The sequence below is a fragment of the Nocardia sp. NPDC050710 genome (genome assembly GCF_040654375.1).
Lineage (GTDB): Bacteria > Actinomycetota > Actinomycetes > Mycobacteriales > Mycobacteriaceae > Nocardia.
In genome coordinates this window covers 1-56655 of record NZ_JBFAHV010000036.1, presented here as the reverse complement: position 1 = coordinate 56655, position 56655 = coordinate 1, and the positions used below count along the sequence as shown (strand labels likewise).

General features: G+C 66.5%; 55 protein-coding genes (1 of these 55 only partly in view). 33 read left to right on the top strand and 22 right to left on the bottom strand.

The features are described 5' to 3' along the window. Nucleotides 1–45, bottom strand: partial view of an enoyl-CoA hydratase gene (locus AB0H61_RS36595; protein WP_357312875.1) — the beginning only. Its footprint begins 888 nt before the window's first position; the window shows 45 of its 933 coding nt (coding positions 1–45); its start codon is at nt 43–45; its stop codon lies off the left edge, out of view. Continuing rightward, complete coding sequence (locus AB0H61_RS36590; protein WP_357312872.1) at nt 45–1574, bottom strand: FadD3 family acyl-CoA ligase; 1530 nt, start codon at nt 1572–1574, stop codon at nt 45–47. The genes AB0H61_RS36595 and AB0H61_RS36590 overlap by 1 nt, the downstream gene beginning before the upstream one ends. 135 nt (nt 1575–1709) lie before the next feature. Here AB0H61_RS36590 and AB0H61_RS36585 point away from each other — a divergent pair, with 135 nt between their 5' ends. The 5 genes from AB0H61_RS36585 to AB0H61_RS36565 all read left to right on the top strand — a co-directional run bounded on the left by AB0H61_RS36585 (nt 1710) and on the right by AB0H61_RS36565 (nt 6720). Continuing rightward, nucleotides 1710–2936, top strand: coding sequence for an acyl-CoA dehydrogenase family protein (locus tag AB0H61_RS36585; RefSeq protein WP_357312869.1), 1227 nt, complete (start codon nt 1710–1712; stop codon nt 2934–2936). Beyond that, nucleotides 2933–3730: an SDR family oxidoreductase gene (locus tag AB0H61_RS36580; protein WP_357312866.1), complete on the top strand. Its 798-nt coding sequence runs from the start codon at nt 2933–2935 to the stop codon at nt 3728–3730. Before AB0H61_RS36585 ends, AB0H61_RS36580 begins: the two co-directional genes overlap by 4 nt. A 259-nt stretch (nt 3731–3989) precedes the next feature. Continuing rightward, the gene (locus AB0H61_RS36575; RefSeq protein WP_357312863.1) at nt 3990–4721 is read left to right on the top strand and encodes a hypothetical protein; all 732 of its coding nucleotides are present in this window, start codon (nt 3990–3992) and stop codon (nt 4719–4721) included. Nucleotides 4722–4924: 203 nt separating this feature from the next. Next, nucleotides 4925–5524: a TetR/AcrR family transcriptional regulator gene (locus AB0H61_RS36570; protein WP_357312860.1), complete on the top strand. Its 600-nt coding sequence runs from the start codon at nt 4925–4927 to the stop codon at nt 5522–5524. Nucleotides 5525–5568: 44 nt separating this feature from the next. After that, the gene (locus tag AB0H61_RS36565) at nt 5569–6720 is read left to right on the top strand and encodes an acetyl-CoA C-acetyltransferase (protein WP_357312923.1); all 1152 of its coding nucleotides are present in this window, start codon (nt 5569–5571) and stop codon (nt 6718–6720) included. A gap of 76 nt (nt 6721–6796) precedes the next feature. On the opposite strand, the gene AB0H61_RS36560 is transcribed toward AB0H61_RS36565, so the two are convergent. From AB0H61_RS36560 to AB0H61_RS36545, 4 genes are all read right to left on the bottom strand, one after another. After that, entirely contained in the window at nt 6797–7888 is a 1092-nt protein-coding gene (locus AB0H61_RS36560; protein WP_357312857.1) for a nitronate monooxygenase, read from the bottom strand. After that, nucleotides 7885–8643, bottom strand: a complete 759-nt coding sequence (locus tag AB0H61_RS36555) for a CoA-transferase (RefSeq protein ID WP_357312854.1) — start codon at nt 8641–8643, stop codon at nt 7885–7887. Before AB0H61_RS36555 ends, AB0H61_RS36560 begins: the two co-directional genes overlap by 4 nt. 144 nt (nt 8644–8787) lie before the next feature. Next, nucleotides 8788–9669, bottom strand: a complete 882-nt coding sequence (gene ipdA, locus AB0H61_RS36550) for a cholesterol ring-cleaving hydrolase subunit IpdA (protein ID WP_357312851.1) — start codon at nt 9667–9669, stop codon at nt 8788–8790. Between the two features lie 9 nt (nt 9670–9678). Beyond that, nucleotides 9679–10443: an enoyl-CoA hydratase family protein gene (locus tag AB0H61_RS36545; RefSeq protein WP_357312848.1), complete on the bottom strand. Its 765-nt coding sequence runs from the start codon at nt 10441–10443 to the stop codon at nt 9679–9681. Between the two features lie 74 nt (nt 10444–10517). Between AB0H61_RS36545 and AB0H61_RS36540 the strand changes: the two genes are divergently transcribed. The 5 genes from AB0H61_RS36540 to AB0H61_RS36520 all read left to right on the top strand — a co-directional run bounded on the left by AB0H61_RS36540 (nt 10518) and on the right by AB0H61_RS36520 (nt 14881). Next, on the top strand, nt 10518–11345 hold the full coding sequence (locus tag AB0H61_RS36540) for an SDR family oxidoreductase (protein ID WP_357312845.1): 828 nt from the start codon (nt 10518–10520) through the stop codon (nt 11343–11345). 28 nt (nt 11346–11373) lie between these two features. Continuing rightward, on the top strand, nt 11374–12285 hold the full coding sequence (locus tag AB0H61_RS36535) for an SDR family oxidoreductase (protein WP_357312842.1): 912 nt from the start codon (nt 11374–11376) through the stop codon (nt 12283–12285). A gap of 226 nt (nt 12286–12511) precedes the next feature. Next, entirely contained in the window at nt 12512–13333 is an 822-nt protein-coding gene (locus AB0H61_RS36530) for a hypothetical protein (protein WP_357312840.1), read from the top strand. A 13-nt stretch (nt 13334–13346) separates the two neighbouring features. Next, complete coding sequence (locus AB0H61_RS36525) at nt 13347–13862, top strand: ImmA/IrrE family metallo-endopeptidase (RefSeq protein ID WP_357312837.1); 516 nt, start codon at nt 13347–13349, stop codon at nt 13860–13862. Further along, on the top strand, nt 13859–14881 hold the full coding sequence (locus tag AB0H61_RS36520; RefSeq protein WP_357312834.1) for a hypothetical protein: 1023 nt from the start codon (nt 13859–13861) through the stop codon (nt 14879–14881). Before AB0H61_RS36525 ends, AB0H61_RS36520 begins: the two co-directional genes overlap by 4 nt. 572 nt (nt 14882–15453) lie before the next feature. Here AB0H61_RS36520 and AB0H61_RS36515 read toward each other — a convergent pair. Together AB0H61_RS36515 and AB0H61_RS36510 are read right to left on the bottom strand one after the other, a co-directional pair. After that, nucleotides 15454–15870 carry a helix-turn-helix domain-containing protein gene (locus tag AB0H61_RS36515; RefSeq protein ID WP_011207048.1) on the bottom strand — a complete coding sequence of 139 codons (417 nt, stop codon included), beginning with the start codon at nt 15868–15870 and terminating at the stop codon, nt 15454–15456. A 363-nt stretch (nt 15871–16233) separates the two neighbouring features. Further along, nucleotides 16234–17397: a steroid 3-ketoacyl-CoA thiolase gene (locus AB0H61_RS36510; protein ID WP_357312832.1), complete on the bottom strand. Its 1164-nt coding sequence runs from the start codon at nt 17395–17397 to the stop codon at nt 16234–16236. 88 nt (nt 17398–17485) lie between these two features. Between AB0H61_RS36510 and AB0H61_RS36505 the strand changes: the two genes are divergently transcribed. After that, the gene (locus AB0H61_RS36505) at nt 17486–18793 is read left to right on the top strand and encodes a cytochrome P450 (protein WP_357312828.1); all 1308 of its coding nucleotides are present in this window, start codon (nt 17486–17488) and stop codon (nt 18791–18793) included. A 102-nt stretch (nt 18794–18895) separates the two neighbouring features. Here the strand turns inward: AB0H61_RS36505 and AB0H61_RS36500 are convergent, their stop codons facing one another. Genes AB0H61_RS36500 through AB0H61_RS36480 form a run of 5 tightly spaced genes read right to left on the bottom strand, consistent with a single transcriptional unit; the run spans nt 18896 to nt 23472 of the window. Beyond that, complete coding sequence (locus tag AB0H61_RS36500; RefSeq protein ID WP_357312826.1) at nt 18896–19306, bottom strand: nuclear transport factor 2 family protein; 411 nt, start codon at nt 19304–19306, stop codon at nt 18896–18898. Beyond that, nucleotides 19303–20193: a TIGR03619 family F420-dependent LLM class oxidoreductase gene (locus AB0H61_RS36495; RefSeq protein ID WP_357312921.1), complete on the bottom strand. Its 891-nt coding sequence runs from the start codon at nt 20191–20193 to the stop codon at nt 19303–19305. The genes AB0H61_RS36500 and AB0H61_RS36495 overlap by 4 nt, the downstream gene beginning before the upstream one ends. Nucleotides 20194–20198: 5 nt before the next feature. Continuing rightward, nucleotides 20199–21392, bottom strand: a complete 1194-nt coding sequence (locus AB0H61_RS36490; protein ID WP_357312920.1) for a thiolase domain-containing protein — start codon at nt 21390–21392, stop codon at nt 20199–20201. 23 nt (nt 21393–21415) lie between these two features. Further along, nucleotides 21416–22453, bottom strand: a complete 1038-nt coding sequence (locus AB0H61_RS36485) for a thiolase domain-containing protein (RefSeq protein ID WP_357312823.1) — start codon at nt 22451–22453, stop codon at nt 21416–21418. A 53-nt stretch (nt 22454–22506) separates the two neighbouring features. Beyond that, nucleotides 22507–23472 carry an OB-fold domain-containing protein gene (locus tag AB0H61_RS36480; protein ID WP_357312917.1) on the bottom strand — a complete coding sequence of 322 codons (966 nt, stop codon included), beginning with the start codon at nt 23470–23472 and terminating at the stop codon, nt 22507–22509. A 115-nt stretch (nt 23473–23587) separates the two neighbouring features. Between AB0H61_RS36480 and AB0H61_RS36475 the strand changes: the two genes are divergently transcribed. Both AB0H61_RS36475 and AB0H61_RS36470 read left to right on the top strand, forming a co-directional pair. After that, nucleotides 23588–24625, top strand: a complete 1038-nt coding sequence (locus AB0H61_RS36475; RefSeq protein ID WP_357312820.1) for an LLM class F420-dependent oxidoreductase — start codon at nt 23588–23590, stop codon at nt 24623–24625. A gap of 79 nt (nt 24626–24704) precedes the next feature. After that, nucleotides 24705–26255 carry an acyl-CoA synthetase gene (locus tag AB0H61_RS36470; protein WP_357312818.1) on the top strand — a complete coding sequence of 517 codons (1551 nt, stop codon included), beginning with the start codon at nt 24705–24707 and terminating at the stop codon, nt 26253–26255. 159 nt (nt 26256–26414) lie between these two features. Here the strand turns inward: AB0H61_RS36470 and AB0H61_RS36465 are convergent, their stop codons facing one another. Further along, nucleotides 26415–27038: an SRPBCC family protein gene (locus AB0H61_RS36465; RefSeq protein ID WP_357312815.1), complete on the bottom strand. Its 624-nt coding sequence runs from the start codon at nt 27036–27038 to the stop codon at nt 26415–26417. A gap of 92 nt (nt 27039–27130) precedes the next feature. On the opposite strand from AB0H61_RS36465, the gene AB0H61_RS36460 reads away from it, so the two are divergent. Further along, nucleotides 27131–27694 (top strand): TetR/AcrR family transcriptional regulator, encoded by a 564-nt coding sequence (locus AB0H61_RS36460; RefSeq protein ID WP_357312812.1) that lies wholly within the window; start codon nt 27131–27133, stop codon nt 27692–27694. 65 nt (nt 27695–27759) lie between these two features. Here AB0H61_RS36460 and AB0H61_RS36455 read toward each other — a convergent pair whose 3' ends face one another. Further along, on the bottom strand, nt 27760–28761 hold the full coding sequence (locus AB0H61_RS36455) for a sigma-70 family RNA polymerase sigma factor (RefSeq protein WP_357312809.1): 1002 nt from the start codon (nt 28759–28761) through the stop codon (nt 27760–27762). 198 nt (nt 28762–28959) lie between these two features. Here AB0H61_RS36455 and AB0H61_RS36450 point away from each other — a divergent pair, with 198 nt between their 5' ends. Then, nucleotides 28960–29379 carry a VOC family protein gene (locus AB0H61_RS36450; protein WP_357312806.1) on the top strand — a complete coding sequence of 140 codons (420 nt, stop codon included), beginning with the start codon at nt 28960–28962 and terminating at the stop codon, nt 29377–29379. A 60-nt stretch (nt 29380–29439) separates the two neighbouring features. On the opposite strand, the gene AB0H61_RS36445 is transcribed toward AB0H61_RS36450, so the two are convergent. Further along, nucleotides 29440–30222 (bottom strand): crotonase/enoyl-CoA hydratase family protein, encoded by a 783-nt coding sequence (locus tag AB0H61_RS36445; RefSeq protein WP_357312803.1) that lies wholly within the window; start codon nt 30220–30222, stop codon nt 29440–29442. Nucleotides 30223–30292: 70 nt separating this feature from the next. Between AB0H61_RS36445 and AB0H61_RS36440 the strand changes: the two genes are divergently transcribed. From AB0H61_RS36440 to AB0H61_RS36420, 5 genes are all read left to right on the top strand, one after another. Continuing rightward, nucleotides 30293–31942 carry an acyl-CoA synthetase gene (locus AB0H61_RS36440; protein WP_357312800.1) on the top strand — a complete coding sequence of 550 codons (1650 nt, stop codon included), beginning with the start codon at nt 30293–30295 and terminating at the stop codon, nt 31940–31942. 542 nt (nt 31943–32484) lie between these two features. Next, nucleotides 32485–33765, top strand: coding sequence for a cytochrome P450 (locus tag AB0H61_RS36435; protein ID WP_357312797.1), 1281 nt, complete (start codon nt 32485–32487; stop codon nt 33763–33765). Nucleotides 33766–33800: 35 nt separating this feature from the next. Further along, nucleotides 33801–34928: a cytochrome P450 gene (locus AB0H61_RS36430; protein ID WP_357312795.1), complete on the top strand. Its 1128-nt coding sequence runs from the start codon at nt 33801–33803 to the stop codon at nt 34926–34928. Nucleotides 34929–34995: 67 nt separating this feature from the next. Then, nucleotides 34996–36156 (top strand): cytochrome P450, encoded by a 1161-nt coding sequence (locus AB0H61_RS36425; RefSeq protein ID WP_357312792.1) that lies wholly within the window; start codon nt 34996–34998, stop codon nt 36154–36156. 77 nt (nt 36157–36233) lie between these two features. After that, nucleotides 36234–37037, top strand: coding sequence for an acyl-CoA thioesterase domain-containing protein (locus AB0H61_RS36420; RefSeq protein WP_357312789.1), 804 nt, complete (start codon nt 36234–36236; stop codon nt 37035–37037). 262 nt (nt 37038–37299) lie between these two features. Here the strand turns inward: AB0H61_RS36420 and AB0H61_RS36415 are convergent, their stop codons facing one another. Continuing rightward, nucleotides 37300–38481 (bottom strand): FAD-dependent monooxygenase, encoded by a 1182-nt coding sequence (locus AB0H61_RS36415; RefSeq protein WP_357312786.1) that lies wholly within the window; start codon nt 38479–38481, stop codon nt 37300–37302. A gap of 100 nt (nt 38482–38581) precedes the next feature. Between AB0H61_RS36415 and AB0H61_RS36410 the strand changes: the two genes are divergently transcribed. Then, complete coding sequence (locus AB0H61_RS36410) at nt 38582–39169, top strand: TetR family transcriptional regulator (protein ID WP_357312783.1); 588 nt, start codon at nt 38582–38584, stop codon at nt 39167–39169. Between the two features lie 126 nt (nt 39170–39295). Here AB0H61_RS36410 and AB0H61_RS36405 read toward each other — a convergent pair whose 3' ends face one another. The 3 genes from AB0H61_RS36405 to AB0H61_RS36395 form a co-directional block, all read right to left on the bottom strand. Beyond that, nucleotides 39296–39514: an AbrB/MazE/SpoVT family DNA-binding domain-containing protein gene (locus AB0H61_RS36405; RefSeq protein WP_357312914.1), complete on the bottom strand. Its 219-nt coding sequence runs from the start codon at nt 39512–39514 to the stop codon at nt 39296–39298. 203 nt (nt 39515–39717) lie between these two features. Next, complete coding sequence (locus AB0H61_RS36400) at nt 39718–40821, bottom strand: acyl-CoA dehydrogenase family protein (protein WP_357312781.1); 1104 nt, start codon at nt 40819–40821, stop codon at nt 39718–39720. Nucleotides 40822–40886: 65 nt separating this feature from the next. Then, entirely contained in the window at nt 40887–42080 is a 1194-nt protein-coding gene (locus AB0H61_RS36395) for an acyl-CoA dehydrogenase family protein (protein WP_357312778.1), read from the bottom strand. A 154-nt stretch (nt 42081–42234) separates the two neighbouring features. Between AB0H61_RS36395 and AB0H61_RS36390 the strand changes: the two genes are divergently transcribed. From AB0H61_RS36390 to AB0H61_RS36335, 12 genes are all read left to right on the top strand, one after another. Next, on the top strand, nt 42235–42423 hold the full coding sequence (locus tag AB0H61_RS36390) for a ferredoxin (protein ID WP_357312775.1): 189 nt from the start codon (nt 42235–42237) through the stop codon (nt 42421–42423). Between the two features lie 43 nt (nt 42424–42466). Beyond that, the gene (locus AB0H61_RS36385; RefSeq protein WP_357312774.1) at nt 42467–43405 is read left to right on the top strand and encodes a 3-oxoacyl-ACP reductase; all 939 of its coding nucleotides are present in this window, start codon (nt 42467–42469) and stop codon (nt 43403–43405) included. A gap of 359 nt (nt 43406–43764) precedes the next feature. Then, nucleotides 43765–44529 carry an ABC transporter permease gene (locus AB0H61_RS36380; RefSeq protein ID WP_357312771.1) on the top strand — a complete coding sequence of 255 codons (765 nt, stop codon included), beginning with the start codon at nt 43765–43767 and terminating at the stop codon, nt 44527–44529. 4 nt (nt 44530–44533) lie between these two features. Beyond that, nucleotides 44534–45385 (top strand): ABC transporter permease, encoded by an 852-nt coding sequence (locus tag AB0H61_RS36375; protein WP_357312768.1) that lies wholly within the window; start codon nt 44534–44536, stop codon nt 45383–45385. Between the two features lie 7 nt (nt 45386–45392). Further along, complete coding sequence (locus AB0H61_RS36370) at nt 45393–46613, top strand: MCE family protein (RefSeq protein ID WP_357312766.1); 1221 nt, start codon at nt 45393–45395, stop codon at nt 46611–46613. Next, complete coding sequence (locus AB0H61_RS36365) at nt 46610–47638, top strand: MCE family protein (RefSeq protein ID WP_357312763.1); 1029 nt, start codon at nt 46610–46612, stop codon at nt 47636–47638. The genes AB0H61_RS36370 and AB0H61_RS36365 overlap by 4 nt, the downstream gene beginning before the upstream one ends. Further along, complete coding sequence (locus AB0H61_RS36360) at nt 47631–48698, top strand: MCE family protein (RefSeq protein ID WP_357312760.1); 1068 nt, start codon at nt 47631–47633, stop codon at nt 48696–48698. The genes AB0H61_RS36365 and AB0H61_RS36360 overlap by 8 nt, the downstream gene beginning before the upstream one ends. Further along, nucleotides 48695–49939, top strand: a complete 1245-nt coding sequence (locus tag AB0H61_RS36355; RefSeq protein WP_357312757.1) for an MCE family protein — start codon at nt 48695–48697, stop codon at nt 49937–49939. The genes AB0H61_RS36360 and AB0H61_RS36355 overlap by 4 nt, the downstream gene beginning before the upstream one ends. Further along, nucleotides 49939–51189, top strand: coding sequence for an MCE family protein (locus AB0H61_RS36350; RefSeq protein WP_357312911.1), 1251 nt, complete (start codon nt 49939–49941; stop codon nt 51187–51189). The genes AB0H61_RS36355 and AB0H61_RS36350 overlap by 1 nt, the downstream gene beginning before the upstream one ends. Beyond that, nucleotides 51186–52604, top strand: a complete 1419-nt coding sequence (locus tag AB0H61_RS36345) for an MlaD family protein (protein WP_357312754.1) — start codon at nt 51186–51188, stop codon at nt 52602–52604. The genes AB0H61_RS36350 and AB0H61_RS36345 overlap by 4 nt, the downstream gene beginning before the upstream one ends. Continuing rightward, nucleotides 52601–53587, top strand: a complete 987-nt coding sequence (locus tag AB0H61_RS36340) for a hypothetical protein (protein ID WP_357312751.1) — start codon at nt 52601–52603, stop codon at nt 53585–53587. The genes AB0H61_RS36345 and AB0H61_RS36340 overlap by 4 nt, the downstream gene beginning before the upstream one ends. Continuing rightward, nucleotides 53584–54081, top strand: coding sequence for a h domain protein (locus tag AB0H61_RS36335; RefSeq protein ID WP_357312748.1), 498 nt, complete (start codon nt 53584–53586; stop codon nt 54079–54081). The genes AB0H61_RS36340 and AB0H61_RS36335 overlap by 4 nt, the downstream gene beginning before the upstream one ends. Before the next feature lie 66 nt (nt 54082–54147). Here the strand turns inward: AB0H61_RS36335 and AB0H61_RS36330 are convergent, their stop codons facing one another. Both AB0H61_RS36330 and AB0H61_RS36325 read right to left on the bottom strand, forming a co-directional pair. Further along, a complete protein-coding gene (locus AB0H61_RS36330; protein WP_357312747.1) occupies nt 54148–55572 on the bottom strand; it encodes a HAMP domain-containing sensor histidine kinase in 1425 nt (474 codons plus the stop codon). 176 nt (nt 55573–55748) lie between these two features. Beyond that, nucleotides 55749–56474 (bottom strand): response regulator transcription factor, encoded by a 726-nt coding sequence (locus AB0H61_RS36325; RefSeq protein WP_357312744.1) that lies wholly within the window; start codon nt 56472–56474, stop codon nt 55749–55751. Between the last annotated feature and the right edge of the window lie 181 nt (nt 56475–56655).

Below are 56655 nucleotides of genomic sequence, written 5' to 3'. Positions count from 1 at the left end.
GTGCACCGACCCCGCCGACTCCGGTCCCCGGGTCTCATCGGACATTACGACTTCTCCTCACGTAGTTCGCGCTTGAGCACCTTCCCGGCGGCGCTGTAGGGCAGCTGATCGCGGAATTCGATGAACCGCGGCACCTTGAAATTGGCAAGCACGGTGGTGGCGTGGGCGAGCACCTGATCCGCGTTCAGCGCCGCACCGGGCTTGCGGACCACATATGCCTTGCCGACCTCGCCCATCCGGGTGTCCGGCACGCCGATCACCGCGGATTCGGCCACGCCGTCGAGCCGGGCCAGCGCCTGCTCGATCTCGGCCGGGTAGACGTTGAAGCCGCCGGAGATGTACATATCCTTGAGCCGATCGGTGATCTTCAGGTAGCCCCGCTCGTCCAGGGTTCCGATATCGCCGGTGTGCAGCCAGCCGTCGGCATCGATGGTCTCCGCGGTGCTCTGCGGATCGTCGAGGTAGCCGAGCATCACATTCGGACCGCGCAGCAGTACCTCACCGGCATCGCTGAGCCGGAGTTCGAATTCGGCGATCGGGCGGCCACAGGTATTCGCGATGGTCTCGGCGTCGTCGTCGGCGCGGCACATGGTGCCGAAGCCCGCGGCCTCGGAGAGTCCGTAACCCGTGATGACGACCTCGAATTCGAGTTCCGAGCGCATCCGCTCGACCAGCACCACCGGTACCGTCGCCGCGCCGGTGACCGCGACCCGCAGCGAGCTCAGATCGAATTTGTCCCGATCCGGGAAGTCGAGGATGGTTTGGTAGATCGTCGGCGGGCCGGGTAGTACGGTGATCCGCTCCGCGCCGACCAGCCGCATGGTCTGCGGCACGTCGAAGGTCGCCTGCGGAATGATCGCGGCCCCGGTGACCAGGCAGGCGAGAATGCCCGCCTTGTAACCGAAGTTGTGGAAGAACGGGCTGACCACCAGGTAGCGGTCGCTTCCGGCGAGGGTGGTGCATTCCGACCATGCCCGCACCACCGACAGCGCCTGCCGGTGCGTGACCAGGGTGCCCTTGCTGCGCCCGGTGGTGCCGGAGGTGAACAGAATATCCGAGATGTCCTCGGGGCTCACGGCTTCGGCGCGCTTGTACGCCTCGTCCACCGTGACAGACTCCGCGAATCCGGCCAGCTCCGACCAGTTCAGCACCTGCGCTTCGGATTCCACCGACGTATCCGCTTCGACCGGAATGACCACGATCGTCGGGATGACCAGTTCCGGCGCGGCCGCGCGCAATTCGGCGAGACGATCCCGGCCGAGGAAGGTGCCCGCGATGAACAGCGCGTTGGCGTCGACCCTGGCGAGCACATCGGCGGCCTCGTCGGCGACATAACGGGTATTCAGCGGCACCAGTCCGGCGCCCACGTAGTGCGCGGCCAGCGCGGCGACCACCCAGTGGTGGGTATTCGGCGCCCACATGGCGACCCGGTCGCCGTGCTGGACTCCGCGCGCGATCAATGCCCGCGCCACCTCCTGAACCGCACCGAGCAACTGGGTCCAGTCGAGCCGGACCTCGCCGTCGGCGACAGCGGGGGCGGCGCCGAATGTGCGGGCGGCGTCGTGCAGAGCCATCGGTGTCGTTTGTGCAGGGGTTGTCACGGTTGTCCTCACCGTTCGTACTGGCCAATCGCCGGTCGATCCGGCAGCCCCGGACCAATCAGACCGACAATCTAACAAAGCAAGTGCTTGGTAGGTTATCCTACCGTTGTGGTTGCGATCCAGACCTCAGATTCCGACACTGCCGCCTCGGACGCGCGGTTTTCCGCAGAAGTGCGCGAGTGGTTGGCAGAGAACCTCAACGGCGAGTTCCGCGAGCTGCGCGGACTCGGCGGACCGGGCCGGGAACACGAGGCGTTCGACGAGCGTCTCGCCTGGGACCGGCACCTCGCCGCGTCCGGGTGGACCTGCCTCGGCTGGCCCAAGGAGTACGGCGGCCGCGAAGCCACCGTGCACCAGCAGGTGATATTCCACGAGGAGTACGCCAAGGCGAACGCGCCCGCGCGGGTCTCGCACGTGGGTGAGGAACTGCTCGGCCCGACCGTGCTGGCCTTCGGCACCCAGGCGCAGAAGGACCGGTTCCTGCCCGGTATCCGCAATGTCACCGAACTGTGGTGTCAGGGCTATTCGGAGCCCGGCGCGGGTTCGGACCTGGCCGCCGTGAGCACCGCCGCCCACCTCGACGGCGACGAGTGGTCGATCAACGGTCAGAAGATCTGGACCTCGCTGGCGCACGTCGCCGACTGGTGCTTCGTGGTCGCACGCACCGAGAAGGGCTCGACCCGCCACAAGGGCTTGTCCTACCTGCTGGTTCCGATGAAACAGCCGGGTATCGAGGTGCGCCCGATCATCCAGTTGACCGGCACCTCGGAGTTCAACGAGGTCTTCTTCGACAATGCGCGCACCGCCGCGGACCTGGTCGTCGGCGAACCGGGCGACGGCTGGCGCATCGCCATGGGCACGCTGACCTTCGAGCGCGGCGTCTCCACCCTCGGCCAGCAGATCCGGTTCGCCCGCGAACTCGCCGATATCGAGGCCTTGGCCCGCCGCACCGGTGCGGCCGACGACCCGCTCATCGCCGACCGGATCGACCGGGCCTGGGTCGGCCTGCGGGTGCTGCGCGCCCACGCCCTGCGCACCATGGAGGGCACCGCTAGCGACTGCTCGCAGGTCGCTCGAAACAACACTGCCGTGGACGACGGGGGGCAGGCCTCGGTCGCCAAACTGCTGTGGGCCAACTGGCACCGCGGCCTCGGCGAACTCGCCATGGCGGTGCTCGGCCCCGCCGGTCTGGTGGCGGGCGACGACGATCTCGACGAATGGCAGCGGTTGTATCTGTTCACCCGCGCCGACACCATCTACGGAGGTTCGAACGAAGTGCAGCGCAACATCATCTCCGAGCGTGTGCTCGGCCTGCCGCGCGAGGCTCGCCCATGAACGTCGACCTTTCGGTTGCCCCGCAGCCCATCCCCGGCCACGGCCTGCTGACCGGACGCATCGCCGTCATCACCGCCGCCGCCGGTACCGGCATCGGCTCGGCCACCGCGCGCAGGCTGCTCGCCGAGGGCGCGGATGTGGTCGTCTCCGATTGGCACGAGCGTCGTCTGGCCGAGACCGAGGTCGAACTGAAGGGTGAATTCCCGGACCGCCGGATCGCCGCCATCGCCTGCGACGTGCAGCGCACCGAACAGGTGAACGCGCTGGTACACGGCGCCGCCGCGGCGCTGGGCAGGGTCGACATCATGGTCAACAATGCCGGGCTCGGTGGCGAGACCCCCGTCGTCGACATGACCGACGACCAGTGGGACCGCGTCCTGGACATCACGCTCAACGGCACGTTCCGCTGCACCCGCGCCGCCCTGGGTTACTTCCGGGACGCGGGCCACGGCGGTGTCATTGTGAACAATGCCAGCGTGCTCGGCTGGCGCGCCCAGTACGGCCAGGCGCACTACGCCGCCGCCAAGGCGGGCGTGATGGCGCTGACCCGATGCAGCGCGGTCGAGGCCGCCGAATTGGGGGTACGCATCAATGCCGTGGCCCCGAGCATCGCCAGGCACGCTTTCCTGGACAAGGTGAGTTCGCCCGAGCTGCTGGATCGGCTGACCGAACGGGAGGCGTTCGGCCGAGCCGCCGAACCGTGGGAGGTGGCCGCCACCATCGCCATGCTCGCCAGCGACTACACCTCGTATCTGACCGGCGAAGTGGTCTCGGTCAGCAGTCAGCGCGCCTGAGTACGGGTTTGCCGCGCCTTCGCGTGCGGCGGGTCCGCGGCCCCCGGTCCGAGCCGCCGGGGGCCACGGGCGACTTCCTCGCCCGCGCCGGGACGCCGGTTCGGCCGGTTGGATGCGCCCCAGTGCGATCGCCCGGCGACATCCGCCTTTCTGCAGTTCATGCGGGAGTCTGATCAGCTGAAAAAGGATGGCGCGTCACCCGCCGGGGTGTGCCATGCTGAGGATGGACTGATCCCGAACTCCCCTAAGGGTGATGGCTATGGGCCTGGATCGCCCACATGCCCGCGAACAACTGGAACTCGAATTGGTGCGCGAGGTCGTGCTGGCCAGGCGAAGGCTGGACAGCCTGGTACTCGCCGCGCTCACCCTCGGCGCAGAGCTCATGGACCACGCGTCCGAGCGCGCGACGGCGAGTAGAGCGCTGCAAATTCTCGAACAGTATGCCGTCGACGAGGTCGAGGTGACGCGTGACCCGCGGGGTGCGCTGCGCGCCGATATGGCCCGCGATCACGAACGAGCCCGGCGGATCGGGCTGGACCGTCCGGCCGGTATCCCCTCCGAAAAGGATCGCCGAAGACAACGGCAGATGGCGCTGCTCTGCGAGGTGCGCTCCGATCTGCTCGAGGTGGTCCGCAAATGTCGCAAGTTCCGGTTCGACCGGGTCGCCTTCGCCGACGAAATAGCCCAGGGACTATGCGCCGCTACCGACAAATTGGTGGTCGGGGCCGATATGGACACCTATAACGCCTGGCAGCGCGGAATGGTGCTGAAACTCATCGAGGTTCCGACGCCGCACGGCCCACCCCGGGTGATGGCCACGGTGGACGCGGGTCCGGGACGCGGCCAGCTCACCGTCGAATGGGACAGTCCGGAACGACGATTGGCCTTGGTCGCGCGCATGGCCCGCGCGGGCGTTTCGCCCGTGGTGATCTGCGACCGTCTGCTCGCCGACCTGTCCGTCTCCTCCCCGCTGCGCTATTCGGCGCGCTGACGGCGGGCCCACATCCCGGATTTCTGCCGGATAGCTGATTTCGTGAGTGCATGGGTAACTCGTCGGGTACGGGCTGACTGAGCCAACCACCTTCCGTAAGGCGCCAACGCTGCCGGGATGGCACCCGAGTCTGGCCTGGAGTCGCGGGGAGGCGGGGGAGGGGAGCCTAGCCCCAAGCAAATGCTTGGTTGTATTATGGCGTGGTGACCGCACCGGACTCCACCAAATCAGCACGGCGCAATGAACTGCTCGCACTGGCGGCCGACCTGTTCGCGGAGCGGGGACTGCGCGCCACCACCGTGCGCGATATAGCCGATGCGGCCGGAATCTTATCGGGGAGTCTCTACCACCACTTCGATTCCAAGGAATCCATGGTGGACGAGATTCTGCGCGGCTTTCTCGACGACCTGTTCGGCCGCTACCGCGAGATCGACGCCTCCGGCCTGAGCTCGCGAGATACCTTGGAAGCCTTGGTTATCGCGTCCTACGAATCGTTCGACCGCTTCCATGCCGCGGTCGCGATCTACCAGGCCGAGGCCAAACGGCTGCGCGATGCCGAACGTTTCGCCTACATCGCCGAATACAACAACGAATTCCGCGAACTCTGGCACCGGGTGCTGATCAACGGCGTCGAGGACGGCAGCTTCCGTCCCGAACTCGATGTCGAACTCGCCTACCGGTTCCTGCGCGACACGGTGTGGGTCGCGGTGCGGTGGTACCAGCCCGGAGGCCCGATCACCGTCGAAAACCTCGCCAAGCAGTACCTGACCATCGTGCTCGACGGGCTCACCGTCCCCAAGTAGGAGTTTCCATGTCTGCACCATCCGCTCGCCGTCCCTACACCCCGCTGCGGGACGCCTACGTGATCGACGCGGTGCGCACACCGGTCGGCAAGCGCAACGGAGCCCTGGCCGCGGTGCACCCCGCCGACCTCGGTGCGGCCGCGCTGCGTGGCCTGCTGGACCGCAACTCCGTCGACCCGAACCACGTCGATGACGTGATTGTCGGCTGTGTCGACAATATCGGCCCGCAGGCGGGCAATATCGGCCGCACCGCGTGGCTGGCCGCCGGCTACCCGGAGGAAGTACCCGGCGTGACGGTGGACCGCCAGTGCGGATCCTCGCAGCAGGCCATCAATTTCGGCGCCCAGGCCATCATGAGCGGCACCGCCGAGGTGATCGTCGCCGGCGGCGTACAGAATATGAGCGCCATCCCGATCTCCGCGGCCATGCTGGCGGGTAAGGAATACGGGTTCGATTCGCCGTTCCTCGGCGCCAAGGGCTGGGATCACCGCTATGGCGCGGAAGAGGTTTCGCAGTTCCGTGGCGCGCAGCTGATCGCCGAGAAGTGGGGCATCAGCCGCGAGGAGATGGAGCGCTGGGCGCTGCGCAGCCACGAGCGGGCCCGCGACGCCATCAGGAACGGCCGCTTCGACAAGGAGATCGTGCCGGTCGAGGACTTCTGGATCGACCAGTGCCCGCGCGAGACCACGCTGGAGAAGATGGCCTCGCTGCCGCCGCTGGCCGAGGGCAGTCCGCTGACCGCCGCGGTGGCCAGTCAGATCTCCGACGGCGCCAGCGCCACCCTGCTCGCCTCGGAATGGGCTGTGCAGGAATACGGTTTGACGCCGCGGGCCCGGATCCACCACGTCAGCGCGCGCGGCGCCGACCCGATCTTCATGCTCACCGGGCCCATCCCGGCCACCAAGTGGGCGCTGGAGAAGTCCGGTCTGACCATCGACGATATCGACGTGGTCGAGATCAACGAGGCCTTCGCACCGGTGGTGCTGGCCTGGCTGAAGGAAACCGGCGCCGACCCGGAGAAGGTCAATGTCAACGGCGGCGCCATCGCACTCGGCCACCCGCTCGGCGCCACCGGCGCAAAGCTTTTCGCAACCCTGCTCAACGAACTGGAGCGGGTGAACGGCCGTTACGGCCTGCTCACCATCTGCGAAGGTGGCGGCACCGCCAACGCCACCATCATCGAACGACTGGGCTGAGTCCTGAACGGCTGAGCCGTGAAACGAAAGCCGCCCGCGGTCCGAGACCGCGGGCGGCTTCCGCTTATCTGTCGATTCAGGGCTGGGTGGTGGTCGCCGTGGACTGGTCGGGCAGGGCGGCGAGAGCGCCGATTCGCGCCACGGCATCGGTGACGATGCGGTCGATGAGTTCCTGGCAGGTGGGCAGGTCATCGATGATGCCGGTGACCTGTCCGGCCGCGAGCACACCGGCCTGGGTGTTGCCCTCGACGAGTCCGGCGCGCAACAGCATCGGGGTGTTGGCGGCCATGATCACCTGGGACCAGGTGAGGTCCTTCTGCTTGCGCATGGCAAGGCCGTCCCGGACCATGGTCGACCATTTCATCCCGGTCATGCTCTTGAATCGCGCGGCATTCGCGACGGCCGCGGCCAGCCCGCGCCAGCGGCCCGAATGTTCGAGACGATCAACCAGTTCGGTATTCAGCACCCGGTGCGGCATGCCGTCGACCTTCAGCGATACCACGGTGTCCTGAAGCTGCCTGCGCAGATACTCCTGCTTGACCGCATCCGGGACGGTGCTCTCCTGGGTGAGCAGGAATCGGGTGCCCATCGCGATACCCGCCGCGCCGTAGGCCAGTGCCGCGGCGAGGCCGCGACCGTCGAAGAAACCGCCCGCCGCGACCACCGGAATGTCCACGGCATCCAGCACCGATGGCAGCAGCAAGGTGGTGGCCACCGGGCCGGTATGCCCGCCGCCCTCGCCGCCCTGCACGATGACCGCGTCGGCGCCCCAGGACGCCACCTTCACCGCGTGCTTGGCCGCGCCGATGGACGGAATCACCACCACACCGGCATCTTTCAGCTTCGCGATGAGGTCCTGTTTGGGCGCCAGCGCGAACGACGCGACGGCCACCTTTTCCCGGATCAGCAGATCGATCCGCTCCGGTGCGTCGGTGGCGTCGGCGCGGATATTCACGCCGAAGGGTTTGTTCGTCTGCGATTTGGTTTTGGCGATCGCGGCCTCGAGCTCCGCGAAGGTCATGGTGGCCGAGGCCAGAATGCCGAGCCCGCCCGCCTCGGCGGTGGCCGAGACCAGGCTCGGGCCCGCGACCCAGCCCATGCCGGTCTGCACGATCGGATGTTCGATGCTGACCAGATCGGTGAGCGCCGTCCGGATATGCGTCGTCATGCCGGAACCTCCGACTCACGAAACTTCTTGGGGTCGAGCACATCCCGGATGAGCCGCAGCTCTTCCGCGGTGGGCGTCCTTGTCTCGCCCGCCTCGGCCAGACCCGCGATCTCGAAGGAGGTGTTCTCGGCGACCTCGTCGGCGGTGACACCCGGGTGCAGGGTGCGTGCCCGCATGGTGTGGCCGGGGCCTTCGAAGTCGAAGACGCCCAGATTGGTGACCACCCGGTGCAGGTGCAGGAACCGGAAGGCCGGATTCTCCGGATCCACCTTGTCGTAGCCGACGCCGGAGACGATATCCACCTGCTCGACGAAGGTCCGCTTGTTATGCCGCGAAACCCAGTAGCTGGTGGCGTGATTGATGGTGTTGCCCGGCGCGCCGCGGACGCCGAACATCTGCCGGGTGGGCTGCTGAAGCGGGCCGAACGCGGACAGATTCTGATTGCCGTAGCGGTCGATCTGATTGGCGCCCATCACCACGTGCCGACGGCCGGAGGCCACCACATCGAAAACCCTGCGGAACGGAATCCAGCCCTCGATCGGCGCCTTACCCCCCAGCGGAGGCGTATCGGCGAAATAGAGCGCCTCACCGTCGGAGAGCAACAGGTCGGGCTCGGTGGTGAGCTTGGCGAGCCGGGCGCCGAGGGTGGTCATCGGCGACATCGGTGAGGCCATGATCTCGCCCGCGCCACTGAAGATCTCGGCGCAAGCGACCGCGCAGATCTCGGCGCGGGTAATGGTTTCAGTGCTGTTCATCTACGCCTCCTGCGTTTTGCGGGACACCCGCACCCGGTCGGCTCCGATGAGAGCTTCGGCATGGTTTCTCATCTACGCCTCCTGCGTTTTGCGGGACACCCGCACCCGGTCGGCTCCGATGAGAGCTTCGCGATGGTTTCTCATCTACGCCTCCTGTGTGGCGAATTCGCGAACGGCCGCCTGGTATTCGTCCTCGGATACGGCCAGATATTTATCGACGAACTGCTGCCAGGCCTCCGGTGTCTTGGCAGACTCCACGTAATGGCGCTGGAACTTCTCGTCGCGCTTGTAGCTGTCGCCCGCCAGGGTGAAGTGCGCACCATTCGGCGCCTCGACCACGCCGTCGACCATCATGCGATTCAGCAGCAGCGATGGCAGCGGAACGGTTTTCACCAGCTCCTCGGTCTCCACGACCCGTTCGACCGATACGTAGCGGCGCTCGGCCGCCAGGCAGTACAGGTCGTCGAAGTAGGGGTCGACGCCGGTATAGGCGGCATTGCCGTGCTTGTCGCCGAGGTTCAGATGTACCAGCGCCGCATCGAGATTCAGCGCGGGCATCGCGGTGAGCGTCTCCGGTTTGCCGTCGGGTCCCGGGTACGGCGAGGTGACGGTCCGCAGCTCGCCCTCCCAGAAATTGAAGACATCGGAGCCGAGCCCGGCGCGAATGGGCAGGAACGGCAGCCGCGCGGCCGCCGCCTCCAGACCGCATTTGAGCATGCCCTCGTCCATTTCGCGTGCCGTCAGCGCGCCCGAGGTGCGGGCCTTGGCGAACCATGGGTCGTAGAACGGAGCCGAATCCAGCGATACGAAGCCGTAATAGGCCTTGCGCACCTTGCCCGCCGAGCACAGCAGCCCGAGATCCGGCCCGCCGTAGCTCACCACGGTGAGATCGGTCAGATCCGAGCGCAGCATGGCGCGCACCAGCGCCATCGGCTTACGCCGGGAACCCCAGCCGCCGATTCCGATGGTCATACCGCTGCGCAGCTCGCCGACGACCTGCTCCAGCGACATTCGCTTGTCTCGCATGGCGTTTCCCTACTTCCCGCTCTTCCGAGCCGCCAGATCATCGTCGAACCGGGCCCGGATCTCGTCCGCGACACCGGCCAGGTTGAGTTCGAAGGTGAAGCCCTGCTCATAGCGGTAGCTGCGGTGCACGTCCTGCACGTCGATGCCGTTGAGGGCCCGTTTGGCGGCGCGGATCACCCGGCCGTCCTTGGCCGCGATATTCTTCGCGACTTCCATTGCCGCGGCGTCGAGTTCGGTGCGCGGCACCACCTGGTACACCGAGCCGAAGTGGTGCAGTTGCTGTGCGGTGATGGTGCTCGCGGTGTAGAACAGCGCCCGCATCAGATGCTGCGGCACCAGCCGGGACAGATGGGTTGCCGCGCCGAGGGCGCCGCGGTCGACCTCGGGCAGGCCGAAGGTCGCGTCGTCCGAGGCGATCACGACGTCGGCGTTGCCGACCAGGCCGATGCCGCCGCCCAGGCAGAAGCCCTGGACCACCGCGATCACCGGGACCGGGCAGTCATAGACCGCCGCGAACGCTTCGAAGCAGCCGTGGTTGGCATCGATCAGCGCCTGGTGACCAGATTTGCTCTGGATCTCCTTGATATCCACGCCCGCGTTGAATCCGCGATTCTCGGCGCGCAGCACGACCACCTTGGTCTCCGGGTCCCGCCCGGCCTCCCGCACCGCGTCGGCGATCGCGAACCAGCCGTCGGTCGGTATGGCGTTGACCGGCGGGTAGTCGACCGTGACCACGGTGATGCCGGTTGATTCGGAGTGACGGTTGATCCCCATCGCATGTCCTTCGGTGTCGGAGCCCATCAGGCCTTGCATTGGCAAAGCAAGCAGTTGCTTGGTAGGTTAGCACGGTGGCACTCGAAATCGATCTGGCCGGACGCATCGTTCTCGTCACCGGCGGCGTGCGCGGGGTCGGCGCGGGCATCAGCAGGGCCTTCCTCTCGGCGGGGGCCACGGTCGTGGCCTGTGCCCGCCGCCCGGCCGAAAGTCCCGTCACCAGCGACGGACGGGAGATCGAATACCTGCCCTGCGATGTGCGCGACGCCGACTCGGTGCGGGAGCTGGTCGAGACCGTGGTGGGCAGGCACGGACGGCTGGACCACGTGGTCAACAATGCGGGCGGCGCACCCTTCGCACTGGCCGCGGAGGCCAGCAAGAATTTCCACGCCAAAATCGTCGAACTGAACCTGCTCGCGCCGCTGCTGGTCTCGCAGGCCGCCAACGCGGTCATGCAGAACCAGCCCGACGGCGGCTCCATCGTGATGGTTTCCAGCGTCAGCGGGCACCGGCCTTCGCCGGGCACCGCCGCCTACGGCGCCGCCAAGGCGGGTATCGACAGCCTGACCCAATCGCTCGCGGTCGAATGGGCGCCCAAGGTCCGGGTGAACTCGCTGATCGTCGGGTTGGTCGAAACCGAACAGAGCGAATTGCACTACGGCGACCAGGACGGCATCGCCGCGGTCGCCGAGACCATTCCGCTGGGCCGGATGGCCCGCCCCGAGGACATCGGACGCTGCGCCGCCTTCCTCGCCTCCCCGCTGGCCGCCTACGTCAGCGGCGCCACCCTGCTGGTGCACGGCGGCGGCGAACGCCCCGCCTTCCTCGCCGCATCCACCGCCGGCGATGGCTCGCGGGTCGCTCGAAACAACACCGCCGGGGTCGGCGAGCAGTCCCGATAAGTACCGGATACGAAAGAGGACAACAGGTATGGACGAGCAGATCTGCGCCGGGCGCACCGTGATCGTCACCGGCGCGGGCCGCGGCATCGGCCGGGCGCACGCGCTGGCCTTCGCCGCGGCGGGCGCCAAGGTGGTGGTCAATGATCTCGGGTCGGCACTGGACGGCGCCGCGACCGGTGAGACCCCCGCCCAGCAGGTGGTCGGCGAGATCGAGGCGCTCGGCGGCGCGGCCGTCGCCAATGGCGACGACATCGCGGATTGGGATGGCGCCCGCAACCTCATCCGTCAGGCGGTCGACACCTTCGGTGGCCTGGACGTGCTGGTCAACAATGCCGGCTTCGTTCGGGACCGAATGCTGGTCAACCTCGGCGAGGACGAATGGGACGCGGTGATCCGGGTGCACCTCAAGGGACACTTCGCGACCATGCGACATGCGATCGAGTACTGGCGCGGTGAATCCAAGGCGGGCCGCCCGGTCGACGCCCGCATCATCAACACCAGCTCCGGAGCGGGTCTGCAGGGCAGCGTCGGCCAGGGCAATTACGGTGCGGCCAAGGCGGGTATCGCCGGGCTGACCCTGACCGCGGCCGCCGAGTTCGCCCGCTACGGGGTCACCGTGAACGCCATCGCCCCCGCCGCCCGCACCCGGATGACCGAGACCGTCTTCGCCGAGACCATGGCCGCACCCGAGGACGGCGGCTTCGACGCGATGGCGCCGGAGAACATTTCCCCGCTGGTGGTCTGGCTCGGCAGCACGCAGTCGGCCGCGGTCACCGGGCGCATGTTCGAGGTCGAGGGCGGCAAGGTCGCGCTGGCCGACGGATGGCGCCACGGAGTTGCTGTGGACCGCGGAGCGCGCTGGGCGCCCGCCGAACTCGGACCGGTGGTCGCCGATCTGATTGTCAAGGCGGCGGCGCCGGAGCCGGTGTACGGCGCCTGAGTTATACGTCGATGACGGCCCCAGGGGCGTCGGGCAGCAGCGCCCGCGGCCCGGGGCCGTTGTCGTTGCGGCCCGTGCGGTGCACCGGGAGTGGCTCCAAGCTGGGCGGTCTCTTATGCGCACCGTCGGGTGGGGGTTTACTATGGGCACCCATTCGTATTGATCCCGGAGGGTGTTGCGACCGGGTCTAGTTCTGCGCTTCATCTGATGAGGGGAAGGCTGGCGCATGGCCATTGGTCGCACGATCCGTGTGGCGGCAGTTGCCGGGGCGGTTGCCGGCATTGCGCTACTCGGGCCCGTGGCGGCCGTCGCGCAGCCGGGAAGCGGTAGCGCGGGCCCCGATGAGAGCGGCAATTCGGGTTCGCCCGCCCCCGTCACCGAGCCCATCGAGCGGTGGCAGCCGCTGACCATCCCGGGACAGTCACCGATCGGCATAGAGCCGACATCGGCGGCATCGCAGGTGAATCCGGCAGCCGGTCCCGGATCCGCATCGGGTTCGGCGGCCATCGGTTCCGCGGGTCTCGGCGCCATCCTCGGTACCGGTTCGGCCGCAGTGGGTTCCGCCGCGGTCGGCACCGGATCCGCGCTCGTGGGCACCGGTTCGGCGGGCACGGGTTCGGCGGCTGTGGGTTCGGCCGCGGTCGGCTCCGCCGCGCCACTGCTGCTGTTACTCATTCCGCTGCCCGCGCCGCCCGCCCCGGTGATGCCGCCGGTACCCCTGATCATTCCGCCGGCGCCCGTCCCGGACATGCCGCGGCCGGCCCCGGTGTCGCCCGCGGTGGCCACGCCGGCACCGGAACAGGCCCCGCCCGCACCGGCACTGCCGCCCGCCGGTGTACCCCGGGCCCCGGCGCAGCCGAATCCCGATGTGCGGCCGACGAGTTCGAATGTCGGGCTGCCGAAGCCCGATGTTCTCTCCGTGGTGGGTGGCCTCATCGCCCTCGCACTGGCCGGAACTGTCTCCGGCGCGGTGAGTTTCCAAGGTGCGTCGGCCGCTCAGGCTCGCATCGATGCCGCACGCGCCCAGTTCTTCGGGCCGAGGGTGTGAGGGGGAGGCGACGATGAGCGAGAGCAGGACGCAGAGTAGCTCCCGGTCCTACCGGCGGGTGGCCGCCGCGGTCGATGCCGTCTGCGCGGTTGCCGCGGACTTCGACGCGACCACCCTGGACGAGGTGGTCGCCGCGATCGCGAACGAGCGACAGCGGGAGATCGAAATCGCCAGCGCGCACCTGGGTCCGGGCGTCTGCGGCCAGCGCAGGTTCTATCCCGACCGGGATGTGATCGTGCTCGCCACCGCACTGCCCAGCCGCGAGCACACCCTGGCGCACGAGTTGGGCCATATCGTCTTCGATCACGAGGGCGCGCCCGCGCCCGAGGTGACGCTCGAGGCCGGTGACGACCTCATCGCCTACATGCTGAGCCAGCGCGCCCACCAGCAGATCGTCGATGACGGCGCGGACGAACTCGCCGAGTGGGAGGCCGAAACCTTCGCCGCCATGCTGATGACCCGGCTCCGCGTGTTCAACAGCCGGGGCGCAGGCGTCTCGGTCCTTCGATTCGATGAGGCACTCGGATGACACTCTGGTTGGCGGCCCTGCTGGTCTGGGTTGCCGCCGGTGCGCGAGTGGGACGCGTACTGGTGAAGCCCGCGACGACGGCCCGCGTGGCGATTGTCGTCGCGGTCGCGTCCGTGGCGCTGGGCGTTACCGTCGCAGTTCCCGAAATCGCCTTGGCCATAGACAATCTACTGCCGCACGGGGTGCATCCCGGGCTGCTCTCCGACGGTATCGGGACCGCGGCCTGGCTTCTGTTCGCGACCGCCACCTCGGTGGTGGCCGCCGCGGCATGGCCGGTGGTGTCGCGACGGAATCTGCGCCAGATCGCCGCACTCATCTACGGCGGCGGCCTTGTCGCGGTGGCGATCACGCTGGCGTGGTCGTACACCTTCGGCTGGCTGAGCACGGTGTTCGGCTGCCTGTTCATCGTCGTCACCGGTCTGCGCAATCTGGACTGGACCACACTCGGCCGCGGCGTCGCGATCTACACCACCGGCACCGCGCTGGTGGCTGGCATGTCGGCGCTACAGATCCGGCGTGCCATGATCGACGCGCCGCGCTCGGCGCCCGGACAGCCCGAGTGGGGTTGGCCCGCCTGGGAAGTCGCCGCACTCCTCATCGCCTTCGGCGCCATCTGGATCGTGGTCGAACTCTGGTTGCGGGCCCGCGTGCTGCTGCACCGGATCCGGCTGCTGCACCGGGTCATGGTCGGCCGCTTCCCCGAGGTCGTCGCACACGACCAGCCCGGCACTTCCACCCAGCTCAGGGCCTCCGACCAGGTCGCCCAGATCATGGATGCGCTGTATCTGCAATCCGGCGGCGGCGTCGAGCTGCGGACGGCGGGTCAGCCGCCCGCTTCCATTGCGCAGCGGGCGGATCGGGTCGCGCGATGGGCGGGTAATCCGTTGGGCGAAATCGTGATCGATGCCCGTTGGATCGCACCGCCCGAGGGCATCAGCCCGCGCGGCTGGGTCCAGGCGATTGCCCGCGCCTTCGAGACGACCGACGGTGCGCACGCGGAGAAATCCGCCTCGCGCTAGCGCCCGTTTGCGGCCGTGGGCCGGATCGACGGGGAGGATCCGGCCGACACCGGGTTCGATCAACACGTTGCGAGACGGGCGTACCGGCCGCAGCGGTTGTATGCCACCACGTATCCGACATTGGTTGAGTTACCGAATCGTGCGGCCGCGATCGGGGTGGGCACATTCTCGATCACCATGGCGCAATAACGATCAAACCGGTTCGATATTCAATCATCGTGGTGCCGTGGAGCTTCCGGGCATCACTCGATGCATGCCCCGAGACTTGGGGGCTTGCAGAATATGGATACCGTCACAGAGATCAACAACCCGAGTAGTGCACTTTGTCGAATTCGCAAGTGCGACAGGGCGCCGCTCGACCATTGAGTAGTCTACGCAGCGCTGAATGCGGGCTCAGCTCGAAGGAGTTGAGCCCGCATTCAGCGAGACGTTCGACGGATACCCCGGCAGTGACCGCATGGGTAAACGTCGGGTGCGCCAAAAACCCCTCGGTGCACACCACCGCCGCCCCGCATATGACTTTCGAGGCGCCCGCGCGGGCGCTGAAGTCGCGGGAAGGCGGGGGAGTGAACCTATTCGGTACCGTCAGGCGGGATTTCGGGCAAGCCTTCACTCGCCCGGAGCTTCTCCGCCATGGAGGTGAGGAGGTTCTGTGATTCTTCGGACAGGTCGAACGCTCTACTCGACAGCCGTCGCAGTCCATAGCCCTGCAGCTGGGACAGCAGTTCCAGATCGTGATCGATCTTGGCGGCATAGATGTCGTTGAAGAAGTAGTCCGGCTTGACCTTGAAGAACTTGGCCAGTGCAGCCACCGTTTCGTCCGACGGGTTCGTCCGTTGTCCCGACCGCAACTGCGAGAGATACGGTTTCGAGATCGGATGCCCGGAGGCCGTCAGCGCAGCCGCAACCTCCGCGTTGGTGTGCGGCTTGCGCCCCGGGGGATGCACGGTTTCGAACAGCTTGTTCAGCCGCGCCGCGAAATCAGCCATTGTGAGCCGCCCAATTCCCTTCGCTGTACTAACAGTCGTTATCTCGGATACGTATCATTGATATTAGCGGCTCAGTAACTGAAAACCTACGCCTGATTCCGACTTTCCTTGAAGCTTCCAGGTGTCGGTCCGGCGAAGTCACTGCGACCGTCGCGTTTGCGGGTCGCCCCAACGTCTCTAGTGGAGGCGTGGTACGGCCCGGTTCTGGCCCGTCGCGGGGGTCTTCCCCGACGAGTCAATGATAGCCGCAAGATAGCTGACATCTCATCTAGTTGCTAGAGCTGGTCATTGTGTGGCGTACGACACGTTTTGGGGCCTCAGGGATGAACGTTCAACAAATCGGGCGGAAATGGTTGAGGCGCCCTACATCCGCTCGATGATAGTGCCTGTCGCCAATGCGCCACCGGCGCACATGAGCACCATCGCGGTACTGCCGCCGGTCCTCTCCAGTTCGTGCAAAGCCGTTGTGATCAGACGGGATCCGGTCGAGCCGACCGGATGTCCGATCGCGATCGCGCCGCCGTTGACATTTACCCGGTCCATGTCCGGCTTGTGGACAGAAGCCCACGAAAGTGCAACCGAAGCGAATGCCTCATTGATCTCGAAAAGGTCGATATCGCCGATCCGCATGCCGGATCGCTCCAGCAGCCGGGTGCACGCCTGGATCGGCCCATCGAGGTGGTACTCGGGTTCGGAACCGACCAGCGCCTGCGTCAGGATCCGGGCCCTCGGTCGCAAACCCGCACGCTGGGCGGCCTTTTCGTCCATCAGCAGTACCGCGGCCGCGCCGTCGGAGATCTGCGACGAGGATCCGGCGGTGTGCACGCCACCCTCGAGGACCGGCTTCAACTTGGCCAAACCCGCGGCCGTGGTCTCGCGCAGACCCTGATCGCGGGTGACGTCGAGCTTCTCGCCGGTGAGCTTGCCTTCCCTGTCGACCGCGGGCGCGGTGACCGAAAGCACCTCGCGATCGAAGCGACCCTCGGCCCAGGCCTGTGCGGCCAGCCGCTGCGAGCGCGCGCCGAATTCGTCGACATCGGCGCGGGTAATGCCGCGCCGCTTGGCAATACGCTCCGCCGCCTCGAACTGATTGGGCAGATCGATATTCCATGATGCGGGCCTGCGCGGGCCTGCGTTCTCGCCGACGTTGGCGCCCAATGGAACTCGGCTCATCGCCTCGACGCCGCAGGCCATGCCGATGTCGATGGCGCCGGTCGCGATGAGTCCGGCGATCAGGTGGTTGGCCTGCTGCGCGGAGCCGCACTGCGCGTCGATGGTGGTCGCGCCGACCTGCCACGGCAGTCCGGCGTGCAGCCACGCCACCCGGGTGACGTTATTGGACTGCTCGCCCGCCTGGGTGACGCAGCCGCCGATGACCTGCTCGACCAGGGCCGGATCCAGATGCGCCTTCTCCAGCAGTCCGCGCTGGGTGACGCCGAGCAACTCGGCGGCGTGCAGGCCGGCCAGCCAGCCGCCGCGCTTACCGATCGGGGTGCGAGCGGCCTCCACGATGACGGGTGTGCCCATGTCCAACCTTTCTTTCGGGAGAGAAAACTGAAACGTGTGCCAGTCGGCTGTACTGCTCTTCTTTACTAGTCCGTCCGCCTGTGCTGCAATGATTGTAGAACGTGTTTCAGTTTGTCGAAGGAGACATCTGGTGGTTGACACTCGGAACGCCCGCCCGAATCTGCCGGACGGGTTCGACGTAACCGATCCCGACATCTACGCGGAGCGAATTCCGGTCGAGGAGTACGCCGAACTGCGCCGGACCGCGCCGATCTGGTGGAATCCACAGCCCCCGACCACCGGCGGCTTCCATGATGAGGGCTTCTGGGTGGTCAGCAAGCACGCCGACGTCAAGGAGGTGTCGCGGCGCAGCGACGTCTTCTCCAGCTTCGAGAACACCGCGATCCCGCGCTTCAATGACGACATTCCGCGCGAGAACATCGAACTGCAGCGCATCGTCCTGCTGAATATGGACGCTCCCGAACACACCAAGCTGCGCAAGATCATTTCCCGCGGCTTCACCCCGCGCGCGATCAACGGCCTGCGCGCCGAACTCTCCGCGCGGGCCGAATCCATCGTCAAGGCCGCGGCCGAATCCGGGTCCGGTGACTTCGTCACCCAGGTCGCGTGCGAACTGCCGCTGCAGGCGATCGCCGAGTTGATCGGCGTTCCGCAGGAAGACCGGATGAAGGTTTTCCAGTGGTCCAACGATATGACCGGCTACGACGATCCCGACAATGACGCGGATCCGGTCATGGCCTCCGCCGAGATCCTCGGCTACGCGTACCAAATGGCGTCCGCGCGCAAGGCGTGCCCGGCCGATGACATCGTGACCACCCTGATCGAGGCCGACATCGATGGCGACAAGCTCACGGAGGAGGAGTTCGGCTTCTTTGTGATCATGCTGGCGGTGGCGGGCAACGAGACCACCCGCAACGCCATCACCCACGGCATGATGGCCTTCCTCGACAACCCGGATCAGTGGGAGCTGTTCAAGAAGGAGCGCCCGGCCACCGCCGCCGACGAGATCATCCGGTGGGCCACCCCGGTCACCTCGTTCCAGCGCACCGCGCTCGAGGACACCGAGCTCGGGGGAGTGCAGATCAAAAAGGGTCAGCGTGTGGTCATGCTCTACAAGTCGGCCAACTTCGACGAGGACGTCTTCGAAAATCCGGAGAAGTTCGACATCATGCGAAAGGACAACCCGCACCTGTCCTTCGGCGGCACCGGCGCGCACTTCTGCATCGGCGCGAACCTGGCCCGCCTGGAGATCGACTTGATCTTCAATGCCATCGCCGATCACCTGCCCGACATCTCCAAGCTCGGTGATCCCAAGCGGCTGCGCTCGGGCTGGCTGAACGGCATCAAGGAGTTCCCGGTGGACTACCAGTCCAAGGGCTGCCCGGTCGCGCACTGACCACGAAAATGGGCCCTCGCGCCCGGCAGTCCCATGCCGGGCGCGAGGGCCCATTCGTGTGCCGCCCGAGGGGGACGGCCGCCGCGCACATCGGGCAGCGGCTCAGTCGACGGGTGCGGCCGTGCCCATCGCGCGGTCGACCTCCCAGAATGCGCGCAAGGCGGCGATCTTGCCGGTGTCGTCGACCTTGTAGGTGAATACGCCCTCGGCGTCGATCCGATGCCCGCCGATGTGGCTGCGGATGGTGCCGGTGAAGGCCACCTCCTTGCCGCAGGCGAACGAATCGTTGAACAGGAATTCGATCGATTCGGTCTTCGCGATCGCCATATCCCAGAACGCCGCGATGGCCTCGGTACCCCGATGTCCCTTGCCTTCGGGGTCGAAACCCGAAGGGCCGATGGGATCTTCGACAATGCCGTCCGTCGCGAACAGTGCGACCCAGGCGTCCTTGTCCCGTGCCCGCACGGCGGCCTGTGAGGCGAGTCCGGCGGCCCGGGCCGGATGTTCGGTCATGCTTTTACCTCCGCGATGATCGGATCCTCGATGTACTTCGCGGCGAACCGGCGCAGCGACTCCTGCTTGGCCGCCAATTCCCCGTCGAAGCCGATGCCGTCGAACAACCAAGGGACCACGATCGCGTCGGTCACCCCGGCGTCGGCCAGATCCTGATAGCCGGAGCGCCCGGCTCGATCGACGCACACCGCCTGGATTTCGAACGGCTCCGCCGCCCGGCCGAATTCGGCGCGCAGCGCCTCGAGCTTGCCGATGGTGGAGCACAGTTCGGCGTAGGTCATCATCGCCGAGGTCCAGCCGTCACCGACCCTGGCCGCGCGCCGCAGCGCGGGCTCGGTATGCCCGCCGATATAGAACGGCACCGGTGCACTGGGCGCGGGGCTGATCTGTAGCGGCTCGAAATCGAAGAATTCACCGTGGTACTCGACCATCCCGCCGCCCAGCACCAGCTTGATGACCTCGATCATCTCGTCCACCCGGGCGCCGCGGCGGGCATACGGGACGCCGCACCACTCGAACTCCTCCGGCGCCCACCCGATGCCGACGCCGAATCCGAACCGGTTGCCGGACAGGTTGGCCACCGAGCCGACCTGCCGGGCCAGCAGCAGCGGATTGCGCGAACCCAGCTTCAGCACATTGGTGTAGAAGCGGATCCGGCTGGTCACCGCGGCCATGGCGGTCGCCCCGATCAGCGGATCGACCCACGGTGTCTCCGGACCCCAGAAGCGGCTGCCGTCGGCGGTGTACGGATATTTCGCCGCCGCCGACTTCATATAGAACAGTGAATCGGGCAGCGCGACCGAGGAGAAACCGCACTCCTCGGCCGTCTTCGCCAGCTCGGTCAGCTGTTCCAGCGGGCTGAGCGCGATACCCAGGGTGAACCGCATGGTCGTCATCGGCGTTCCGACCCGACCACCCACATCGAGAAGTACTGCGACCCACCGCCGTACGCGTGGCCGAGTGCCTTGCGTGCGCCTTCGACCTGATAGTCGCCCGCCCGGCCCATAACCTGTTTGGCCGCCTCGGCGAAGCGGATCAGGCCGGAGGCGCCGATCGGGTTCGAGGAGAGCACGCCGCCGGAGGGATTCACCGGGATGCGGCCGCCGATCTCGGTTTCACCCTTATCGGTCAGCTTCCAGCCGTCGCCGGGGGCGGCGAAGCCCAGATTCTCCAGCCACATCGGCTCGAACCAGGAGAACGGGACATAGATTTCGGCGGCGTCGATCTCTTTGAGCGGATCGGTGATGCCCGCCGCCTTCCACAGCGCGGCGGCGGCGTCCTGTCCGGCCTGCGGATTGACCTGGTCACGTCCGGCGAAGGTGGTGGGTTCGGTCCGCATCGCAGTGCCGTGCACCCACGCCACCTTCTTGCCGGTGGCCTCGACCGAGGCGGCGGCCGCTTCGTCGCCGATAACCACGGCGCAGGCGCCGTCGGAGGAGGGGCAGGTCTCGTCGAAGCGGATCGGATCCCACAGCATCTGCGAGGCCAGCACCGATTCCAGGGTGATGTCGGGCTGGTGCAGATGTGCGAGCGGATTCTTCGCACCATTGCGGCGATCCTTCACCGCGACCATTGCGCCGATGTGGCTCGGTGCGTTCGACCTGCGGATATAGGAGCGGACGTGCGGGGCGAAGTAGCCACCCGCGCCCGCGCCGACGGGCATGGTGAACGGCACCGGAATCGAGAGTGCCCACATGGCATTCGATTCCGACTGCTTCTCCCAGGCGACCGCCAGCACCTTCTTGTGCACTCCCGCTTGCACGAGGTTGGCGGCGACCACGCCGGTGGATCCGCCGACCGAGCCCGCGGTGTGCACGCGCAGCAGCGGTTTGCCGGTGGCGCCCAACGCGTCGGCCATATACAGCTCGGGCATCATGACGCCCTCGAACAGATCGGGGGCCTTGCCGACCACGACCGCGTCGATATCGGCCATGGTGAGGCCGGAATCGGCGAGTGCCCGATCGATGGCTTCGCGGCACAGGCCCGCCATCGATACGTCGGTTCGTTTCGTCACGTGATGGGTTTGTCCGGTGCCCAGCACCGCCGCGGGGTAGCGCCCACCCGTCACCCGACCGCCGCCCCCCATCGAATCACTGCGCGATACTGCATTCATCTGGACTCCGATTCGAGGACGGTCACAAGGTTCTGCTGCAACGCGGGGCCGCTGGTGGCATGGGCGAGCGCCCGGTTCGCGGTGCCGGCCATAATGGCCTCGGCCGCGAAGCCGATGCGTTCCAGGCCCGCCGCGAACATCGGGTTGGCCGCCAGCGCGCCGCCGGACGGGTTCACCGTGGTTCCGGGCTTCAGGCCGATCGCCTCGGCGAGAATCAGCTGCTGATGGCTGAACGGCGCGTGCAGTTCGGCGATATCGAAGCCGTCCGTATCGCCGCCGGTAACGGCCTGTGCCGCAGCCGACGTGGAGGGGGAGACGGTGAGATCGCGGGCGCCGAGCACGGGGGTGTCCACCCGGTGGGCCATGCCGCTGATCCAGGCCGGGCGCTCGCACAGTTCGCGGGCCCGGTCGCCGACCGCGAGCACGATCGCTGCCGCGCCGTCGGTGATCGGCGCGACGTCGTGCGCGCGCAGCGGATCCGCGACATACGGTGTGGCGAGCAGACTTTCGACGTCACCGTCGGCTCCGGCGGCGACCGCCGCCATATCCCGCTCGGTCCAGCGGCCCGCGTCGAGACCGGCCCGCGCCTGTAGACCCGCGATCGACAGCGCGTCCGGCCACAGCGGGGTGACCAGGTAGGGATCCAACTGCATGGTGAGGACCTGGCGCAGCGTGCCCGCCGAGGACTTGCCGAAGCCGTACACCAGCGCGGTGCGGGCCTGGCCCGACTTCAGCTTCACGAACGCCTCGTACAGCGCCCAGGCCGCGTCCATCTCGACGTGCGATTCGTTGATCGGCGGTACCGCGCCGATGGCGTCGATCGCGGAGATGAACGAAAAGGCGCGTCCAGCAAGATAATCAGAGGAGCCCGAGCACCAGAAGTCGATATCGGACTTGGTGATGCCGAGGTCGGTGTAGAGCTGCTGGAAGCAGGGCACCAGCATCTCGACACCGTTGGTGGTGCCGAAGGTCTCCGGCACATGCGGTGCGTGGGCGAAGCCCACGACCGCGATGTCGGTGGCGTTGTCGGTCAACGGTCGCGCCCTCTCGGGGGGTGGCAGCCGGCGAAGCCGGCGGGGCGGGTAGGTCACAGGTGGTGCTTGTAGGTGTCGTATTCGGCATCGGGTTCGCCGGTAGGCTCGAAGTGGTCCACGTTCTCCAGTCCGAAGCCCCACTCCTCGCGCGGTTTCCACACCGCCTTGACCCGCATGCCCATGCGTACTTCGCTTGCGTCGCAACCGAGTACGAGGTGCAGTACCGGAATGTCGGCGCCGTCGAGCAGCACGTACGCCGCGACATAGGGCGGCTTGATGCGCTGGCCGAGGAACGGCACGTTCACAATGCAGAAGGTGGTGACGGTGCCGTGATCGGTCAGCTCGAGGTAGTCGTCGGTGGGCCTGCCATCGGTCGGGTTGGCGCCGCGCGGCGGGAAGTACACCTTGCCCGCGTCGTCGGTGCGCGCGCCCATCAGCTTGCCCTCGGCCAGTCCGCGCAGGTAGACGGTCTCCTGCGGGGAGGCCGTGTGCTTGTAGCTCAGATCGACCGGAGTGGTGATGACGGTGATCGGTTCCCGGTCGTCGGTGGAGGGCGCCGGGGCGGTGGAGGTTGTCTCGCCGGGTTCGAAGCAGGCGATGTCCTTGATGCTGCCCTCGGTATCGGCGGACCACCGGGCGCGCACCCGCAGGCCGGTCCGGATCTGGTCCGGTGCGGCCACGTCGACGGCGTGCAGCAGGGTCGTGTCCGCGCCGTCCAGCCGGATCAGCGCCCAGGCGAAGGGCCGGTCGAACGGTTGGCCGGGCAGGACGTCGTGCACCCAGGTCCAGGATTCGACGGTGCCGGTATCGGCGACATCCACGAACTCGGTCAGCGGTTCGGCGGTGATCGGATCGTATTCCGACGGCGGCACCAGCACGCGTCCGTCCGAGCCGCGCACGCCGATCACCTTGCGGCCGCGCAGGCCGGTCAGAAACTTGCCGATGGTCGGTCCGACCGACCTGGTGTAGTCGAATCGCACCCGGAGGGGCGCGCTGAGTACATCGGGCGCGGTGTTCAATTCCGACCCTTTCTCATCCGCGATTACGCCGGATGCGGTATTCCCCTGAGTCACAATATCGAGTAGAACAGGTTCTTATTCTGCTGGCAAGCAGTTGGCCGGAAAGGGGTCGATCGTGAAGTTCGGATTGCAGCTCGGGTACTGGATGGCCCAGCCGCCGGAAAATGCCGGCGAGGTGGTTGTCGCCGCCGAGGCGGCCGGATTCGACGCCGTCTTCGCCGCCGAATCCTGGGGGTCGGACGCCTTCGGCCCGCTGACCTGGTGGGGATCGAAGACCGAGCGGGTGCGGCTGGGTACCTCGGTGGTGCAGCTGTCGGCCCGCACCCCCGCGGCCACCGCTATGCACGCACTGACGCTGGACCATCTCAGCGGTGGCCGGGCCATCCTCGGGCTCGGTGTTTCCGGTCCGCAGGTGGTGGAGGGCTGGTACGGGCAGCCGTTCGCCAAGCCGTTGCAGCGCACCCGCGAGTACGTGAGCATCATCCGCCAGGTGCTGGAGCGCAAGGCGCCGGTGACCAATGACGGCCCGCACTACCCGCTGCCGTATACCGGGCCGGGTTCGCTCGGCCTCGGTAAGCCGCTCAAGCCGATCGTGCATCCGCTACGTGCGGATTTGCCGATCTGGCTGGGTGCGGAGGGGCCGAAGAACGTCGCGCTGACCGCGGAGATCGCCGACGGCTGGCTGGCCATCTACTACGCGCCGCGGCTGGCGAATATGTACAACGACTGGCTGGACGAGGGCTTCGCCAGGCCCGGTGCCCGACGCTCGCGCGAGGATTTCGAGATTGCGGCGAGTTGCCAGGTGGTGATCACCGACGACGCCGCGAGCGAACTGGCGCGGATGCGCTGGATCATGGCGCTCTACATCGGCGGCATGGGCGCGCCGGAGCTGAACTTCCACGCCCAGGTGTACAAGCGGATGGGCTACGAGAAGGAGGTCGACGAGATCGGCCGACTGTTCCAGGCGGGCAAGAAGGCCGAGGCGGCGGCCCTGGTTCCGGACGAGCTGATCTTGGACACCGCGATCATCGGCGACGAGGAGTACGTCCGCAAACAGCTGAAGGTGTGGGAGGCGGCCGGCGTCACCATGATGTTGGTGTCCGTTCCGGATGTCGAGCAATTGAATCGGCTCGCACCCCTTGTCGATCAGTAGAACGCGTTCTAGATTCAATGGGATGACAGCCTCACCCGCCCCGTCGGCTCCGTCTCCAACCTCCCCTGGGCAGGATTCAGTGAATATTCTCGGTCTCTGGAACATCGCGAACGCCGAACCCGATCGGATCGCCATGGTCGATCCCTCGGGCCGGGAGGTGACGTATCGGGAATTGGCCACGCTGGCCAACCGCTACGCCACCGGCCTGCGCGGGCTCGGCCTGGAAACGGGCGACGTCCTGGTGAGCATGGTGCACAACTGCGTCGAGGCGGTCGCCGCCTACTTCGCGGCGTACCAGTCCGGGCTGTACATCGTGGCGGTGAACTGGCATCTCACCGGTCCGGAGGTGGCCTACATCCTCCAGGACAGCGAAGCCAAGGCGTTCCTGGCCGGCGATCGCTTCGGTGACGCCGCCAAGGCCGCCGCCGACGAGGCCGGATTGCCCGCCACGGCACGCTTTTCGGTTGGCGAGATCGAGGGCTTCAAGTCCGTGGCCTGGCTCGGCGCGGCCGATACCGGACGGCCCGCCGATCGCAGCACCGGCGCCCCGATGCTGTACACCTCCGGAACCACCGGGCGTCCCAAGGGCGTTCGGCGTCCGCTCACCGGGGCCGACCCGGACGTGGTGCCTCCACACACCACCGCCTTCTTCGGGCTGTTCGAACTGGCGCCCTATGACGATCACGTGCATATCTGCGGTTCGCCGCTGTACCACACCGCGGTGCTGAACTTCGCGACCATCTCGATCCAGTTGGGGCACAAGCTCGTTCTTATGGATTGGTGGACCGCCGAGGAAATGCTGCGGCTCATCGACAAGTATCGGGTCACCCACAGCCACATGGTGCCCACCCAGTTCCACCGGCTGCTCGCGCTGCCCGAGGAGGTGCGGGCCAAATACGATGTCTCCTCGCTGCGCAGCATGGTGCACGGTGCGGCCCCGTGCCCGCAGGAGACCAAGCGGCAGATGCTGGAGTGGTGGGGCCCGACGGTCACCGAGTACTACGCGGCCACCGAGGGTGGCGGCACCGTCATCAATGGCGCCGAGTGGCTGAAGAAGCCGGGATCGGTCGGCCGGGCCTGGCCCTGGTCGGTGATCAAGGTGCTCAGCGAGGAGGACGGCTCCGAGGTGCCCGCGGGCGAGCCCGGGCTGGTCTACATGAAAATGGGCGCGTCCAGCTTCGAATACCACCACGCCAAGGAGAAGACCGAGGAGTCCAGGGTCGGTGACCTTTTCACCGTCGGCGATATCGGTCATCTGGATGAGGACGGCTACCTCTACCTGCACGATCGCCGCTCGGATCTGATCCTGTCGGGTGGGGTGAATATCTACCCGGCCGAGGTCGAGAGCGTGCTGATCACCCACCCGAAGGTCGTCGACGTGGCGGTTTTCGGTATCCCGCATCCGGATTGGGGCCAGGAGGTCAAGGCGGTCGTCCAGCCCGCCGAGGGTATCGAGGGCAATGCCGAGCTCACCGCGGAGTTGCTCGCCTTCGCCGCAACGCAATTGGCGAAGTACAAGATCCCGAAATCCGTCGACTATCTGCCGGAGCTGCCGCGCGACCCGAACGGCAAGCTCTACAAGCGCAAGCTCCGCGACCGCTACGTGCTCCCCAGCCCCTCCGCGTCTTGAAGCCGGACTCGGGCGCCGTTCGAGTGACGTTGGCGGCCGGCGAGCGGGGACGGGGTGATTCAGTCCGTCCCCGGTGAGTTCCCCATGCTCCTGGGAAATCGATTGTTGCGCTGGGCAACTGTGTGTATGCCCGGCGCAACGTTGGTTGTCGCGCGTTCGCTACCCTGCGTCTGCCTCCGCGCCGCTTTTCATGGCGGCCAAGGTTTCTCGCATGAGTACCGGCATGGTGCGCTCGACGATCAACGATACCGCCGGGCGTAGCGCCGGGGTAATCGGCTGGAACGAATAGGTCCACGTCAGCCGCGTCGAGGTGCCCTGATCGGTGAATTCGAATGCCGCCACCGCGTGGTCGATGGTGAATCGCTGCTGCGGTTCGGTGAATCCCCAGATGATGTATCGGAAGGTGTCCGGGGTGTCGGTCAGGACCTCCTCGGCCAGGTAGTGCCCGCTGTCGAACTGGACCCGACGGCGGTCGCCGGTGCGGTCGGATCGGGCATCCCAGTCCCCGCGCAGGTTTTCCGTGGCGACGACCCGGGGAGAGCTGCCGTCGCCCTTGATGAGGTCGCTGAGTTCGACTTCCGGCCGGTTGACCCAGGCCAGGTACTGATTCCTCGGGACGTCGACCACGAGCGATTCCCTATGGGTTACATAGCCGTCGGCGGCCAGGGCCGGATGCGGCTCGACATAGGCGGGCGGTGCGACCGGGGCCGCCTGCACGTGGGCCGTGCCAAGGGCGACCGTGATCAAACCGATTACGGCGCCGACGATTCGAATGTTTACCATGCTCATCTCCGTCAGTAGGTTGACAGCGTCAACTCCAGTAAATGATGCATGGTTGACGTTGTCAACTTGGGGTGTCGATTAGATTTCCGTGAATGCGGACCACACGGGACACCCTGATCGAGGTGGCGGCTCGGCTCGTGGACGAAGGCGGGGAGGCGGCCGTGACACTGCGCGAGGTCGGCGCGCGCGCCGGACTCTCGCATAACGCGCCGTACAAGCACTTCGCCGATAAGCGGGACCTGCTGGCCACGGTCGCGGCCGTCGAACTGCGAAATCTCGCGACGCGGATCGCGCGGGCCGTCGCGCCGTGCCGGACCGGAATCGAGCAGGTGCGCGCCAGCGCGCGGGTCTATCTGGAATGGGCCCAGGCGAATCCGGTCCGGTTCAAACTCGTATTCGGCCAGTGGGGTACGGAGCCGCACGACGAACTCGATGCGGCGGCGGCCGAGGCCACCTCCGTGATGTACAACTGCGTCGCCGCCGCCGTCGCCGATCGCACCCTGCGTGGCGATCCGGACCGGATCGCGCCGATGGTCTGGTCCCTCGGGCATGGGGCGGTCGACCTGAATCTGGCGGACCACCTGCGCAAAAAGCCGGGGGCGCCGACGCCGGAGCAATTGGTCGACGATCTCATCGACCTGCTCGGCGCCGGGTGACGACGTGCCCAACCCCGACGGCCCCGCCGTCCCTCATCGGAGGGCGGGGCGTTTCGCGTATGCGCTCAGGCGACCGGTTCGCGCATTTCCATCGGCAGGTCGAACAGTGGGAAGAGCCGTTCGGTGTCGAGGAAGAAGTTCAGGCCGGCGATGGTGTCGCCCTCCAGTTCCAGCACCGTGATCGACCACGGGATGTAGACGCCCGGCTCCTCGCTCGGCTTGTAGTGGCCGAAGGCGACGTGGCCGTTCGCGCCTTCCAGCCGGACGAGTTTCGAACCCGCGCAGGCGCTTCCGGAGCCGAGCATGAACGCCGCCACATTCTCCGGGCCGGAGATCCAGAGTTCGATGGGCGGCATGGACAGTGCCACATCGGCTTTCAGCAGCGTGGTCAGCGTATCCATATCGTAGGCCTCGAAGGCGGACACGAAATTCTCGACCAGCCGGCGCTGGTCCTCATCGGCCTCGTCGTAGTCGTCGGTGACGGCGGGCTGCACCTTCGACATGGTGGCCCTGGCCCGCTGTAGCGCACTGTTCACCGAGGCGGGGGACATGGTCAGGGCCTCGGCGGTCTCGCTGGCCGAGAAACGCAGTACCTCGCGCATGATCAGGATGGCGCGCTGGGTCGCGGGCAGATGCTGACAGGCCGCGACGAAGGCCAGCCGCAGCGTATCCCTGGTGGAGGCGTGTTCGGCCGGATCCGCCCCGAAGGCAAGAGCATTGGGGATCGGTTCGATCCAGACGTAGTCCGGCTGCGGTGCGGGCAGTACGGAGTCCGGACGCGAGGGCCCGTTCAGATCCATCGGGCGGGCGCGGCGCTGGGGGCCGTCGAGCATATCCAGGCAGACGTTGGTGGTGATCTTGTACAGCCAGGACCGCAGGCTGGCCCGGCCCTCGAACGAGTCGTAGGACTTCCAGGCCCGGGTGAAGGTCTCCTGCACCGCGTCCTCCGCCTCGAAGGACGAGCCGAGCATGCGGTAGGCGTAGGCGCACAGTTCCCGTCGGTGCCCCTCGAATGACGCGAGTACATCGTCGGTGAGGGTGCTGGACGGGCTGGACGAGTCGGTCATGGGTGTCACCATGCCACAGGGCGCCGACAGATTACAGGCCCGAAGACGCTCTACCAGCGGAATCAAGATCGCCCTCGCGGCCGGGCGAGGGGCCGCGCACGGGGGTGACTGCCGTCACGACCTGCGTCGGCGATGATTTCTCGGTCCCGGCCCCGTCTCTAGGTATGAACCCGCCGACATGCCCGAGAGGACGAGAATATGAGCAGCAGGATGATCTTCATCAACCTTCCCTGTGCCGACCTGAACCGGTCCAAGAACTTCTACGAGGCGTTGGGCTGGAAGGTGAATCAGGACTTCACCGACGACAATGCCGCCTGCATCGTCATCGACGACAACATCTGCCTGATGCTGCTGACCAAGGACTTTTTCACCACCTTCAGCAAACGTCCGGTCGCCGACACGGTCTCGGCGATCGGCGCCGCCTATGCGCTATCGCTGTCCAGCGCCGAGGAGGTGGATGCCCTCACCGCCGCGGCCCTGGCCGCGGGCGCCACCGAGGAGGTCAACGAGGACAAGCGAGCACAGGAGGCCCAGGTCGGCATGCACGGCCGCACCTTCATCGATCCGGACGGCCACCAGTGGGAGCCCTTCTGGATGGACTACCCGGGCACCGACTGACTCGGTGGAATCGTCCCCCGGTGCTTCGAACGCACCGGGGGCACAGTGCTTTTCGGGCGGCTACTCGCCGGTGAAAGTGGGCTTACGCTTCTCGGCGAAGGCCTTCGGGCCCTCCTTGGCATCGGCCGACTTGAAGACGGCGGTACCGAGTTCGGCGTCGATCTTGAAGGCTTCCTCTTCGTGCATGCCCTCGGTATCGCGAATGGTGCGAAGAATGGCCTGCACCGCGAGCGGCCCGTTGGCCGCGATCTGCGCCGCGAGTTCGAGCGCCTTGTCCAGTGCGGTGCCGTCCGGCACCACATGCCCGATCAGGCCGATTTCCTTGGCCTCGGCGGCGGTGACATGCCGGCCGGTGAGCAGGATGTCCGCGGCCACGGTGTAGGGGATCTGCCGGACCAGCCGCACCGCCGAGCCGCCGAGCGGGAACAGGCCCCAACGCGCTTCGGAGACACCGAATTTCGCGCTTTCGCCCGCCACCCGGATATCGGTGCCCTGCAGGATCTCGGTGCCGCCCGCGATGGCCGGGCCCTCCACCGCCGCGATCAGCGGTTTGGTGAGCCTACGTCCCTTGAGCAGCGCCTCGATCTTGGACAGGTCCCAGCCGCCACCCTTGAAGGAATCGCCGGGGTGCTGGGCGGTCATCGCCTTGAGGTCCGCGCCCGCGCAGAACGCGCCGCCCGCGCCGGTCAGGATGGCGACCCGGATATCCGGATCGTTGTCCACCTGATCCCAGGCGTCCCGCATGATCGCCATCATCTCGCCGGAGAGGGCATTGCGGGCCTCGGGCCGATTCATGGTGACGATGAGAACGTGGTCGCGCTTCTCGACGAGGCAGTGCGGCATGGGGATTCTCCTGACTGTGGTGCGTAAAATCAGCCTTGTCAGGAACAGTAACACGTTCTATTTTTAGCTTGTGAGCTACAACATAGCCGACCTTGTCGAGCACGCCATCGATCTGATGCCGGACCGCGTCGCGCTCGCCGACGACGCCCGTTCGGTGACCTACGCCGAGTTGGAGGAGCGAGCCAATAAGTTGGCTCATTACCTGCAAGAACAGGGCGTTCAGCCGGGTGACAAGGTGGGTATCTACTCACGCAACACCGTGGAGGCCGTCGAGGCCATGGTCGCGGTGTTCAAGGCCCGCGCCGTGATGATCAACGTGAACTACCGATATGTCGAGAACGAGTTGCAACATATCTTCGACAATTCGGATATGGTCGCCTTGATCCACGAGCGCCGCTACAGCGATCAGGTGGCCGCGGTCCGGCGGAAGTGCCCGGCGCTGCGCACAGTTGTCGTCGTCGACGACGATACGACCGGGACCATCCCCACCGCAGCCGATTCGGCGGAATACGAAGCGGTGCTGGACCGATCCTCGGGCGAGCGCGACTTCGGCGAGCGGTCCCCGGACGACCTCTACATCCTCTACACCGGCGGCACCACCGGTCTGCCCAAGGGTGTGATGTGGCGGCACGAGGATGTGTGGCGGGTGCTCGGATCCGGCATCAACTTCGTCACCGGCGAATACGTTCAGGACGAGTGGGAGCTGGCGAAGGTCGGCGCGGCGAATCCGCCGATGGTGCGCTTCCCGATTCCGCCGATGATCCACGGCGGTTCGCAGTGGGCCACCTTCCACAGCCTGTTCGGCGGCGGCACCGCGGTGATGATTCCGGAGTTCAGCGGACACGGCGTGTGGCAGCACGTGGACCAGCACAAGGTCAATCTCATGTTCATCACCGGCGACGCCATGGCCCGGCCGATGCTGGATGCGCTCATCGAGGGCAATCCCGAAACCGGTGCGCCCTACGATCTCTCGAGCCTCTACGTGATCGGAAGCAGCGCCGCGCTGTTCTCGCCGAGCTTCAAGGAGAAGTTCCTCGAACTGCTGCCGAACCGGCTCATCTCCGATTCCATCGGATCGTCCGAAACCGGTTTCGGCGGTGTGTCTTTCGTGGCCAAGGGCGCGGCGCACACCGAGGGCCCGCGGGTGAAGATCGACGCCTCGACCGAGGTGCTCGACGAGGAGGGCAATCCGGTGGCGGCGGGCTCCGGCAAGATCGGCATGATCGCCCGCAGGGGACACATCCCGCTCGGCTACTACAAGGACGAGGTCAAGACGGCGGCGACGTTCAAGGAGTTCAACGGCGTCCGCTACTCCATCCCCGGCGACTACGCGCGGGTCGAGGAGGACGGTACCGTCACGATGCTCGGCCGCGGCTCGGTCAGCATCAATAGCGGTGGCGAGAAGATCTTCCCGGAGGAGGTCGAGGGTGCGCTCAAGGAGCATCCGGAGATCTTCGACGCCCTCGTTGTCGGCGTGCCGGACGAGCGGTGGGGTCAGCGGGTCTGTGCGGTCGTGCAGACGCGCGGTGGCGCCCGGCCGACGCTCGCGGAGTTGCGCCCGCTGCTGACCAAGACCATCGCGTCCTACAAGCTGCCGCGCAGCCTGTGGTTCGTCGATGAGATCAAGCGCTCGCCCGCGGGCAAGCCGGATTACCGCTGGGCCACGAAGCAGACCGAAGAGCGGCCCGCCGACGAGCATGCCGAGGCGAACGGCAAGTAGACCGACTACGCTCTCCGGCAACAACATACGAAAGACCCGCCGGGCGCACGCTGCGCCCGGCGGGTCTTTTTCGTCCCCTCGACCCCCGCGCCGACATGTGAGCTAGGTCACCTGGACTGCTTTCGGCAACCCCGGGGCCGACGCGAACTTGCAGGTTGTAAGTTATTCGATCCGTTCCAGAATTCGCTCAGCAAACCGTCGATTCGATGAAATGCGTTGCTATGTCACGTCTTTCGATAGTTTTCGCCGAGCATGCCCGAGGGGTGGGTGCTAATCTTCGAACAGCGTCGCGAACTGGAACAGGTTCTAGTAGCGGGGGTGGAGTCTTTCTCCATCGAGGTGGGCGCAAGGGTGGGCCCTTTCAAGCGTGTTGCTCGGACATCGTCGTCGTGCACACGCGGATTCTTCATATAACGAGCGGAATTGACCCGCGACGCTTATTCAGGTGTGCCCGGTCGAACCAATGGCGGATTGGCCGACTCAGTCGCGAACGGGGAAGTGTTGTGTCCGGAGTATCGCATATCGCAATCTTCATAAAGTGGGTGTTACGACACGGGGCCGGTCTGGCCTTCTTGCGTCCGCTGGCGCAGCGGGGGGATGCGCACGCCCGGCTGTGGTTCGACAACCGATCGCAGACCGACCTGTTCGCGCTACAGGATCAGTTGCGTTCCGATACCGGAATCACCAGGGGCGTCGGCGGTTGTGTCGTGACGTCGCACGGAATGGCGCGCGAAATTCTCTCGAAGCCGAAGAAGTTCCGCAATCTCGAGCAATCGCTGGTCCTGCCGAAATGGCTGCAATCGATGTACCGGTTCGCCGCGTCGGCGGCCTATTCGGATCCGTTCGACTATCCCTCGATGGTCGCGCTGGAGGGGTCTCGGCTGACCGAGGCCCGTGGCATGCTGCGCGGAAAGCTCTCCAAGGCGGGCGCGGAGGACCTGCGGCCGCGGATCGAGCAGCGGGCGAAGGAGTTGGCCGCCGGCTTGGCGGCGGCCCCCGCGGGGGAGGTCGACATCGTGAGCGGCTACAGCAGGCCGCTGTCACTCGGCGTGCTGGCCCTGCTGTTCGACTCGACGCCGGATGAGCTGCGCGCGGTGTGCACGGATGCGGAGCGGGTGTCCCGGCTCATCGATCTCGGCCTGCCGCTCGGTGAGTTCCGGCGGATGTCCGCGATCGCCGACCGGATCGACCGCTGGACCGACCGCCACATAGCCGAGATCGACAATCACCCGAATTCCGCCGTCGGCCCGGCCATCGCCGCCATGCGGGCGGGCAAGTTCACACTCGAAGAGGTCCGTCGGATGGTCAATCTCTTGATTGCCGCCGGATACACCACGACCATCTCGGTGATTTCCTCCGGTATCAAACTGCTGATCGATAACCCGGACCAACTCGCGCTGCTGCGTGAGCGACCGGATCTGTGGCGTAATGCCACCGAGGAAATATTGCGGCTTGCCGGTCCGGTCATGCTGATTCCGCGCTATTCGCTCATCGAGACCGAATACGACGGACAGCGGATCAAATCGGATCGTCCGGTGTATATCACCGGTGTCAACACCGATCCGATCGAATTCGAAGATCCGCAAGTCTTCGATATTCGACGGGCCAATGCGGATGCACATCTCTCCTTCGGTAGCGGCGCCCATCTGTGCCTGGGTGCGCCATTGGCTCGGGTCGAAATAGAGGCCGGTCTCCGGGCGTTCTTCGATGCTCATCACAATGCGTCCGTGGTGTCCGTGGATCCCGCGTCGACGACATTGGTACGTGGCTGGGACAGCCTCGTGATTCGGCTCTCCGATACTGCCGTTTCGATAGAAAAATGAAGCACGTTATTCTCTCGTAGATAAGGGGCGGGCCCGTGTCGAAGGACCCACAGCTCATTACCAGCCCGGCGGGTTCCCCGGCCTGGTTGGTCACCGAATACGCCGAAGTCAAGAAACTGCTCAGCGATGAGCGGCTCAGCCGGTTCGCGCATCCGGACCCGGATCACGCACCGCGCTTCACTAATTCCGACATCATCGGTTCGCCGCTGCACAGCCTGGACATGGAGCAGCAGCGCACCGTCGCCATCCAGACCTTTATCGAGCCCTTCTTCAAACCGAGGCAGATATCGCGGTTGGAACTGCTGGTGCGGGCGGAGGTGGACCGGGCCTTCGCCGCGATGCGGGAGGCGGGCTCACCCGGTGATGTCCGGGACCTGGTGGCCTATTCGATTCCCGCCGCGGTGATCTCGGCGCTGATCGGCATTCCGCCCGCACTGCGCGAGCTCGCCCGCGACCTGGCGCACAACGCGAGCAATATCCTCGACCCGGAGATAGCCGCCGCGGCTCGCGCCGAACTCGACCACATGTGCCTGTGCCTGCTCGAGCACATCCCGTCCGATGCGCCCGCGGAGACCATGCTGACCAGGATCGGGCGGCTGGTCGGCGCGGACCTGACCGACGAGGTCCGCCGTGAGTTCGCTCGAATGCTCACCGGAGTACAGATCGCCGGTCAGATGAACGCGACCACCGCAATCGAGCGCGGACTGATCGTGCTGCTGACGAACGAGTCGGCGCGGACCCGGCTAGCCCAGAACACCGCACTCGTCGATGATGCGGTGGAGGAGATCCTGCGCATCGCGCACCCGATCTACCCGCGCAGCAGTGGGGTCCCGCGCTTCGCACTGGCCGACCTCGACATCGGCGCGGTGACGGTGCGCCGCGGTGAATTGATGGTTCTCGACTTCGAGCAGGCCAACCAGGATCCGGCCGAATTCGGCTGCCCGGCAACGTTCGATATCGAGCGGCGGCCGAACAAGCATCTGACCTTCGGCTACGGCATCCACTTCTGTGTCGGCGCCCGGCTGGCCCGGATCGAGTTGCGGTCGGTCATCGCGCGGATTTTCGACGAGTTTCCGGGGCTGCGGCTCGCCGCCGGACAGGAGTGGACCCGGTTCTCGGAACTGTTGTCCGGCGGGGTGCGCAGCCTTGTCGTCGAGTGGTGAATGGGAAGGGTGAAAAGGTATGTCCGATAGTCGGGTTCAGGCATTTCCGACCACGCGGTGCCCCTCGATGGGACTCGATCCGCTGCTGCGAGCCGCGGCGGCGGGGGCCGATCCGGTCCGGGTGGCGCTGCCGTTCGGCACACCCTGCTGGCTGGTGACCGGGCACGCGCAGGTCCGGCGGGTGCTCTCCGGCGCGGAATTCGATCGGACGACGATCGATATCGCGGAAATTCCGCGCACCACCGAGGAATCCATGCTGGTGCCGGGCACCTTGTCGTGCCTGTCCGGCGCGGATCATCAACGGCAGCGCAAGCTGCTGATGCCGCATTTGCAGGCCGGGCCGGTGCGGGCGCTACACGGGCGGATCGAGGAGATCGCACAGGGGCTGATCACCGATATCGTGGCGGCCGATGGCCCGGTCGACCTGGTGGCCGAATACTGCAATCCGCTCGCGATGCGGGTGTTCTGCGAGATGTTCGGGGTGCCGTTCGAAGACTGCGACCAGCTGGCCGAATGGACTACCCAGCTGCTGAGCTACGAGGCGGGCTCGCGGATCAGGCAGCGGGCGGGGGTGGCCACGGCGCGGTATCTGTACGAGCGGGTCGAGCGCGGGGAGTATGCCGAGGGATCGTTGCTCGCGACCTTGGTCGCGGCCTGCGGCCGGGACGAGGTGAGCTTCGGCGATATGCTCTCGCTCGCGGTATCGGTCGTATTGGCCGGATTCGAGACGACCTCGCACGTGCTGGCGAAATTCCTGTATCGCCTCCTGACCGACGAGCGGCTCGCGAACGACCTCGCTCGTGACGGGGTAGCGATGGACCGGGCGGTGGAGGAGTTGCTGCGGGTGACGAACTTCGCGGGCGGGGAGATGCTGCCGTACCGGGCCGCCGTGGATGTCGTCTTCGGTTCGGTGACGATCCGGGCGGGCGAGTATGTGGTGCCCGCGATCGGCAGCGCGAATATGGATCCGGCGGCGTTTCCGGAGCCGGACCGGATCGATATCGACCGGTCGCGGAATCCGCACTTGTCCTTCGGCTTCGGCACGCATTTCTGTGCGGGCGCACCGCTGGCGCGCGCCGAGTTGGCCATCGGGTTGGCGGTATTCCTGCGTAGTCCGTTGCGCGACTATACGATTTCGGCCGACGGTCTGGCCTGGGAAACCGAATCCATCCTCTGGCCGATTCGGGCGCTGGTGGCCGCACCGCGCGCGGGCAGCGTGGTGCGATGACCGGTGTCGCCGGGAATCGGGGCGACGATTATGTAACGTGTTCTAGTATTGCCGCCTCATCGAGATCGGATTCGACAGTGGACCTGCATGCGTTCTTCGCGGTGACCGACCAGGGTTTCGAACCGTTGCCGATGGCCGCCAGCGCCTGGTCGCCGCAGATGGTCAATGGACCCGCGATCTGCGGCCTGATCGCCCGCGCGCTCGAAAACGACCACTGCACCGACGATTACGTACCCGCTCGGCTCACCGTCGACCTGTTCCGGCCCACCTTGACCCGGCCGATGACGGTGGCCACCGAGCTGGTTCGCGCCGGGCGGCGGATCCGGGTCGCGGACGCCGAACTCATCCAGGACGGCAAGAGTGTGGCCAGAGCCTCGGCGATCTTCCTGCGGCGGTCGGCGCAGCCGTCGGGCAAGGTGTGGACCCGCGACGTGCATCCGGCGCCGCCGCCGGCCGCCATCGCGCCGCGGCCGGATCGGCCTGCCCCGCCGCTGTGGGGCAGTGACGGCCATGCCGACGGGTGGTCGGCGATGATCGGTGAGCATCAGAACGACAGCCGCAAGCGGACCTGGCAGGTGCCGCTGCGGGTGATCGCGGAGGAGGAGCCATCGGCGTTCGCCGCCGCCGCGATGGTCGGCGAGACGACGAGCATGATGACCAATTGGGGCAGTGCCGGAGTCGGTTTCATCAATACCGATCTGACGCTGGCGCTGGCCCGGCCCGCGGTCGGCGCCGCGATCGGCGTGGAAGCGGACAGCCACATCAGTGCCGACGGGATCGCCGTGGGGAGCGCGACGCTCTTCGACCGGAGCGGTTCCTTCGGCACCTGCGTCGTGACGGCGCTGTCGAATGTGGATAGTCAGGTCAGTTTCGCCGGTTGAGGCAGGTCGACGCGGCTCGGGTGCGGGCGGGAGCTGGTCGAGCAGGGCGACGAGTCCCATCGGCCCCCGCGTCGGCGTGGCGCATGCCGTCCAGTGACACCCGTGGCGCGCCGGGCTCGTGCCGGCGGCCGGGCGCGCCACGGGGCTGAAGCCGGGGGAGGGTGCCCCCGGCTTCGGGCACGGGAATCGGCCCGCCGAGATGCTCGGTCGGGCCGATTTCTGTTGTGCCGCCGGGAGGCCCCGGCGCAAGTCGGTTGCGGTGTCAGCGATTCGCGAGTTCGGCGAGCCGGAAGGCCAGCCGGTTGCGGACGGCCGGGATGCGGGTGAGCAGCGACATCGCGGCATTGCGGAGCAGGCGGGCGGGCCGGGGGCGCAGTGTGGCCATTCGCGTCATCCGGTCGGTGAAGGCGACGACGCCGAGAGCGACGGGGCGGCGGGTGGTTTCGTAGGTGTCGAGCAGGGTGTCCGGCTCGCCCGCGAGCACCCGGGCCAGCAGCGGGCCGAGCGTGGCCGCGTCCTGGATACCGGTGTTCATGCCCTGGCCGCCCGCCGGGCTGTGCACATGGGCGGCATCGCCCGCGAGCAGGATGCGGCCCGCACGGTAGTGATCGGCGACGCGGTGGTGCACCCGGAAGCGCGAGCTCCACAGCACCTCACCGACTTTCACGTCCCCGCCCGGTCCGCGCGCGTCCAGGATCGCCTGGATGTCCGTGGCTGTCGGGTGTTCCGGCGCCTCGTCGAGGGTCGCCACCACCCGGTAGCGGTTCGGCTCCTCGGCATCGGGCAGCGGCGCGACCACGGTGACGCCCTCGGGTGAAAGGTGCAGTGCCACTTCGTTCCTGGCGATCGGCCAGGTCATCCGCACATCGGCGAGGATGAACGACTCGGGATAGGTCTCGCCCGTGAACCCGATGCCCGCCTGCTCCCGGACGATGCTGTGCATACCGTCGGCGCCGATCACGTACTCGGCCCGGATGGTTCCCGCGTTATCCGCGCCGTCGAGGTATTCGACGGTGACGCTGTTGTTTTCGTCGGCGATCCGGGTCACCCGGTACGGCCGGTGGACGTCGCCGCCCGCCTTGCGCAGCCGTGCGAGCAGCACCGCCTCGGTGGTGTCCTGCGGCGTCATCAGGGTGTACGGGTACTGGGTCGGCAGCTGGTCGAAGTCGATGGTGGCCAGGGTGCGGGCGCCGTCGTGCAGGGTGAAGCGGGGCACCACGATGCCGCGGTCCACCAGTTCGTCGGCGATGTCGAGCTCCCGCAGCACCTCCAGTGTCCGGGCGTGCACCACGGCGGCGCGAGAAGTATTGGCGCCCTCGGCGAGCCGATCCAGCAGGACGAAATCGACCCCGGCGTCGGCGAGGGTGATCGCCGCGGTCAGTCCGGCGGGTCCGGCTCCCACGATGACGACGGAAGTGGTCTCCGGCAGCGGGGTGGTGTTCATGGTGGCTCCTAAGTCAACATCTGTAGGCCAACGCCTGTTGGCATAACTGTAGAACGAGCCACGCTAGGAAGTCAACAGTTGTTGGCCTACACTTGTTGGCATGAACATCGAGCCTGATCAGCCCCCCGCGCGCCGTTCCGACGCGACCCGTGCGGCGATCCTGGAGGCCGCCCGCGCCCGCTTCGCCGCCGAGGGTTTCCGCAAGGCCACCGTCCGCGCCATCGCCGCCGACGCGGCCATCGACCCCTCCATGGTCATGCGCTACTTCGGTAGCAAGGACGGCCTGTTCGCCGCCGCCGTCGATATCGACCTGGAGCTGCCGGACCTGAGCGCCGCCGATCCGAACACCCTGGGCGAGCTGCTGGTCCGACGATTCCTGACGATCTGGGAGGATCAGCCCGACAACAAGGTGCTGCTGATCCTGCTGCGCTCATCGATCACCGACGACGCCGTCACCGACCGATTCCGGCAGATTTTCGCCGAGCAGGTGCTACCCGCCGTTTTGCGATTCGGCGACCCGGCCGACGCGCAACGCCGCGGCGGACTCATCGTCACCCAATTGCTCGGGCTGGCGCTGTGTCGGTATATCCTCCGCCTGCCGCCGGTGGTCGCCCTCTCGCACGACCAGATCATCGCCGATATCGCCCCCACCCTCCAGCGCTACCTGACCTCGACCCCGTCGGTTTGAGGGCGGGCGCGCTCTCCAGCGCCCACTCCACACAACTTCGGTCGGCGCACGATGCTCTTCGAGGAAGCGGCCGAGCACACCCGACAGCCCAATCCGGAGCTGAATCCGAGGGGTAGCGCCGGGGACTCACGTGCTCATACCTTCGATGTCTCTGCTGTCCGCGGTTCCGCGCAGCCGTCGGACGAGCCGTTGACCTCGTGTGGGGGCACCCTCGGTACGGACGATCCGAAGTGCGCCATCGACTTCTACGATCTCCACGTCATCGCCTTCGCGAAGATTGTGCTTGGCACGCAGGTGTGCAGGGATGGTTACCTGGCCCTTGCTATTGAGTATCACCGAGCCCATCACTGATTGATCCGTAATACATGTACTACGTAATACTGCCGAGGTCTACGTCTCCGACCCGGCCTGAGCGGTCAGTCATCCGCGAATTCGCGCTGATTCTGCAAGGGAACACGAATAGTGACCGCTCAGGCCGGGACCCGCAACTAGAAACAGAATCGGCCCGCCGGTGTTGCCGACGGGCCGATTCGTTGGCGGTGGTGTGCCTAGGCCGGGTTGGCCAGCAGCGCGCCGATGGCGCGCAGGTGATCCGTACCTGCGCCCAAAGCGAATTCGTTGTGTTTGGCGGCGGTGAAGTAGTTGTGCACGATGTGGTCGCGGTCGATGCCGACGCCGCCGTGCACGTGGACCACGGTGTGGGCTACGCGGTGGCCCGCGTCGGCCGCCCAGAACTTGGCGGTGTGCACCGCCTCGGCGGCGGGCAGATCCTCCGCGAGCCGCCACGCGGCCTGGGTGACCGCCAGGCGCAGGCCCTGGACGTCGATGTAGGCGTCGGCGAGGCGCTGGGCCACGGCCTGGAAGGAGCCGATGGCCTTGCCGAATTGCTCACGCTCGCGGGCATATTCGGCGACCAGGTCGAGGGACTTCTCCAGGGTGCCGAGCTGCTGGGCGGCGAGTCCGAACCAGGCGCGGGTGAGGATCCAGTCCAGGATTTCGGCGCCGGATTCCACGGTGCCCACCAATTCGGCGGGGGTGTCGGTGAATTCGAGGGCGAACTCGGCGCTCCAGTCGACGACATGCTGTGCGGTCGACTGCACCGAGGCGTCGGCTGGATCGACCAGGAAGACCGCGGGTCGGCCGGAAACCGTGGCGGGGACCAGGATCCGGGCGGCACGATCGGCGTAGGGCACGGTGGTCTTGGTGCCGGTCAGTCGCCAACCGCCGCCGGCCTCGCGTGCGACGGTGGTGGGCTTGGCGGGCTCCCAGTTGTGTTCCTCGGCCAGCGCCGCGGTCAGGATGACGCCGCCCGCGCCCGCCTGCCTCGCCCACTCCCGCTGGGCCTCGGCGCCGAACTTCGCCAGCGCGCCCGCCCCGACGACGATGGACCAGAGGTAGGGCACCGCGGCGACGGACTTGCCGAGCTCGCGCAGAATCGAGCTCTGTTCGAGTGCGCCGAAATCGCCGCCGTCCACGCTCTCCGGCAGTGCGGCGGCCAGCACTCCGGTTTCGGCGAGGGCGCTCCACAGTGCCTCGTCGAAGCGTCCGGCCTTATCGAGTTCGCGCAGCCGATCGGCGGTGACCAGCTTGCCGGTTACCTCGGCGGTCAGGCGGGCCAGATCGTTCTGGGCCTCGGTCTGGGTGAAATCCATGGTGGTGTACCTGCTTTCGAAGTCTCAGCGGTGCGAGCGACGGGCCCGGAGCGCCGCCATTGGATTCAGCGCGCCGCGGCGGGCTGGCGCAGTGCGGTCATGGCGATAATGTCGCGCTGGACCTCATTGGTGCCGCCGCCGAAGGTCAGGATCAGTGCCGCGCGGTGGAAGCGCTCCAGGCGTCCGCGCAGTTCGGCGCCGGGGGAGTCCTGGCGCAGGTAGGCCTGCGGTCCGAGGACCTCCATCAGGAGGCGGTAGGCCTCGGTGGCGAGTTCGGTGCCGTAGACCTTGCAGGTGGAGGCATCCCACGGGCGCGGCGCGGCGTCACCGCCCGCATCGGCCCGGCTGGCGATCTCCCAGTTCAGCAGCTTCAGGTACTCCACCTTGGCGTGCACCTTGGCCAGGTTGAGTTGCACCCATTCCCGATCGATCACGCGGGAGCCGTCCCCGGCCTTGGTGGTGCGGGCCCACTCGACGGTCTGGTTCAGCGCCACCGTGAGCGGTCCCGCCGAGGTGAGCGCGACGCGTTCGTGGTTGAGCTGATTGGTGATCAGCGCCCAGCCGCCGTTCTCCTGGCCGACCAGCGAGCTCACCGGCACCCGGACGTCCTGGTAGTAGGTGGCGCTGGTGTCCGGGCCCGCCATGGTGTGCACCGGGGTCCAGGAGAAGCCCTCGGCCGTGGTGGGCACGATGAGCATGCTGATGCCCTTGTGCTTCTTGGCGGTCGGATCGGTGCGCACCGCGAGCCAGACATAGTCGGCGTATGCGATCAGGCTGGTCCACATCTTCTGACCGTTGATCACGTAGTCGTCGCCGTCGCGCACCGCGGTGGCGCGCAGGCTGGCCAGGTCGGTGCCCGCGCCCGGTTCGGAGTAGCCGATGGAGAAGTGCAGCTCACCCGCCGCGATCTTGGGCAGGAAGAATTTCTTCTGCTCTTCGCTGCCGTAGTGCATGATCGTCGGCGCGACCGAGTTGATGGTCAGGAACGGCACCGGGGCGCCCGCGATGGCGGCCTCGTCGGTGAAGATCAGCTGATCCATGGTCGGACGGTCCTGGCCGCCGAACTCCTTGGGCCAGGCCAGCGTGAGCCAGCCGTCACGGCCCATCTCCCGCACAACTTCGCGATAGACGTTGCCGTGCCCGTATTCGCCGGTGGTGGCACTCAGCGCGGCCCGGCGCTCCGGTGTGATCAGCCGCGCGAAATAGTCGCGCAGCTCCGCGCGGAGCTCTTCTTGCTGCGGCGTATACGCAATGCGCATGGCAAAACCTCGAGCCTTCGTTCGATTCGGTTGATCCGATGATTGCATATCAACTGAAACATGTTCCAGTATTGACCTCGAATCCGGTCGATGGCGGTGCGGGTGGCCCCAACGGCTGTAGGCTTCGAACGAGAGTCGTTGTTAAGGAGTTCTCATGAAGGTCACGGTCGATCTGGATCAGTGCGAGGCGAACGGAATCTGTGTCGGATTCGCCCCCGACGTGTTCGAACTCGACGACGACGACCAGCTGCACATTCTGGTCGCCGAGGTGCCGCAGAACCTGCTCGCCGATGTCGAGGACGCGGTGGCGCAGTGCCCGAAGGCCGCGCTGAAACTCGAGTGAGCAATGCTTGCTCCGAAGTAGGAACACGTTCTAAAGTCGGCCCGTGAGTGAGCGAAGCGAAAGCAACACGACAGCGGGTGAACTCGAAGTCGGCTTGTCCGGCCGGGTGGCGATCGTCACCGGTGCGGGTGCCGGACTGGGTAAGGCCGAAGCGCTCGCCCTGGCCGGTGCCGGTGCCTCGGTGGTCGTCAACGACCTGTCCGAGAACGACGCGGTGGCCGAGACCCTCGCCGAGATCCGGGCACTCGGCGCCAAGGCGGAGTTCGTCGCGGGCAGCATTGCCGAGCGTTCGACCGCCGATGCGCTGATCCGCACCGCGAACGAGGCATTCGGCAGCGTCGACATCGTGGTCAACAATGCGGGCATCACCCGGGACCGGATGCTGTTCAACATGTCCGACGAGGATTTCGACGCGGTCGTCGCGGTGCATCTGCGCGGACATTTCCTCCTGTCCCGCAATGCCGCCGCCTATTGGCGCGGCAAGTCCAAGGAAGCGGGCGCGCCGGTCTACGGCCGCCTGATCAATACCTCCTCCGAGGCGGGTCTGCTCGGACCAGAGGGGCAGGCCAATTACGGTGCGGCGAAGGCGGGTATCACCGCCCTCACCCTCTCCGCCGCCCGGGCGCTGTCCCGGTACGGCGTGCGTGCCAATGCCATCGCCCCGCGGGCCCGGACCGCGATGACCGAAGCGGTTTTCAGTGCCGCGCCGGACGGCGGCGTCGATCCGCTCTCGCCCGATCATGTCGCGCGCCTGGTGGCCTATCTCGCCTCGCCCGCGGCCGATGCGGTCAATGGTCAGCTGTTCGTCGTGTACGGCCCGATGGTGGCGCTGATGGCGGCGCCGGTGGTCGAGCGACGCTTCGATGCCGCGGGCGATCAGTGGGGCGCCGGGGATCTGGCGGCCACACTCGGGGGCTACTTCGCCGACCGGCCCGCTACTCAGACCTTCTCGGCCTCCTCGCTGATCGACCTCGACCGCTAGCTCACTGCTTGCAGGTCAGCTTGCATAAGGTCGCCCGCCACTGCTCGATGAGATCGGTTGCTGGTCGATGGCAGCTGCCATCTGTCCGCAACTGATCACTCGACCAGTTGTTGATCGCCGCTCCCGCACTTGGTAGACATGTGAGTCAAGGTGTGTGACTCCTCACAGACGCAGCGCTCAGCCCTTTTTCTGACACACGTTTCACATTCATAGGCCGAATCCGAGAAAAAGAGCAGTTCAAAAGTGACCAAAACCTCGCGGCTACAAAATGAACATGTTCTAATCATTCCGGCGATGCGGCCCAGCGGGTGGGACGTGCGTCGGAGCTGTACGAGCACGTTGAGCAAGGAGGATCGCGAATGAACGAGGTCCTTGCTGTGCCGCTGCGGGCGGTCGGTGGGTTCTTCGAACTGACCGCGGAGGTTGCCCGGGCGAGCATTCGCAGGCCCTTTCAAGCGCGTGAGTTCATCGATCAGTCCTGGTTCATCGCGCGCGTCTCGCTCGTGCCGACCCTGCTGGTCGCGATCCCGTTCACCGTGCTGGTGAGCTTCACGCTGAATATCCTGTTGCGCGAGATCGGCGCCGCCGACCTCAGTGGCGCCGGCGCCGCCTTCGGCTCCGTCACCCAGGTCGGACCGATCGTCACCGTGCTGATCGTGGCGGGCGCGGGCGCCACCGCGATCTGCGCGGACCTCGGAGCCAGAACCATCCGGGAAGAGATCGACGCCATGCGGGTGCTCGGCATCAACCCGGTGCAGCGCCTGGTGGTGCCGCGGGTGCTGGCCTCCATGTTCGTGGCGCTGATGCTGAACAGCCTGGTCTGCACCATCGGCATCGTCGGCGGCTTCCTGTTCTCGGTCTTCCTGCAGGACGTGAACCCCGGCGCCTTCGTCAACGGCATCACGCTGCTGACCCACCTGCCCGAACTGGTCATCTCCGAGGTGAAAGCCGGGCTGTTCGGGCTGATCGCCGGGCTGGTGGCCTGTTACCTGGGCCTGAATGTCAAGGGCGGTCCCAAAAGTGTCGGTGATGCGGTGAACCAGACGGTTGTCTTCGCCTTCATGGCCCTGTTCGTTGTCAATGTGGTGGTCACCGCGGTCGGCATCAAGTTCACGGTGCGGTGATCCGATGGCCTTCGTAATCCAGTCCCGCTTCCCGAAGTCCGTGCGGCGTGTCCGCCGAATCTCCGACTCGCTCGACTCGCTCGGCAAACACGCGGTGTTCTACGCGCAGGTGTTGGGCTCCATGCCGCGCGCACTGGTGCACTACCGCACCGAGACCATCCGGCTCATCGCCGAAATCAGCATGGGCACGGGCGCTTTGGCGGTAATCGGCGGCACCGTGGTGATCGTCGGATTCCTCACCCTGTTCGCGGGCGGCACCATCGCGGTGCAGGGCTACAGCTCACTGGGCAATATCGGTGTGGAGGCACTGACCGGGTTCTTCTCCGCCTTCATCAACGTTCGCATCGCGGCGCCGGTTATTTCGGGCATCGGCTTGGCCGCCACCATCGGCGCGGGCTCCACCGCCCAACTCGGTGCGATGCGGGTGGCCGAGGAGATCGACGCGCTGGAGTCCATGGCGATCCGGCCGGTCCCGTACCTGGTCGGCACCCGGGTGCTGGCCGGGATGATCGCGATCGTCCCGCTCTACGCGCTGGCGGTGATCGCCTCGTTCCTGGCGGCCCGTTTCGCCACCGTGGTCATCTACGGACAATCGGCGGGCGTGTACGACCACTATTTCTCTACATTCCTGATCCCGAGCGATATTCTCTGGTCGTTCGCGCAGGCGATTTTCATGGCCTTGGCGGTCATGATGATTCACACCTATTACGGCTATCACGCCGCGGGCGGCCCGGTCGGCGTCGGTATCGCGGTCGGCAATGCGGTGCGGGCCTCCCTGGTCGCGGTGGTCACGGTGACCCTGCTGATCTCGCTGGCCATCTACGGCACCTCCGGCAACTTCCATCTCTCCGGGTAAAGCGAATATGGCGGATTCGAAGCAAGCAGAAAGCGGCCTGATGCGCGCATTACGCGGCGGGCTCGGCCTGAAATTGGCCGGTCTGGCGATGGTGCTCGCGATGGTCGCGATGGTCGCCGTCGCGATGGTCATGTTTTTCGGCGGGTTCACCCCGACCTCGACCGTTCTGGTCGAAGCGCCGCGCAGCGGTCTGGTGCTGGATACCGATGCCAAGGTGAAGGTGCGCGGAGTCGAGATCGGTCGCGTCGCCTCGGTTGACCTGACCCCCGAGGGCGCGCAGCTGCGACTCGCGGTGGACCCGGACATGCTGAAGCTGGTGCCCTCCAACGCGGGCGTCGATATCAGGTCCACCACCGTCTTCGGCGCCAAGTACGTCAATTTCACCATTCCGGAGGAGCCGGCGTCGACCTCGCTGAAGCCGGGAGCGACGGTGACCGCATCCTGGGTGACCGTCGAATTCAACACGCTGTTCCAGCACCTGTCCGAGGTACTGGCCAAGGTCGAGCCGGAGAAGCTGAACGCGACCTTGGCCGCGCTCGGCACCGCGCTCCAGGGGCGTGGCGAGAAACTGGGTGACCTGCTCGCCCGCAGCGACGCCTATCTGCGCGAGATCAATCCGTATCTGCCGACGTTGCAAGCGGATCTGGTCAAGACCACCGAGGTCACCGGCATCTACTCCGATACCGTCGGCGATCTGCTGCGCACCGTGGACAACGCCACGGTCACCAGCCGCACCTTCGTCGATGAACAGGACAGCCTCGACAGCGTGCTCGCCAATCTGATCGGACTGGCCGACACCACCGGCGCGGTACTGCGGGAGAACGAGAACAACCTCGTCACCGCACTGGATCTGCTACAGCCGACGACTCAGCTGCTGTACGAGTACGCACCCGGGCTCAGCTGCTTGATCAACGGGCTCGGAGGGCTGATGCCACTGGCCGAGGAGGTCTTCGGCGGCGTACTGCCCGGCGTCGGTATGAATACCAACTTCATGTTCGGCGCGAAGCCCTACCTGTACCCGGACGACTTGCCGAAGGTGAACGCCACCGGCGGACCGCGATGCGAAGGCGTGGTGGACAGAGTCCCGGAGAGCCACTCCGATTACCTCGTCACCGATACCAACGAGGGGGCTCCCTACGTGCCGAATACGGGTCCGGTGCAGATCCACGAGCCCCCGAGGGTGTTCCAGTTGCTCTTCGCCGGACTGCCGGGGGTGGACAAGCTGTGAATAACACCGCGACAACGGTCAAACTGACGATCTTCACCGTCGTAATGGCCCTGGTCTTCGCCGGGCTGGCCATCGTCTTCAGTCAGATGCGCTTCGCCAGGGAGTACGGCTACCACGCCGTATTCACCAGTTCGTCGGGGATACTGCCCGGCGCGAAGGTGCGCATCGCCGGTGTGCCGGTCGGATCGGTCAGCTCGGTGAAGGTGGGCAAGGACCATCTCGCGCACGTCGAATTCGATGTCGACCGCAAATACCAGCTGCTCACCAGCACCCGCGCCACCATCAAATACGAAAACCTTGTCGGTGACCGGTATCTGGAGCTGCTCGAGGGGCCGGGTTCGGCCAAGAAATTGCATGCCGGCGGCACGATCGGCACCGATCAGACCTCGCCCGCACTGGATCTGGATATGCTGCTCGGCGGCTTCAAGCCGCTGCTGCGCGGTCTGGATCCGGGTCAGGTGAACGATCTGACGAACGCGCTGCTGCACATCTTCCAGGGCCAGGGCGGCACCCTGGTGCAGTTGCTCAATAGCGGCGGCTCCTTCGCCAAGACGCTCTCCGAGCGTGACGAGCTGATCGGCAGCGTGATCAACAACCTGAACGCGGTACTGCAGACCATCGATGAACGCGGCGACCAATTCGCCACCACGCTCGACGAATTGCAGCGCCTGATCAGCGGTCTGGCGGCGAACCGGGATCCCATCGGGGACGCGCTGCCCCGAATCGCCGGCGCCACCGGCGATCTGACGAATCTGCTCGCCCAGGCGCGTCCGGATCTGCGCGCCACCATCGAGCAGACCGGCAGGCTGGCCACCAATATCGACGACGGCTCCGACACCCTGCAGTGGGTTCTCGAGCGACTGCCCGAGACCTATAAGAAGCTCATCCGCATCGGCGCCTACGGCTCGTTCCTCCAGCTCTACATCTGTGGGACGAACCTCCTGGTCGACGGTCCGAACGGCCAGACGCTGGAGGTCAAGTTGCCAGGGCTGCAGGCGACCGGAAGGTGTACGCCCAATGAATGAGCAACGCTCACCGGCCATCACCATCGGCGTCGTCGGCATTGTGCTCGCGATCGCGGTGGCGCTGTCGGCCTTGCAATTCGACCGGTTGCCATTCATTCGCGGCGGCGCGAACTTCACCGCCTATTTCGCGGATGCGGGCGGGCTGGTGCCCGGCGATCCGGTCCAGGTCGCGGGTGTCCGCAGCGGCCGGGTGAACAATGTCGAACTCGACGGCGCCAAGGTGCTGGTCCGGTTCACCCTGGACGAGTCGATCGTATTGGGCGACAAGACCTCCGCGGCGATCAAGACGAATACGGTGCTCGGTCGCAAATCGCTCGAGGTGACCCCCACCGGCAGCGGCGCGTTGCGGGTGGACGACACCATCCCGTTGGACCGCACCACCTCCCCGTATTCGCTCAACGACGCGCTCAGCGATCTCGGCCGTACGGTACAGGGCCTGGATATGGAAAAGGTCGACGAGATGCTGGACGCACTCTCGGCGACCTTCGCCGACACTCCCGCGCCGTTGCGTGCCGCGCTGGATGGGGTGACCGCCCTCTCGCGCAGCATCAATTCGCGTGATCAGGCGCTGTCGGAGCTGCTGACCCGGGCGCAGAACGTCACCAAAATCCTCGCCGACCGCAGTGATCAGATCAACGCGCTACTGCTGGACGGCAATAACCTGCTCGGCGAGCTGGAGCGCCGCCGCGGCGCGATCGGTCAGCTGATCGTGTACGTGAACCAGGTATCGCGGCAGTTGTCCGGTCTGGTCGCCGATAACGAGCCGCTGATGAAGAACACTCTGGACCGGCTGAATTCGGTACTCGCACTGCTGCAACGCAATAAGCAGAACATCAGCGATGCCATGGACAGTCTCGGACCGTACGCCGCGGCGCTCGGTGAACAGGTCGGCAGCGGACCCTGGTTCAACGCCTACGTGGTCAATGCGAGCAGCACCGAGCTGCGGCCCCTGGTCGACGCCCTGGTGTGGCCCGAACATCTGCCCGAAGACCTGCGCAATATTTTCACTCACCCGGCGCCGCCGTCGATCGGGCCTGCGGAAGAGGATCCACCGCGATGAGCATGCTGAACCGAGTCCGGAATCTGCCGCGCTGGGTGCTGATCCTGGCCGCGGCACTGGTGACCGCCCTGGTGGCGGTCGGCGCCTACAGCGGCATCACCCGGCTCGGCAAGAATACGATCACCGCCTACTTCCCGTCGACCACGGGTCTGTACGCGGGTGACGACGTACGTGTACTCGGGGTGAAGGTCGGCCGCATCGATTCGATCGAGCCCGGCCGCGATCGGGTGCGGGTCCGGATGACCCTGGACCGGGGCGTCGAGATCCCGGCCGAGGCGAATGCGGTAGTCATTTCGCCCTCCCTGGTCTCGGCCCGGTTCATCCAGCTCGCACCCGCCTACACCGGCGGCCCGAAGATGGCCGACAATGCCGAAATCCCGATCACCCGCACCGCGGTGCCGGTCGAATGGGACGATATCAAGTCCGAATTATCCAAGCTGGCAACGACTTTGGGTCCGGTCGGTGACGATAAGCAGGGCTCGTTCGGGCGCTTCGTCAACACCGCGGCGGACAATCTGGACGGCAACGGCCAGAAACTGCGGGATACGCTGCGGGAGTTGTCGGCGACCCTGACGACGCTGTCCGATGGGCGCACCGATCTCTTCGGCACCATCCGGAATCTGCAGAAGTTCGTCGAGGTACTGTCCGCGAGTAATGAGCAGATCGTGCAGTTCGGCGGCAGGCTCGCCTCGGTCGCCGAGGTACTCGGCGATACATCGGCGGATCTCGGTGCCGGGCTGGACAATCTGGAGATCGCGCTGGCGGATGTCAAGCGATTCCTGAACGGCAGCGGCGCCGAACTCACCGAAGGGGTGCAACGTCTGGGCGACGTCACCCAACAGTTGGTGGACAAAAAACCCGAACTGGAGCGGGTGCTGCATTCGGGACCGACCGCGCTGGTGAACTTCTACCAGATCTACAAGCCCGCGCAGGGCACGCTTTCCGGTGCGATAGCCCTGAACAATCCGGCCGATCCGCTCAGCTTCCTCTGCGGATCGATCCGCGCGCTGGAACATTCCGACTCCGACCGCAGCGCCGATTTGTGCGCACAGTACCTGGCGCCGGTGATCAGCTCGCTTGCCATGAATTACGCCCCGATCCTGCTGAATCCGGCCACCGGTGTGCACGCGTTCCCGAATCAGATCGTCTACAGCGATCCGAGTCTGGCCGGGCAGAGCTCCCCCGCTGTAACAGTGCCGGATGGCGTTGCCGGATTGGCTATCCCGGGAGGACAGCGATGATGCGACCGCGTTCGATGCGGCGGATGGCCGCGCTCGCCGTGGGCCTCGCGGTGACGCTCGGCGTCTCCGGCTGCGAGTGGGACGGATTGAATTCGCTGCCGTTGCCCGGTACCGAGGGTGTCGACGGCGGATACAAGGTGCGCGTCCAAATGCCGAATGTGACCACCCTGACCAGGAATTCGCCCGTGCGGGTCGACGATGTCACCGTCGGAATCGTCTCCGATATCGAGGTGGAGGGCTGGCACGCGCTGGTCACCGCCTCGCTGAAGTCCGACGTCAAACTGCCCGCCAATGCGGTGGCGAAGATCGGGCAGACCAGCCTGCTCGGCAGTAACCACCTCGAGCTCGGGCCGCCGCCGGAAGGTACCGATCCGGTCGGTGAGCTGCGCGACGGTGATGTGATCCCGCTGGAGCGGGCGGGCGCCTATCCGACCACCGAGCAGGTGCTCTCCTCGCTGTCGGTGGTGCTGAACGGCGGCGGCATTTCCCAGCTGGAAACGATTACCCGCGAACTCAATACCGCGCTGAACGGGCGCGAGGACGATATCCGCGATCTGCTGCCACAGCTGGCCGAACTCACCTCCGGCTTGGACAAACAGCGCGCGGACATCATCGCGGCCATGAGCGGGCTGGATCGGCTCGGCGGCCAATTGGCCGACCAGCGTGACATTGTGGCCAGGGCGATCGAAACGATCCATCCCGCGCTGACCGTACTGGCCGACCGCACCGCGAACATCACGGCCGCGGTGACCGCACTCGGCGAACTCAGCGATGTCACCGATCGCATCGTCATCGCGGGCGGCGAGAACCTGAAGGCCAACCTGCGCAGCCTCGCCCCCGTCCTGCAAACCCTGTCCGATACCGGGATCAACCTCATCGAATCGCTGAAGATCCTGCCCACCTTCCCGTTCCCGATCAAGAACATCGGCAATGCGATCAAGGGCGACTATCTGAATCTGTTCATTACGATTGATTTGACCGGACGGCGGCTGGACTCCAACTGGTTGACCGGCACCCCGCTCGGCGGCCGTTTCGGCGGCGTCGAGGGCGTGATCGGCAGCTTCGCGCCCGAATCCGCCACCCAGGGCGGCAATCCCGCGACCGGCCCGCTCCTGACCACGCCCGATGCGAGCGCTCAGCCGACGCCCACACTGCCCGGCCTGCCACCCATCCCGGGTCTGCCCGCCATTCCGGGGCTGACCGTGCCACTGCCCGGAAATACCGCGCCACAAGGGGGTACGGGCCGATGACGCTTACCAGATTCGTCCGCATCCAGTTGTCGATCTTCTCCGTACTCACGGTGATCGGCCTGGTGGTGATGGCAGGTGTCTACGTGAAGCTGCCCGCGATGTTCGGCATCGGACGCTATACGGTCACCGTGCAACTCGCGGCCACCGGCGGCCTCTACCAGCGGGCCAACGTCGCCTACCGCGGCACCAATGTCGGTGTGGTCGAGGATGTTCGGCTGACCGAAGACGGTGTCGAGGCGGAGCTCTCCATCGATAGCGACTACAAGATTCCCGCCGATGTGGACGCCTGGGTGCGCAGCGTATCCGCGGTCGGCGAACAGTACGTCGATTTGATCCCCGTCGAAAACCCCAAGGGCGGCAACCTGTCCGACGGATCGGTGATCCCGGTGCAGCGCACCCAGCTGCCGCAGGATGTCGGAACGCTGCTCGACCAGACCGACCGACTGCTGTCCAGCGTCGCCGACACCCGGCTGCGGCAGGTGATCGACGAGGCATTCCTCGCCTTCAACGGGGCAGGTCCGGATCTCCAGCGCTTCATCGACTCCGCGGCGCTGCTGGTGCAGGAGGCACAGGACAGTGCCGAGCCGACCAAGAAGCTGCTGGACCAGATCGGACCGCTGCTCGACACCCAGATCGAGTCCGACGCGGCCATCCGCTCGTGGACCAGCGACCTCGCGACGGTCACCGATCAACTGCGGGTGCATGATCCGTCACTGCGAAATATTTTGCGCGACGGTCCTTCCGCGATGCAGCGGGTCACCGCGCAGTTCCAGTCGCTCCAGCCGACACTGCCATTGCTGCTGACCAACCTGGTCAGCCTGGGACAGGTCGCGGTCACCTATCACGCGGGCATCGAGCAGCTCATGGTGGTCTTCCCGCCGCTGATCGCGGCGTTGCGCACCATCATCCGCGGGCCCGCCAAATACGGCGCCATGGTCGACTTCATGACCGTGGTCAACGACCCGCCCGCCTGCACGACCGGATTCCTGCCCGCGAACGAACGTCGCCAGCCGAGTGAACTGGACTTCGTGGACACTCCATCCGGTCTGTACTGCAAGGTGCCGCAGGATTCGCCGATCTCGGTGCGCGGCATCAGGAATACCCCGTGCGCCGAATTCCCCGGGGTGCGCGCACCCACGCCGGAACTCTGCCGGACCGGATTCGTCCCGTTGGGCAACAACCCCCCGTTCGGTCCCGTACAGCCGGTGGCGCCCGCGAGCGGCGGGTCGCCCGAGGAGGCGCCCACCGCGCCCGCTTCGTACACCACACCGGCGGCGGCCAGGTCCTATGACCCATCCACCGGTGTGTACATCGGCCCGGACGGCCGCACCTACCGTCAGGGCGATGTCGGCCCCGGCGGTTCGGGCGCGGTACCGGCGAGCTGGCAAGCAATGCTCGAGGAGCAGCAACGATGAGTGAGCGCAGCGAACGAAGCAAGAGCGAAATCAACGGCGATACCCCTCGCGTGCGTCGGCGTGCGGTTCGCTCGGTGGGGCCGCCGGCCGAGGAGACCGCGACCGCCACCGGGACGTCGAAGGCGCCCGGGACCGCGGATGTGGCGACGAAGAAGGCTCCGGTGTACGTCGCCGTCGTCAAGCGCGTCGAGCGTGCACCGGATAAGGAGAGTGCGGCCTCGGGTGCCGAGACCGCGGCCGTCGACCGCGCCTCGGCGAATTCCGCCGAAGCCGAGAAGCCCGATGCCACGGTGACGCTCGGCAAGGACGCCGACTCCGCGTCCGCCGTCGCCCTCGGCAAGACCTCGGCGGTGTCCGATGCCGCCGAAACCACCGATGCCTTCGATGCCGCTGACGTGGCCGATAGCGCCGATGCCGCCGACACAGCCGATGCTGCCGACACAGACGACTCCAGCGCGGACGCCCGGACCGATTCCGCGGCCGACACGACGCCGAAGCGCGGAGCTCCGCGCATCTTCGCGATGGCGGCGGCCGCCGTACTGGCGCTACTCATGGTGGTCGGCGCCGGAGCATCGGTGTTCCTGACGCATTCGGCGGACCAGCGCGACGAACGGCGCGCCGAATACCTGCGGACCGCACGGCAAGCGGCGCTCAACCTGACCACCATTCGGGCCGACTCGGCCAAGGAGGACATCGACCGGATCCTGTCACTGGCCTCGGGACAGTTCAAGAGCGAATTCGACGGTCGCGTCGACCCGTTCATGACCATCGTGCAGCAGGCCAAGGTCGTCTCCAACGGAGAGATCGTCGAGGCAGCGATACAGGAGGACGACGAGAACTCGGCCCAGGTACTCGTCGCGGCCAAGCAGACACTGACCAACGCGGGCCAGACGGAGCCGCAGACCCGGTACTACCGATTCCGGATCACCGTGACCCGCTCTGACTCCGGCCTGACCGCATCGAAGGTGGAGTTCGTGGCATGAAACTCTTACAAGGAACGCGCCGCTGGATCGCCATGAGCGTCGCGGGCGCCGTTATCCTGGCCGCCGTGATCCTCATGGGGATCAACGGATTCCGCTACTGGGACGACAAACAGTCCGAGACCGCCCGCAAGGATGCGATGGCCGCCGCGGATCGCGCGGTCGCGGCCATGTTCACCTACGACTTCACCACCGTGGACAAGGAACTGCCGAAGGCGGCGGACAACCTTTCCGCGAGTTTCCGCGAGGACTACCTGAAGCTGATCAACCAGGCGATCGCACCGGGCGCCAAGGAGAAGCAGCTGACCGTCAAGGCGACCACCCAGGCGGGCGGAGTCGTCGAGGCGGACCGCTCGCACGCGGTGGTACTGCTGTTCCTCAACCAGATCACCACCAGTAAGGACACCCCGCAGGGCACCACCACCGGCAGCCGGGTGCGGGTCGCGCTGGACAAGTCCGACGACCGCTGGCTGGTCGACTCCGTCACACCGGTCTGATCCGTCGCGGATCGCATCCGCCCATCGTTAGGACACGGTCGCGAAGAATGCTGTGCCGGTAGTTGTTCAGTCCCGGGGAAGTCGCACCGTAAAGGTGGTTCCCACACCCGGGGTGCTGGCGACGGTGACGCCGCCGCCGTGCGCGGTGACGAGCGCCCGCACGATCGACAGACCCAGACCGGTACCGCCGCTGGCACGGGTGCGCGAGGTATCGGTGCGGTAGAAGCGTTCGAAGATGCGCTCGGCTTCCCCCGCCGGTAGCCCGGGCCCGGTATCGGCGACCTCGAGCAGGATCTCGTCCTCGGCGGGGGCCAGCCGGACGGTGACCTCAGCATCCGGCGGGGTGTGGATCAGCGCGTTGTTCAACAGATTGGTCAACACCTGACGCAGCCGCTCGGCATCGCCGGTCAACTCCAAAGTTCCCTCACCGGAACGTATTTCCAACTCGATCGAACGGCGCGGGCCCTCCGGGCGGGCCGCCGCGGCCATCGCGCGGGCATTGTGCACCGCGTCGCTGGCGATGGCGAGCAGATCGACCGGGCCGCGCTCCAGCGGCCGCTGGGCATCCAGCCTGGCCAGCATCAGCAGATCCTCCACCAGCAGGCCCATGCGCTGGGCCTCGTGCTCGATGCGGTCCATGAAGAGCGCGGGATCCGTTGTCGCGCCCTGCCGATAGAGCTCGGCGAAACCGCGGATGGTGGTGAGCGGAGTGCGCAATTCGTGGCTGGCGTCGGCGACGAAACGGCGCATCTTCGCCTCGGACTGCCTGGCCGCCGCCTCGGAGGCCTCGGTCGCCTTGAAAGCCGACTGGATCTGCGACAGCATGCCGTTGAGCGATCGGGAGAGCCGATCCACCTCGGTATTGTTGCCGCGTACCGGAACTCGCCGGTGCAGATCCCCGCGGGCGATCGCGGCGGCGATATTCTCCACCCGGCGCAGCGGGCGCAGGCTGCGGCGGATAGCGAAATAGGCGGCCACCGCGAGCGCCGCGAGCACCGCGGCCCCGACCATCAACTGCAACATCACCAGCCGGTGCACGGTATCGATGTTCTGGGTCAGCGGCAAGGCGACCGTGGCTATGCCGTCCTGGCTCTGCACCGTCAGTGACCGCCACTGGGTCGGGGCGTCACCGACCGAACCGACGGTCGTCGGTCCGCTCACCACAATCCGGGTATTCACCGGCCCGCTGCTCGGCGGATCCGGCAACGCGGGTTCGGCGTCGACACCGAACGCCTTGACGTCATAGGCCAGCGACCCCTCGGTGTTCCTCGCTCGCACATAGAACTGGCTCGGCGGATGCCTCGGATCCGGCGGCAGCACGGCCCCGGGCGGCGGACGCAGGCGTCGCGACCACTCGATCGCGCCATCACGCAACTGCTGATCGGTGCGGGAGGTCAGGGACTGCTCCAGCCCGGAGGTCACCATCGTGCCCGAGATCAGAAGCCCGAGCGCGGCCAGCACCACCAGCGCCAGCACCAGCGAGACCCGCAATGGGACAGCCGCGAGCCGATTCCGCAGCCGCTGCCAGAACGAATGGAACCGACCGGATCCACGCTGTGGTTCACGAGTCCAGGTGCGACGAAAAGGATTCGGGCCGGGATCGGTTCGATCGGCGCCGGAGGTATTGCGGGCCGGGCGATTCCGAGCCCGAGCGGTACGATCCGAGCTCACTGCCCCGCCGGACGGGTGACACGCATGACATAGCCGACCCCGCGCAGCGTATGAATCAACCGCTGCTCGGTGTCGACCTTCTTACGCAGATACGAGACATAGGTTTCCACCACGCCCACCTCGCCGCCGAAGTCGTAGCGCCACACATGATCCAAGATGCGCGGCTTACTCAGCACGGTGCCCGCATTGACCATGAAATAGCGCAACAGCGTGAACTCGGTGGGGGACAGCGCAACCGGCTCGCCCGCCTTCCACACCTCGTGGGTATCGTCATCGAGCTCGATATCCTCGAAACGAATTCGCGAACTCTCGGGCGCGGGCGCGGCGTGACCCGCCCGGCGCAGCACCACCCGAAGCCGGGCCACCACCTCCTCCAGACTGAAGGGTTTGGTGATGTAGTCGTCGGCGCCGAGGGTCAACCCGGCAACCTTGTCCTGCACCTCGTCGCGGGCGGTCAGGAACAGCACGGGCGCGTCGATACCGTCGGCGCGCAACCTCCGCAGCAAACCGAAGCCGTCCATACCCGGCATCATCACGTCCACGATCAGCGCCTGCGGGCGGAAACCACGGGCCCTGTCCAGCGCCTGCGCCCCATCGGACGCCGTCTCGACCTCGAAGCCCTGATAGCGCAGACTCACCGACAACAACTCGACGATCATCGGCTCGTCATCCACCACCAGCACCCGAGCCTCGGGCATCTGCTCCGCGGGCACACCAGTCATAACCTCATCTTGCGACAGCCGACTGGGAACTCGCTGCACCTTCCCTGGGAGAACGCTGTGTTGTTGGCCGCGCGGGCGCGGCGTGTTCGCGGCCCTGGATGTCTCGCTGCCGAGCGGCCGAGACTTGCGACTGCGTCGCGTGCGCTTCGGCCGCTCGGCAGCGAGACGGCCCCGAAAGGGT

Excerpts from the sequence above, each read along its gene's own strand:
- AB0H61_RS36590 (WP_357312872.1), bottom strand. The coding sequence starts at position 1,574 with ATGGCTCTGCACGACGCCGCCCGCACATTCGGCGCCGCCCCCGCTGTC.
- AB0H61_RS36580 (WP_357312866.1), top strand. The coding sequence starts at position 2,933 with ATGAACGTCGACCTTTCGGTTGCCCCGCAGCCCATCCCCGGCCACGGC.
- AB0H61_RS36575 (WP_357312863.1), top strand. The coding sequence starts at position 3,990 with ATGGGCCTGGATCGCCCACATGCCCGCGAACAACTGGAACTCGAATTG.
- AB0H61_RS36560 (WP_357312857.1), bottom strand. The coding sequence starts at position 7,888 with ATGACGACGCATATCCGGACGGCGCTCACCGATCTGGTCAGCATCGAA.
- AB0H61_RS36555 (WP_357312854.1), bottom strand. The coding sequence starts at position 8,643 with ATGAACAGCACTGAAACCATTACCCGCGCCGAGATCTGCGCGGTCGCT.
- ipdA (WP_357312851.1), bottom strand. The coding sequence starts at position 9,669 with ATGCGAGACAAGCGAATGTCGCTGGAGCAGGTCGTCGGCGAGCTGCGC.
- AB0H61_RS36545 (WP_357312848.1), bottom strand. The coding sequence starts at position 10,443 with ATGGGGATCAACCGTCACTCCGAATCAACCGGCATCACCGTGGTCACG.
- AB0H61_RS36535 (WP_357312842.1), top strand. The coding sequence starts at position 11,374 with ATGGACGAGCAGATCTGCGCCGGGCGCACCGTGATCGTCACCGGCGCG.
- AB0H61_RS36530 (WP_357312840.1), top strand. The coding sequence starts at position 12,512 with ATGGCCATTGGTCGCACGATCCGTGTGGCGGCAGTTGCCGGGGCGGTT.
- AB0H61_RS36525 (WP_357312837.1), top strand. The coding sequence starts at position 13,347 with ATGAGCGAGAGCAGGACGCAGAGTAGCTCCCGGTCCTACCGGCGGGTG.
- AB0H61_RS36520 (WP_357312834.1), top strand. The coding sequence starts at position 13,859 with ATGACACTCTGGTTGGCGGCCCTGCTGGTCTGGGTTGCCGCCGGTGCG.
- AB0H61_RS36515 (WP_011207048.1), bottom strand. The coding sequence starts at position 15,870 with ATGGCTGATTTCGCGGCGCGGCTGAACAAGCTGTTCGAAACCGTGCAT.
- AB0H61_RS36510 (WP_357312832.1), bottom strand. The coding sequence starts at position 17,397 with ATGGGCACACCCGTCATCGTGGAGGCCGCTCGCACCCCGATCGGTAAG.
- AB0H61_RS36505 (WP_357312828.1), top strand. The coding sequence starts at position 17,486 with ATGATTGTAGAACGTGTTTCAGTTTGTCGAAGGAGACATCTGGTGGTT.
- AB0H61_RS36500 (WP_357312826.1), bottom strand. The coding sequence starts at position 19,306 with ATGACCGAACATCCGGCCCGGGCCGCCGGACTCGCCTCACAGGCCGCC.
- AB0H61_RS36495 (WP_357312921.1), bottom strand. The coding sequence starts at position 20,193 with ATGCGGTTCACCCTGGGTATCGCGCTCAGCCCGCTGGAACAGCTGACC.
- AB0H61_RS36490 (WP_357312920.1), bottom strand. The coding sequence starts at position 21,392 with ATGGGGGGCGGCGGTCGGGTGACGGGTGGGCGCTACCCCGCGGCGGTG.
- AB0H61_RS36465 (WP_357312815.1), bottom strand. The coding sequence starts at position 27,038 with ATGGTAAACATTCGAATCGTCGGCGCCGTAATCGGTTTGATCACGGTC.
- AB0H61_RS36460 (WP_357312812.1), top strand. The coding sequence starts at position 27,131 with ATGCGGACCACACGGGACACCCTGATCGAGGTGGCGGCTCGGCTCGTG.
- AB0H61_RS36455 (WP_357312809.1), bottom strand. The coding sequence starts at position 28,761 with ATGACCGACTCGTCCAGCCCGTCCAGCACCCTCACCGACGATGTACTC.
- AB0H61_RS36450 (WP_357312806.1), top strand. The coding sequence starts at position 28,960 with ATGAGCAGCAGGATGATCTTCATCAACCTTCCCTGTGCCGACCTGAAC.
- AB0H61_RS36445 (WP_357312803.1), bottom strand. The coding sequence starts at position 30,222 with ATGCCGCACTGCCTCGTCGAGAAGCGCGACCACGTTCTCATCGTCACC.
- AB0H61_RS36425 (WP_357312792.1), top strand. The coding sequence starts at position 34,996 with ATGGGACTCGATCCGCTGCTGCGAGCCGCGGCGGCGGGGGCCGATCCG.
- AB0H61_RS36415 (WP_357312786.1), bottom strand. The coding sequence starts at position 38,481 with ATGAACACCACCCCGCTGCCGGAGACCACTTCCGTCGTCATCGTGGGA.
- AB0H61_RS36410 (WP_357312783.1), top strand. The coding sequence starts at position 38,582 with ATGAACATCGAGCCTGATCAGCCCCCCGCGCGCCGTTCCGACGCGACC.
- AB0H61_RS36405 (WP_357312914.1), bottom strand. The coding sequence starts at position 39,514 with ATGGGCTCGGTGATACTCAATAGCAAGGGCCAGGTAACCATCCCTGCA.
- AB0H61_RS36400 (WP_357312781.1), bottom strand. The coding sequence starts at position 40,821 with ATGGATTTCACCCAGACCGAGGCCCAGAACGATCTGGCCCGCCTGACC.
- AB0H61_RS36395 (WP_357312778.1), bottom strand. The coding sequence starts at position 42,080 with ATGCGCATTGCGTATACGCCGCAGCAAGAAGAGCTCCGCGCGGAGCTG.
- AB0H61_RS36390 (WP_357312775.1), top strand. The coding sequence starts at position 42,235 with ATGAAGGTCACGGTCGATCTGGATCAGTGCGAGGCGAACGGAATCTGT.
- AB0H61_RS36380 (WP_357312771.1), top strand. The coding sequence starts at position 43,765 with ATGAACGAGGTCCTTGCTGTGCCGCTGCGGGCGGTCGGTGGGTTCTTC.
- AB0H61_RS36375 (WP_357312768.1), top strand. The coding sequence starts at position 44,534 with ATGGCCTTCGTAATCCAGTCCCGCTTCCCGAAGTCCGTGCGGCGTGTC.
- AB0H61_RS36370 (WP_357312766.1), top strand. The coding sequence starts at position 45,393 with ATGGCGGATTCGAAGCAAGCAGAAAGCGGCCTGATGCGCGCATTACGC.
- AB0H61_RS36360 (WP_357312760.1), top strand. The coding sequence starts at position 47,631 with ATGAATGAGCAACGCTCACCGGCCATCACCATCGGCGTCGTCGGCATT.
- AB0H61_RS36355 (WP_357312757.1), top strand. The coding sequence starts at position 48,695 with ATGAGCATGCTGAACCGAGTCCGGAATCTGCCGCGCTGGGTGCTGATC.
- AB0H61_RS36350 (WP_357312911.1), top strand. The coding sequence starts at position 49,939 with ATGCGACCGCGTTCGATGCGGCGGATGGCCGCGCTCGCCGTGGGCCTC.
- AB0H61_RS36345 (WP_357312754.1), top strand. The coding sequence starts at position 51,186 with ATGACGCTTACCAGATTCGTCCGCATCCAGTTGTCGATCTTCTCCGTA.
- AB0H61_RS36340 (WP_357312751.1), top strand. The coding sequence starts at position 52,601 with ATGAGTGAGCGCAGCGAACGAAGCAAGAGCGAAATCAACGGCGATACC.
- AB0H61_RS36335 (WP_357312748.1), top strand. The coding sequence starts at position 53,584 with ATGAAACTCTTACAAGGAACGCGCCGCTGGATCGCCATGAGCGTCGCG.
- AB0H61_RS36325 (WP_357312744.1), bottom strand. The coding sequence starts at position 56,474 with ATGACTGGTGTGCCCGCGGAGCAGATGCCCGAGGCTCGGGTGCTGGTG.